The organism is Bacillus sp. MM2020_4, assembly GCF_011250555.1.
Lineage (GTDB): Bacteria > Bacillota > Bacilli > Bacillales > Cytobacillaceae > Neobacillus.
Genome location: NZ_JAANMZ010000025.1, coordinates 1 through 57,671, shown reverse-complemented (window position 1 = coordinate 57,671; position 57,671 = coordinate 1). Strand labels below are relative to the sequence as shown.

The 57,671-nt window shown below is 40.3% G+C and carries 48 protein-coding genes and 1 riboswitch (1 of these 49 running past the window's edge); of the genes, 32 read left to right on the top strand and 16 right to left on the bottom strand.

Annotated features, from left to right (window positions below):
* The 7 genes from G6554_RS15755 to G6554_RS15725 form a co-directional block, all read left to right on the top strand.
* Positions 1–223 carry the end of a MarR family winged helix-turn-helix transcriptional regulator gene (locus G6554_RS15755; RefSeq protein WP_166243529.1) on the top strand. Its footprint begins 275 nt before the window's first position, so the window shows 223 of its 498 coding nt (coding positions 276–498); the start codon falls outside the window, past its left edge; the stop codon is at positions 221–223.
* A gap of 18 nt (positions 224–241) precedes the next feature.
* Positions 242–3,322, top strand: a complete 3,081-nt coding sequence (locus G6554_RS15750; RefSeq protein WP_166243527.1) for an MMPL family transporter — start codon at positions 242–244, stop codon at positions 3,320–3,322.
* 243 nt (positions 3,323–3,565) lie between these two features.
* Positions 3,566–5,539, top strand: coding sequence for an oxidoreductase (locus G6554_RS15745; RefSeq protein WP_166243525.1), 1,974 nt, complete (start codon positions 3,566–3,568; stop codon positions 5,537–5,539).
* 149 nt (positions 5,540–5,688) lie between these two features.
* Positions 5,689–8,859 (top strand): ATP-binding cassette domain-containing protein, encoded by a 3,171-nt coding sequence (locus G6554_RS15740; RefSeq protein WP_166243523.1) that lies wholly within the window; start codon positions 5,689–5,691, stop codon positions 8,857–8,859.
* Between the two features lie 72 nt (positions 8,860–8,931).
* On the top strand, positions 8,932–10,122 hold the full coding sequence (locus G6554_RS15735) for a macrolide family glycosyltransferase (RefSeq protein ID WP_166243520.1): 1,191 nt from the start codon (positions 8,932–8,934) through the stop codon (positions 10,120–10,122).
* Positions 10,123–10,227: 105 nt separating this feature from the next.
* Positions 10,228–11,040: a sugar-phosphatase gene (gene yidA, locus G6554_RS15730; protein ID WP_166243518.1), complete on the top strand. Its 813-nt coding sequence runs from the start codon at positions 10,228–10,230 to the stop codon at positions 11,038–11,040.
* A gap of 101 nt (positions 11,041–11,141) precedes the next feature.
* Positions 11,142–11,537, top strand: coding sequence for a VOC family protein (locus tag G6554_RS15725; protein ID WP_166243516.1), 396 nt, complete (start codon positions 11,142–11,144; stop codon positions 11,535–11,537).
* 141 nt (positions 11,538–11,678) lie between these two features.
* Here the strand turns inward: G6554_RS15725 and G6554_RS15720 are convergent, their stop codons facing one another.
* Positions 11,679–12,140, bottom strand: coding sequence for a redoxin domain-containing protein (locus G6554_RS15720; protein ID WP_347564321.1), 462 nt, complete (start codon positions 12,138–12,140; stop codon positions 11,679–11,681).
* 505 nt (positions 12,141–12,645) lie between these two features.
* Complete coding sequence (locus tag G6554_RS15710; protein ID WP_166243512.1) at positions 12,646–13,446, bottom strand: IclR family transcriptional regulator; 801 nt, start codon at positions 13,444–13,446, stop codon at positions 12,646–12,648.
* A gap of 232 nt (positions 13,447–13,678) precedes the next feature.
* Between G6554_RS15710 and G6554_RS15705 the strand changes: the two genes are divergently transcribed.
* The 4 genes from G6554_RS15705 (at position 13,679) to G6554_RS15690 (ending at position 17,561) form a co-directional block, all read left to right on the top strand.
* Positions 13,679–14,872 (top strand): acetyl-CoA C-acyltransferase, encoded by a 1,194-nt coding sequence (locus G6554_RS15705; RefSeq protein WP_166243510.1) that lies wholly within the window; start codon positions 13,679–13,681, stop codon positions 14,870–14,872.
* A 70-nt stretch (positions 14,873–14,942) separates the two neighbouring features.
* A complete protein-coding gene (locus tag G6554_RS15700) occupies positions 14,943–16,091 on the top strand; it encodes an acyl-CoA dehydrogenase family protein (protein ID WP_166243508.1) in 1,149 nt (382 codons plus the stop codon).
* A gap of 237 nt (positions 16,092–16,328) precedes the next feature.
* Positions 16,329–16,826, top strand: coding sequence for a YehS family protein (locus tag G6554_RS15695; protein WP_166243506.1), 498 nt, complete (start codon positions 16,329–16,331; stop codon positions 16,824–16,826).
* Positions 16,827–16,853: 27 nt separating this feature from the next.
* Positions 16,854–17,561 (top strand): M48 family metallopeptidase, encoded by a 708-nt coding sequence (locus tag G6554_RS15690; RefSeq protein ID WP_166243504.1) that lies wholly within the window; start codon positions 16,854–16,856, stop codon positions 17,559–17,561.
* A gap of 107 nt (positions 17,562–17,668) precedes the next feature.
* Here G6554_RS15690 and G6554_RS15685 read toward each other — a convergent pair whose 3' ends face one another.
* Positions 17,669–18,796 (bottom strand): 5-methyltetrahydropteroyltriglutamate--homocysteine S-methyltransferase, encoded by a 1,128-nt coding sequence (locus G6554_RS15685; protein WP_166243502.1) that lies wholly within the window; start codon positions 18,794–18,796, stop codon positions 17,669–17,671.
* A 79-nt stretch (positions 18,797–18,875) separates the two neighbouring features.
* Positions 18,876–18,978: riboswitch (SAM riboswitch) on the bottom strand.
* 396 nt (positions 18,979–19,374) lie between these two features.
* Here G6554_RS15685 and G6554_RS15680 point away from each other — a divergent pair.
* From G6554_RS15680 to G6554_RS15670, 3 genes are all read left to right on the top strand, one after another.
* Positions 19,375–21,573: a sensor domain-containing protein gene (locus G6554_RS15680; RefSeq protein WP_166243500.1), complete on the top strand. Its 2,199-nt coding sequence runs from the start codon at positions 19,375–19,377 to the stop codon at positions 21,571–21,573.
* 160 nt (positions 21,574–21,733) lie between these two features.
* The gene (locus G6554_RS15675) at positions 21,734–22,651 is read left to right on the top strand and encodes a ketopantoate reductase family protein (RefSeq protein ID WP_166243498.1); all 918 of its coding nucleotides are present in this window, start codon (positions 21,734–21,736) and stop codon (positions 22,649–22,651) included.
* Positions 22,652–22,772: 121 nt separating this feature from the next.
* Entirely contained in the window at positions 22,773–23,885 is a 1,113-nt protein-coding gene (locus G6554_RS15670; protein ID WP_207627641.1) for an FtsZ/tubulin family protein, read from the top strand.
* A 48-nt stretch (positions 23,886–23,933) separates the two neighbouring features.
* On the opposite strand, the gene G6554_RS15665 is transcribed toward G6554_RS15670, so the two are convergent.
* From G6554_RS15665 to G6554_RS15630, 8 genes are all read right to left on the bottom strand, one after another.
* Positions 23,934–24,689 carry an amino acid ABC transporter ATP-binding protein gene (locus G6554_RS15665; protein WP_166243496.1) on the bottom strand — a complete coding sequence of 252 codons (756 nt, stop codon included), beginning with the start codon at positions 24,687–24,689 and terminating at the stop codon, positions 23,934–23,936.
* A gap of 21 nt (positions 24,690–24,710) precedes the next feature.
* Entirely contained in the window at positions 24,711–25,424 is a 714-nt protein-coding gene (locus tag G6554_RS15660) for an ABC transporter permease subunit (protein ID WP_166243494.1), read from the bottom strand.
* A 14-nt stretch (positions 25,425–25,438) separates the two neighbouring features.
* On the bottom strand, positions 25,439–26,149 hold the full coding sequence (locus tag G6554_RS15655; RefSeq protein WP_242637739.1) for an amino acid ABC transporter permease: 711 nt from the start codon (positions 26,147–26,149) through the stop codon (positions 25,439–25,441).
* 133 nt (positions 26,150–26,282) lie between these two features.
* On the bottom strand, positions 26,283–27,146 hold the full coding sequence (locus tag G6554_RS15650; protein WP_166243492.1) for a transporter substrate-binding domain-containing protein: 864 nt from the start codon (positions 27,144–27,146) through the stop codon (positions 26,283–26,285).
* A gap of 121 nt (positions 27,147–27,267) precedes the next feature.
* Positions 27,268–28,434, bottom strand: a complete 1,167-nt coding sequence (locus G6554_RS15645; protein ID WP_166243490.1) for an acyl-CoA dehydrogenase family protein — start codon at positions 28,432–28,434, stop codon at positions 27,268–27,270.
* 235 nt (positions 28,435–28,669) lie between these two features.
* Positions 28,670–29,875 (bottom strand): ABC transporter permease, encoded by a 1,206-nt coding sequence (locus G6554_RS15640; RefSeq protein ID WP_166243488.1) that lies wholly within the window; start codon positions 29,873–29,875, stop codon positions 28,670–28,672.
* Positions 29,872–30,552: an ABC transporter ATP-binding protein gene (locus tag G6554_RS15635; protein WP_242637740.1), complete on the bottom strand. Its 681-nt coding sequence runs from the start codon at positions 30,550–30,552 to the stop codon at positions 29,872–29,874. Before G6554_RS15635 ends, G6554_RS15640 begins: the two co-directional genes overlap by 4 nt.
* A complete protein-coding gene (locus G6554_RS15630) occupies positions 30,536–31,753 on the bottom strand; it encodes a permuted SH3 domain-containing protein (RefSeq protein WP_166243487.1) in 1,218 nt (405 codons plus the stop codon). The genes G6554_RS15635 and G6554_RS15630 overlap by 17 nt, the downstream gene beginning before the upstream one ends.
* A gap of 235 nt (positions 31,754–31,988) precedes the next feature.
* Here G6554_RS15630 and G6554_RS15625 point away from each other — a divergent pair, with 235 nt between their 5' ends.
* From G6554_RS15625 to nagE, 10 genes are all read left to right on the top strand, one after another.
* A complete protein-coding gene (locus G6554_RS15625) occupies positions 31,989–32,756 on the top strand; it encodes a TerC family protein (protein ID WP_347564320.1) in 768 nt (255 codons plus the stop codon).
* Positions 32,757–33,211: 455 nt separating this feature from the next.
* Positions 33,212–34,201: a LacI family DNA-binding transcriptional regulator gene (locus G6554_RS15620; RefSeq protein WP_166243483.1), complete on the top strand. Its 990-nt coding sequence runs from the start codon at positions 33,212–33,214 to the stop codon at positions 34,199–34,201.
* Positions 34,194–35,072, top strand: coding sequence for a ribokinase (gene rbsK / locus G6554_RS15615; RefSeq protein ID WP_166243480.1), 879 nt, complete (start codon positions 34,194–34,196; stop codon positions 35,070–35,072). Before G6554_RS15620 ends, rbsK begins: the two co-directional genes overlap by 8 nt.
* 1 nt (position 35,073) lies before the next feature.
* The gene (rbsD, locus tag G6554_RS15610; protein WP_166243478.1) at positions 35,074–35,469 is read left to right on the top strand and encodes a D-ribose pyranase; all 396 of its coding nucleotides are present in this window, start codon (positions 35,074–35,076) and stop codon (positions 35,467–35,469) included.
* A gap of 18 nt (positions 35,470–35,487) precedes the next feature.
* Positions 35,488–36,969 carry a sugar ABC transporter ATP-binding protein gene (locus G6554_RS15605; protein ID WP_166243476.1) on the top strand — a complete coding sequence of 494 codons (1,482 nt, stop codon included), beginning with the start codon at positions 35,488–35,490 and terminating at the stop codon, positions 36,967–36,969.
* Between the two features lies 1 nt (position 36,970).
* Positions 36,971–37,942, top strand: coding sequence for a ribose ABC transporter permease RbsC (gene rbsC, locus G6554_RS15600; RefSeq protein WP_166243474.1), 972 nt, complete (start codon positions 36,971–36,973; stop codon positions 37,940–37,942).
* 14 nt (positions 37,943–37,956) lie between these two features.
* Entirely contained in the window at positions 37,957–38,874 is a 918-nt protein-coding gene (gene rbsB / locus G6554_RS15595) for a ribose ABC transporter substrate-binding protein RbsB (protein ID WP_166243472.1), read from the top strand.
* A gap of 96 nt (positions 38,875–38,970) precedes the next feature.
* Positions 38,971–39,888, top strand: a complete 918-nt coding sequence (locus G6554_RS15590) for a Gfo/Idh/MocA family oxidoreductase (protein WP_207342960.1) — start codon at positions 38,971–38,973, stop codon at positions 39,886–39,888.
* A 244-nt stretch (positions 39,889–40,132) separates the two neighbouring features.
* Entirely contained in the window at positions 40,133–40,621 is a 489-nt protein-coding gene (locus tag G6554_RS15585) for a PTS sugar transporter subunit IIA (protein WP_166243469.1), read from the top strand.
* Positions 40,622–40,819: 198 nt separating this feature from the next.
* Positions 40,820–42,271, top strand: a complete 1,452-nt coding sequence (gene nagE / locus G6554_RS15580; protein WP_166243467.1) for an N-acetylglucosamine-specific PTS transporter subunit IIBC — start codon at positions 40,820–40,822, stop codon at positions 42,269–42,271.
* A 45-nt stretch (positions 42,272–42,316) separates the two neighbouring features.
* On the opposite strand, the gene G6554_RS15575 is transcribed toward nagE, so the two are convergent.
* Positions 42,317–43,135: a PRD domain-containing protein gene (locus G6554_RS15575; RefSeq protein ID WP_166243465.1), complete on the bottom strand. Its 819-nt coding sequence runs from the start codon at positions 43,133–43,135 to the stop codon at positions 42,317–42,319.
* Between the two features lie 250 nt (positions 43,136–43,385).
* Here G6554_RS15575 and G6554_RS15570 point away from each other — a divergent pair, with 250 nt between their 5' ends.
* From G6554_RS15570 to G6554_RS15555, 4 genes are all read left to right on the top strand, one after another.
* Positions 43,386–44,009 carry a class I SAM-dependent methyltransferase gene (locus G6554_RS15570; protein ID WP_166243547.1) on the top strand — a complete coding sequence of 208 codons (624 nt, stop codon included), beginning with the start codon at positions 43,386–43,388 and terminating at the stop codon, positions 44,007–44,009.
* Positions 44,010–44,026: 17 nt separating this feature from the next.
* Positions 44,027–44,527: a hypothetical protein gene (locus tag G6554_RS15565; protein WP_166243463.1), complete on the top strand. Its 501-nt coding sequence runs from the start codon at positions 44,027–44,029 to the stop codon at positions 44,525–44,527.
* A 61-nt stretch (positions 44,528–44,588) separates the two neighbouring features.
* A complete protein-coding gene (locus tag G6554_RS15560) occupies positions 44,589–45,626 on the top strand; it encodes a DUF418 domain-containing protein (RefSeq protein WP_242637741.1) in 1,038 nt (345 codons plus the stop codon).
* Between the two features lie 115 nt (positions 45,627–45,741).
* Positions 45,742–47,202, top strand: a complete 1,461-nt coding sequence (locus G6554_RS15555; RefSeq protein WP_166243461.1) for a PAS domain-containing sensor histidine kinase — start codon at positions 45,742–45,744, stop codon at positions 47,200–47,202.
* A gap of 63 nt (positions 47,203–47,265) precedes the next feature.
* Here G6554_RS15555 and G6554_RS15550 read toward each other — a convergent pair whose 3' ends face one another.
* The 3 genes from G6554_RS15550 to G6554_RS15540 all read right to left on the bottom strand — a co-directional run bounded on the left by G6554_RS15550 (position 47,266) and on the right by G6554_RS15540 (position 49,825).
* Positions 47,266–47,802: a ribonuclease H-like YkuK family protein gene (locus G6554_RS15550; protein ID WP_166243459.1), complete on the bottom strand. Its 537-nt coding sequence runs from the start codon at positions 47,800–47,802 to the stop codon at positions 47,266–47,268.
* 408 nt (positions 47,803–48,210) lie between these two features.
* A complete protein-coding gene (locus tag G6554_RS15545) occupies positions 48,211–48,318 on the bottom strand; it encodes a methionine/alanine import family NSS transporter small subunit (RefSeq protein ID WP_166243456.1) in 108 nt (35 codons plus the stop codon).
* A gap of 1 nt (position 48,319) precedes the next feature.
* Positions 48,320–49,825 (bottom strand): sodium-dependent transporter, encoded by a 1,506-nt coding sequence (locus tag G6554_RS15540; protein ID WP_166243452.1) that lies wholly within the window; start codon positions 49,823–49,825, stop codon positions 48,320–48,322.
* A 300-nt stretch (positions 49,826–50,125) separates the two neighbouring features.
* Between G6554_RS15540 and G6554_RS15535 the strand changes: the two genes are divergently transcribed.
* On the top strand, positions 50,126–50,719 hold the full coding sequence (locus G6554_RS15535; protein ID WP_166243450.1) for a biotin transporter BioY: 594 nt from the start codon (positions 50,126–50,128) through the stop codon (positions 50,717–50,719).
* Positions 50,720–50,808: 89 nt separating this feature from the next.
* Here G6554_RS15535 and G6554_RS15530 read toward each other — a convergent pair whose 3' ends face one another.
* Entirely contained in the window at positions 50,809–52,056 is a 1,248-nt protein-coding gene (locus tag G6554_RS15530; RefSeq protein WP_166243448.1) for a GGDEF domain-containing protein, read from the bottom strand.
* Between the two features lie 300 nt (positions 52,057–52,356).
* Here G6554_RS15530 and G6554_RS15525 point away from each other — a divergent pair, with 300 nt between their 5' ends.
* The 3 genes from G6554_RS15525 (at position 52,357) to lacZ (ending at position 57,645) form a co-directional block, all read left to right on the top strand.
* Complete coding sequence (locus G6554_RS15525; protein ID WP_166243446.1) at positions 52,357–53,784, top strand: alanine/glycine:cation symporter family protein; 1,428 nt, start codon at positions 52,357–52,359, stop codon at positions 53,782–53,784.
* 156 nt (positions 53,785–53,940) lie between these two features.
* A complete protein-coding gene (locus tag G6554_RS15520) occupies positions 53,941–54,411 on the top strand; it encodes a nucleoside deaminase (RefSeq protein ID WP_166243444.1) in 471 nt (156 codons plus the stop codon).
* Between the two features lie 207 nt (positions 54,412–54,618).
* Positions 54,619–57,645, top strand: a complete 3,027-nt coding sequence (gene lacZ / locus G6554_RS15515; protein WP_166243442.1) for a beta-galactosidase, LacZ type — start codon at positions 54,619–54,621, stop codon at positions 57,643–57,645.
* Positions 57,646–57,671 lie beyond the last annotated feature (26 nt).

Below are 57,671 nucleotides of genomic sequence, written 5' to 3'. Positions count from 1 at the left end.
TTCTCTCTCAAACGAATTAAAAGAAGGAATAAATGAGGACATATCTGAAATCGCTAATAAATCCATATTAGCGTCATTGAATCTCTTGAACTCAAAGGAACAGGAAGCGGTTGTGGAGGGTATGAGATTATTAGTTTCTGCTGTAAAGGAAAAAATGGAAGAAGAAGGAATGGATAATCATGAATTCTTTGATGTTTTGTACTTTCCTGAAAAAACAAAATAAAACAACGGAGGATTCAAAGTGAGAAAGATTATTAAAGGCCGCTGGGCGATATTTTTAATATGGCTGATTGCGACAATCGTGCTTACAATCATTCAACCAGACATCAATGCCATACTGCGGCAAAAAGGGCAACAAGGAACAAGTAGTGACAGTCCTTCAGTAATGGCTGATACTATGTTGAAAAAGATGGATACAGCAAAGGGTGTAAACAACCTAATTGTTTTTTACGATAAAAATAAAATTTCAGATGATGAAATGAGGAAAATCGGTGATGCTGTAAAATCGATCAGCGATAGCAGCGAAGAACTTGGTATTGCAGACCTCATGGATCCCTTTAGTATCCCCGAAGCAAAAAGCTCACTAGTATCCAAAGATGGTACAACACTGATGGTGAGCTATAAGCTTGATAAAAAAGGCAGAGAAATCGATGACATCGAAAAGAAATTTAAAAGCAAGCTGAATAAAGTACCTGTTGACTACTATCTTAGCGGTGAAGACTTTATCAATAATGATTATCTAAAGGCATCACAAGCGGGTGTTGAAAAGAGTGCGGCATTAACCGTTATTTTTATTTTAGTTGTCCTCATCCTTGCCTTTAGGTCCGTTGTTACACCATTGATCTCCTTAGTGGCTGTCGCTTTTTCCTATCTTTGTTCGATGGGGATTGCCGCTCAATTAATTGATAAAGCAGGATTTCCAATTACCAGTCTGACTCAGATGCTCCTGATCCTGATTCTTTTTGGGATTGGAACGGATTATAATATCCTTCTTTTTAACCGTTTTAAGGAAGAACTATCCCATGACCACACGATCGATGAATCCATCGTTAACACCTATAAAACGGCAGGTAAAACCATTGCTTATAGTATACTGACGGTATTTATTGCGTTCCTTGCACTCATTTTTGCCGAATCGCCTATCTATCGATCTGGTGTTGTGGTTGTGATCGGGGTAACCATTCTTTTGCTTGAAATAGTGACCTTGACCCCGTTTATCATGAAGGTGTTAGGCAGAAAACTTTTCTGGCCATCCAAAAGTGTTAGTGGTCATAAGGAAAACAAGTTCTGGGGAAAGACATCCTCCTTTGCTGTTAAGCATCCTATTATCTCCACGGTGATTATCCTTTTGATCATTGGACCAATGGTGTTTTTGCATCAGGAAAAATTGAACTTTGACACCATTGGAGAGCTTGGAAATAAATATCCTTCTTCAAAAGCGATCAATATAGTAGCGGAGCACTTTGGCAAAGGTCAGGCAATGCCCGCAACTGTTGTCATTGAAACGAACAAAGCACTTAATAATAACGAATCTCTTGCCGTCATAGATGACATAACCGAGAGATTAAAGAGCATAAAGGGGATTAAGCAGGTTTCTTCCGTCACACAACCTCAAGGGAAACAAATTGATGAATTTTACGTTGACAGTCAAATGGGATCTGTTACGGATGGCTTATCTCAAACCCAAGATGGTGTGGATCAGATTCATGATGGATTGAAAGAAGCACAAGATGGCCTCACATCCGCGGACTTTTCCCAAGTGGGTCAAATGGTGGATGGCACGGCCAAGCTTCAAGATGGTATGGCTGCCTTAACCGATGGATTGAAGCAAATCCAAACAGGAATAGATGATGGGTCAAGCAAGTCACAAACGATTTCTAACGGTATAGCTGCTATTGAAATGAATCTCTCCAAGATGAGCAGTGGTGCCACAATGCTCGCAGAAAACTATGGGAAGATGCAGGCGGGATATGTAGAGATGGGCAGCCACTACCAGGATGCAGCACAGGCTCTTCTTGGGGTGAAAAGTGCACTGGTGCAAATGCAGTCTATGGTAACAGCATTAGGCAGCAGCTATTCTAATTCCCAAAGTGATGCCAATTATGTAGCGTTACAGCAAACTGTCGCACAGTTATCAGCATCATTAAGTCAGATTACACCAGAAGGAATCCAAGCATTAAATACTAATTATAATGCCGTCACGGCTGGTTTTGGAACAGCCAATCGAAATCTAACAGCCATGAGCAGCGGTTTGTCGCAAATGGCGGCTGGGTTGAAAAAGCTTGAATCTGGACTTGGTCAAGCATCTTCGGGAATTGGCACGATTGTAACGAATATGAACAGTGTTACGGATGGACTGGGCCAGATGAAATCGGGCCAGCAGCAGCTTGCCGATGACCTCAATGGATTCAGTGTCTTTGGAGAAAAGCTGTCAGATGTGAACAACGGCTTAAAACAAATCTCTGACGGCATAGGGCAAACGAATGGGTACCTCACACAGTTGAATACGAAAACGTTCTTTATGCCAAAGGAAGCATTAACGAACAAGGACTTTGAAAAGTCATTTGATACGTTCATGTCCAATGATAGAAAAATCACCAAATTCTTGGTTGTTTTAAAGGATGATCCATATTCTGAGAAAGCTTTAAAGACGATAGAACAAATCAATAAAACGGTTTCTGATGGGCTGAAGGGCACTACACTATCAGGTGCTAAGAGCGGAACATCCGGACCAAGTGCGACTACTAACGATATGAATAATGTATTAACCAGAGATCTGAATAAAACAACAACCATTGTTATTATTGGTGTATTGCTTGTATTGTTCTTCGTTATACGATCTTTCTGGACACCTGTGTTCATCACGGCATCCCTTGTTGGGGCATACTATGCGGCGATGTTTATCATCAATTATATTTTCGTAGATTTAAAGGGGCTTGCGGGTATTTCTTCGTTCGTGCCATTCTTCTCCTTTATCATTATTGTCGCCCTGGGAGTAGACTATAGTATATTCTTAATGATGCGGTTTAAGGAATATCCAAATATGCCGGCTAAAGAAGCTATAGTGTTGGCTTCGAGGCAAATAGGCGGCGTCATTATCGCAGCCGTTGTCATACTTGGAGGCACATTTGCCACACTTATGCCTGCCGGGATTGTTCTTTTATCTGAACTGGCCATCGCAGTTATTACGGGTCTTGTGATTCTTTGCTTTGTACTGCTTCCAATCTTTGTACCAGCATTGATGGCTCTTCCAGAAGCTCTAGCAAATTTATTTTCTAGAAAAAAGGAAGATGATCAACTGATAGAAAAAAGGGTTGTATAATCATGGAATTCTGCCATAAAAGGCCTTTGTGTGGAATCCAGTGAAAAAGTTGACTCCCCATCCCTTTTTGGATGGAGGAGTTAGCTTTTTTTTATTTCATGCGCCGCAGACCAGGGCACTTTCGCTTTTCATTTTCCACCTAATTGTCATAATCTTTACAAAAAAACTTCATCCAATCGATTATAATTGGAAATGGATGGATGAATGTGAAGTTATTCACAATTAAAAAGGAGGAGTCCACATATGAGTTATCATCATTTATTAGGAAGCGGCAAAATAGGGAATGTAACGTTGAAAAACAGAATTGTCATGCCGGGGATGTGTACCAATTTGGCTGGTCCTACCGGTGAGATCACTGATCACCAAATTCGATATTATGAAGAAAGGGCCAAAGGGGGGACCGGGTTAATCATTACGGAGTTTACCAGTATTGATTATGAATTAGGAAAGGGTGCCGTAAACCAGTTAAGAATAGATGAGGATCGCTTTGTCCCGGGATTTCATCGTTTGGCAAATGCCGTACATAAATATGGGACCAAAATCTTTGTTCAGCTGCACCATGCAGGAAGAGAATCCAATTCCATGTTGACGGGTGGTAAACAAATTGTTGCTCCGAGTCCAGTGACATGTGATGCGATCGGGGAAGAACCAAGAGAATTAACTACCATAGAAGTAAAAGACTTGATTCAAAAATTTATTATGGGTGCCTATCGATGTAAGCTTGCCGGAATGGACGGTGTGGAACTTCATGGTGCACACGGCTACTTGATTAACCAATTCTTAAGCCCTTATACCAATTTACGTACCGATGAATATGGTGGTAACTTTGAAAACAGAATGAGATTTTTAGAGGAGATCGTCCAAGGGATCAAACAAATATGTGATGAAGATTTCCCTGTCACCGTACGATTAAGTGTAGATGAATTTGATGAACATGGAATCGATGTGGAGGAAAGTAAAAAAATTAGCCGTTATTTAGAAAAGATCGGTGTGGACGGGCTGCATGCAAGTGCAGGCAACTATAATTCTATGGATAAAGTAATCGAATCACCTTTATTTGAGCAGGGGTGGAGAGTCTATCTAGCAGAAGCAATTAAACAAGAGGTGCATATCCCAGTGATTTCGGTTGGGGCCATTCGCGAACCCCAATTTGTTGAGTCCATATTAGCAGATGGAAAAGCAGACTTTGTTGCTATTGGACGAGGCCTACTTGCAGATCCGGAATGGGTTCGTAAGGTAGCAGAGGGAAGGGAAAAAGAGATTAGGATGTGTATTTCCTGTTTACGCTGTGCCTATTCAACTGCACAGATTGAGTGTTCAATCAACGTTAGAGCAGGACGGGAACTGGAGTTTGATGAGTTTAAGAGGATTGAGGAAAAACGTAGAGTTGTAATCGTTGGTGGCGGCCCAGGAGGAATGGAGGCTGCAAGGGTGCTGTCATTAAGAGGATACGAGGTAACCTTGTTTGAAAAGGACCATAGACTTGGTGGACAGTTGAATCAAGTAACCGAGCCAGTGTATAGAAAGAAAATGAATTGGTACATTGATTACTTCGTCAATGAAATGGAACGGTTAAAAGTGGATATCCGACTAAATACGGAGGCTACTATTAAAGAGGTGGAATCATTACATCCATATGCTGTTATCCTGGCAACGGGTGGTCAACCATTTATTCCTCAAATTGAGCGACATGATCTAGCGAATGTATGTCATTATAAAGAGGTAAAAATGGAGCAAAGACAATTTAATCGTCAACATATTGCTGTTTTAGGCAGTGGAATGGTTTGTCAAAGTACCGCTCGTAGACTTGCAGAAGAAGGGAACCAAATCACTTTCATTGAAGTACCTACCAAGTCAGGAAAGAAAATAAGTCCAGCAACACGCAAACGGCTGTTCAATCGATTAGAATTATTGGATGTTACGATCATGACAGGTCATAAAGTAAAGAAAATCGTTCCGAATGGTCTTATTCTCGAAGAGAAAGATTCAGGAAGACAGACAGAAGTAGACGTTGATCAGGTTGTCATTGCCATGGGGGTAATGCCTTATAATCCATTAGAAGCATCATTTAAAAAACAGTTCGACAATGTCTTTGTAATAGGTGATTCAGCAGGTTATTTTTCCATTGCTGATGCCACTAGAGGTGGGTTTGAAACAGCATTTATTCTTGAATCATTGGTTACAAGGATGAAGAGGGAGGTAGTAGAGACCTTCTGATTTATTATATACTTATAGCTAATATATAAGATCAAACGGCTCAGTATGGGACTGAGCTGTTTGTTTTTTTTCGAAAAGAACACAACATATTTATTTGAAGTTGTGCTAATATGGCAATACTAGATTTAGAGAATGGGGTGGATATAAAAATGAAAATAAGTCAATTAATTGCAAACAATATTAATCGTTTAGATGCTAGCTTGCCGGAAGACCAATCGCTCGGCATTGCGGGTTTGTCTGGATCTGGTAAAACAACTTTTTGTCAAACAATTGGGGAGGAATCCAAGAAGCGGCTTGTTTCCTTGTTACCCAAGGCTGACTATCAGTATTTATTTCCTGATATTATGGAAACCAATTTCAGTGCTATTCATATGGAAGAGATGCCATTAGTCCTTTTTCTGGGGAGATCATCCATATCCTCTAATCCACGTTCGACTATTGGTACACATACCGGCGTGTTTACAGAAATACGCGCGCGACTCGCTGATAAATACAATCTTTCTCCGGAAGTCTTTTCATTTAATAATGAATTAGGTTGGTGTCCTAAGTGTAAAGGGCGCGGTACTAACAGTAATGTCGAATGCCCTAAGTGTAATGGAAGGCGTTATAACGAAAATGTCCAGCAATATACATATGATTTATTTGGTAAACCACATAACATAGCAGATCTTAACAACTTAAGTATGGAAACCATTCTCTCGTTATCAGAGGATTTACATATTAGTGAAGAAAAACAGCATATACTTAAAAATATTATCAATATGAATATAGGCTACTTAACATTAAACAGGATTATGGGTACGTTGTCAGGTGGAGAATTAACTCGGCTTTACCTCGCAGAATTCATGGCTGTAAGTGAAAATACGGTTATTATCATTGATGAAATATCAGTCGGGATTGATCACGACACATTACTGAAAATTTTAGAACAAATTAAACAATTAGGCTATAAGAATCAAATTTGGCTGATTGACCATTCTGACACAGTGCTCGATACAACGGATAATAAGATATTCTTTGGACCTGGCAGTGGTAAATATGGCGGAAAAATCGTGGATGTATCACCGCGACCACAGCCAATATACTCAGAACGAAATAAGGAAGTACCATTAGATTTCTATCATTTTCAGGATTTATATTGCCGCAATATTCAAATGGCCGAAATAGACATACCCAAAAATAGACTTGTAACGATTACTGGAGAGTCTGGATGCGGTAAATCAACTCTTGTCAACAAATGTATTGCCGAAGATTTTCAGAAGCGGTACAAAAAAGATAAACTTGTAATGGTGGGACAAGATCGAAACCAGTCGATTACGAGTCGGTCAACCGTTGCGACTTTTCTTGATATTAAAAAGAAGCTCACAAAATATAGTGAAGATATTGATGATATTTTCGATCGTTCCATTGAAGACATCATTGAGGAACTTCCAAATGAAGATATCGCACATAAACGTTTGAGCTTATTGATCAAACTTGGATTAGGATATTTGACGTTAAATAGAAAGACGCAAACATTATCGACGGGTGAATTTCAATGTGTGCATTTAGTCTCAGAACTATTTGCGAATTCTAGAAATCCTCATACACTTTTCATTTTTGACGAGCCATCAAAAGGTTTATCACAAAATATTTTAAATCAATTCATCGATAGTATCAGGGGGATTTTACAGGATAAATCCGTTTCTATCATGATGATTGAACATAATGCCTATATGCTGGAGAGTTCTGATTTTATCATTGATTTTGGTAAAAGAAAGAATGAGCCTGTCACACATCTTGATGTTGTTAGCCATCAAGAATATGTTGAGACTAATAACAGGGAAGATACGGCTGCCCAAACGCCTATTTCGTCTACACTCCATTCACAACATGGCATTACTTTTTTAAAAGAAAATCATATCGACTATTTTAAACAGGCAGAAAATATCTATAAGGGCGGTATTTTAAAAAGCTTATCATCAATGGCTCGGTTGATTTACGGTGAATACGATTCTACTAAAATTTCGCCAGTCGTTGCCATTGATTTTGAAAGGCATTTGTATAGTCAATATAGTTTCCTATATGAAATGGGCGGCTTGATTAACCATATTATTGCGTCCCATCCAACCAATAAAGATACGAAAAGCTTTGATTTCTATTCGAAGGACAATCATTGTCCGTCATGCTCAGGGCGCCTTAAAATTGAAATATTTGATAAAGATCTTGTGATTCAAGATAAGGATACGCCTTTCTGGGATGGTCTATTCCATCCGGAAATAATGGACGTATTAAAATTTTATCAATACGCAAAATTAGAATTTCTATTTGAAGAAATGAAGAATGAACTCGGGCATGACCTGACAAAAAGCTATAATGAGATGTCAGAAGAAGAGAAGCATACATTTTGGTACGGGTATTTTGAAAAGTCATTTTATGATAAGGATGGAAAGGCGCGTCGAACATGGGTAGGTTTTAATACCATCCTTGGTATGTATATTGTCGTGTCAAAATCCATCATTAAAGAGCAAATGAAAGCTTCCAAAGAAAAAATCACCTGTCCGGTTTGTGAGGGGACGGTTTTAAACCACCATAAACCGCTAAAATTTGGAGATACAGATATTCGGGAACTGATTAATCTGCCGCTTGACCAAGTAGTGAAAATAGTAGGTGATTTACCTGCGCTCGTCAAACTGAAATCGATTGTCGGCGGCGATATGATTTTGACGGAAGATGTCTCATTACTGCCTAGAAAAACACAAGTCGCACTGAAGATGTTTGAGCTAGAACAAGCAAGCTTTACGGGGTATGAAATGGTATTACAAAATGTCTTACCATTCTGGGATACACTCAAGGACAAGATTGAATCGATTAGCAGCCATAATCAAGTGACCATCTGTGATTTTCCTGCAATCAATGGAACAAGAGAAGCAATCATCGATCAGTATTTCACCAATGGAAAATACAAAAAGTTAACCTATGTTTATGAAGCGTTTGGCTACAAAAAATTAGTTACCGAAATAAATAAAATAAAAAAAAGCCAGCCATGTCCATTTTGTAAAGGAAAGAAAGTGATATCAGAAGACAATTTGCATGATGGCGTGTTTAAATTAACCATTCCATGTGTAAGTTGTTATGCAACCGGCATCAATGATGAGGGCCTTAAGGAACGGGTCGAAGGCGTACAAGTAAAAACATGGTTAACTGGAACAGTAAAGGATGTTGTGGATGAACCCTTATATACTGAGGCAGTCGCAAATATTCCTATTTTTAATCGAATTCGTGAGTTAAACAAACGAGATATGATGGCCGTTTATCAATGCCTTGAGCAAAATAACTAAATGGCCATGGGGACAGTTCTGTTGGAACAAAAAGGCCATCAGAACTGTCCCCAAGGTTTAGGAGTGGTGAAAATGTTACGTGTGTTATTTATTAATGCCGGTTCAGAAGGGCATATCAATCCAACTATTGGGGTTGTAGAAGAGCTTATTTCGCGTGGCGAAGAGGTAGTGTACTTTACAATAGAGGCCTTTCGAGAGCGAATTGAGAAGACGGGAGCTATTGTACGAACATTGGATGGTCAAAAATTTATAAAAGCCTTTATCTTAGGTGGGAGAAATAATTTACTCGAAAGGATCAATGGTCTTCTATTTACGGAAGATATTGTCATTCCTAGCGTGCTGGATCAAATCAAAGGAGAACAATTTGATTATATTATCCACGATTCCATGTTTGGCTGCGGCCGATTACTAGCCCAAATCCTTCAGCTTCCGGCCATCAATTCGTGTACTTCCTTTGCGCAGACAAAGGCACAATTCGATACCATGTTCGAACCGCTTTCTAAAAAAATCCCTGCGGAAACAGTTGCTGAACACCAAAGATTGAAGGCAAGGGTGGAGGCGAAATATGGCATTGAAATCCATTCTCCTTACGAAGTCTATTGTAATCCGGCACCACTTACAATCGTTTATACAACGAGAGAGTTTCAACCTGGTGGAGAAGATTTTGACAGTTCGTACAAATTTGTTGGACCGTCCATCTCTCCACGATTAACGGAAGGAAACTCCGATTTCCTTGCAATCAAAGGGAAAAGGCCAATTTATATTTCACTCGGCACGGTTTTCAACCAGGCCATTCCTTTTTATAAACTTTGTTTCGCAGCACTTGGGAACACAGATCAAATGGTTATCATGTCTATTGGTGAAAAAGTGCAACTTTCTGATTTAGGAGAAATCCCAAAAAACTTCATTGTGAAACATTATGTTGCGCAAACTGAGGTACTGAAACATACAAAATTATTTATTACACATGGTGGTATGAACAGTGTTCATGAAGGTCTCTATTACGGGGTTCCACTCATTGTTATCCCGCAAAGCGCAGACCAGCCGGTCATTGCCGAGCAAGTTGCCCGTATCGGGGCAGGTATTCAATTGCAAATGGAGAGCTTGACAGCAAAACAGCTGAGTGAAGCAGTAGAGTATATGTTAGACCAGCCATCTTTCCATAAAACGGTTACAAATATAAGGGATTCTTTGCAAAAAACGGGTGGATATCAGCAGGCTGTTGATGAGATTTTCGAAGCTATTGGCCAATTTGAAATCTAATTGTTCAACAAAACGTGAACACAAAAATACGTAATTACTAGCTCGAACAACACAAAAATTTTTGATAGAGCAACCATGCTTATAGAAGGAATAGAGGGTGAAGATTTGTACAAATTAGTGGCAATTGATGTTGATGGGACTTTATTTAATGATCGGAAGGAAATTACGAAGGAGGTAAATGAGGCAATTCAAGCCGCAAAAGCAAAAGGGGTGAAGGTCGTTGTTTGCACAGGGAGGCCAATCGTCGGGGCCAAGCCTATCATTGAGGAATTAAAATTAACAGATGAAGATGAATATGTGATTACCTTTAATGGTGCACTTGTGCAAAATACGCATACGAATGAAGTTATTTCTGAAATTTCCTTAACATACCAAGATTTAAAAGTGTTATATGAATTGAGTTTAAAGCTTCATTCACCGATGCACTTTTTTGACTCAAAAAATGTCTACACACCGAATAAAGACATTAACCAGTATACGGTATATGAATCTCATATCAATCAAATTCCCCTTCATTATCGGACGATGGAAGAAATACCCGGAGACTTTTTGATTCCAAAGGTTATGTTTATTGACGAACCGGAACACTTAAACAAAATCATTTCGAACATTCCGGATTCATTTAAGGAACAATTTACATGGGTCAAAAGTGCACCGTACTTTTTAGAAGTTCTTCATCCCAGCGTCAGTAAAGGGAATGCAGTCAAACAACTAGCGGAAAAACTTTCAATTAAAAGAGAAGAAGTGATTTGCATCGGCGATGGCGAAAATGATTTAAGTATGGTGGAATATGCCGGCTGTGGTGTAGCAATGGGCAATGCGGTACCAAGCGTAAAAAAGGTTGCAGAGTTTCAAACATTTTCTAATAATGAAAACGGCGTGGCATATGCCATCGAAAAACTGATATTAAACAAATAAATTTTGCCCCAGATGAGCAGGTTTCCCTGTTGCGCTGCCGAAAGAGAATACGATAGATGATTTATGGCAATAGTTAATCTATGTAAATATAGGAGGTAATCATGGGCAGATTAGTACATTTTGAAATTCATGTGAATGACATGGATAGAGCCAAGAAATTTTATGGAGAAGTATTTGGATGGACGTTTCAAGATTGGAGTGAGTATGCTGGCATGCCTTACTTCGGGGCAGTGACTGGCGATGAAAGTGAACTTGGGATCAATGGTGCTTTGATGCAGCGTCAAAGTGCTCCGCCAGAACCGAACCAACCTTTAAATGGATTTGCTTGTACCATGGGAGTGGAAAATTACGATGTAACGGAAGCAAAGATCATAGAGAATGGCGGAAAGGTCGCAATGGCCAAATATGCTCTACCTGGCATGGCGTGGCAAGGATATTTTATTGATCCTGAAGGCAATATCTTTGGGATTCATCAACCCGATGAGAATGCAAAATAGAATCCATGATAGATGACCTAAAGCATATGAGTAAGATGTAGAATAGTTGTGTATAAGATAAAGAAAGGCAATCCGCCTTTCTTTATCTTTACGTTCTTTCATTGCAGTTGGAAAATTCATAGATCATCGTTTTATGTCCGTTTATTTTCTCGTTAACTTCTCAAGCTCGGAAAAAACCGCCTCATAATCTTCCTTCTTATCTGCTTTAAAGGAGGTGTTCATATAGGTAATGATGCCAGCTTTATTTACGATAAAGACAGAGCGGATGGCAACTTCGCCTTTTTCGTTAAATACCTTGTAATTTTTTATCGTGAGCTTATGCCAATCTGACAATAATGGGTAGGGTAAGGTCCCCATGCTGGCCGCAAATACGTGGTGTGAGTGAATATGGTCTGCACTGATGCCCAGTACTTCTGCATCTAGTTGTTCAAATCGTTTGTAGTCCTCTTTCCAAGAGGAAATTTCCTTAATTCAGCCGGGGGTAAAGTCCATCCCATAAAAAGCCACAACTACATTCTTACTTCCCTTATAATCTGACAGTGCAATCTGTTCCTTTGTTGTCGCAGTTAATGAGAAATTAGGTGCAACATCCCCAATTTTCAAAGAATTGTCCAAGATCCAACCTCCTTTAATACGAAACATCCTTACTTAGGTATTTTGTCCATCCTTCAGTTAGATTAGACTTTTATTGGTTTTATGAAGAAAAGGTCGAGCGGATTTCGACATTCTTTTTTTAAAATTTCCTGGGAAAATTCAAATGGTAAAAGGACTTTCCTTGTTTTTAATCAAATGTTTAATTGAAAGGGAAATATAGGTGTTCTTGTCGAAAGGTGAGGAATGGGCCATAAAGGGCTGCTATTCGTCATGATTTTCGAATGAAAGGAACAATCCACCCCCTATTTTCGACATCATTTTCAGTTCCTTTATGGGCGAATTCCCTAATTCATAAGATTAGCCAACGTTTTAATCAAACATTTGATTAGTTTATTTTTATTTAACCAATCGTTTGATTAGTCATGCTAACCACAAAGGTATAATAAGCTTTTTTTATGAAACCTGTTGAGAAATTTGTTGGAAAATGGATGTAATCAAAAGGAGGAAGAGAATATTAGGGTTCCCTTCCTCCAATTACTTCCATTATCCTTTTTGATGCTTCTTTGAGCTTTTCCCCACAGAATGAAATATGTTCTTCACTAATTTTTGAAGCAAAGCCGATACAGGCAATAACCATTTTTATCTCGCCGTTATGGTCAAAGACAGGTGCTGCAACACCAAAAATACCCGGTGTATGTTCTTCATAGCTTACTGCATACCCTTTTCGTTTCACCTCATTTAAACTTTCCTGAAATATCTCAAAATCTGTAATGGAACTATCGGTAAATTGTTTAAAATTAACCTTTTGAATAATTTCTTTCGTTCGTTCTGCCTCAAGAAACGCTAAGTAGCACTTACCAAAAGAGGCACTGGTTACAGGGAAATGCTGTCCTATTTTTACTGTCACCTGAACAGGGGCATCCGGGGAATCAAGTTCCTCCTTGGCAACATACATTAATCGATCATTGGATAAAGGTTCAAGCAAAACACTTGTTAGCCTTGTTTGTTCGCATACGGACTTGAGGTATGGTTTAGCAAGCCTAAGGTAATCGATAAACTCTGAAGCCCTAGAGCCTAAGACGAGAAGATATGGCCCAAGATTATACTGTTTAGAATCCTCATTGTATGAAACATAGCGATAATGAACGAATAATTTTAGAATTCTATGACAGGTACTCTTATTGATAGATAAATTCTTAGCGATTTGTGACAGGGAACGTTCCTTACTTTTATAACGACTTAAATATTCCAAAATTTTAATGGAAGCCTCTAGAGCAGGAACCTCTGATTTTTCCTTTTCATTTTGTTTTTGCATGAGCAAGCTCCTATTCATAATTCCTGTACACCTTACAGGTTTAAGTTGGGTTAAATTATAAGTTTCACCCTACTATTTGTCAATATTGACAATTTTCCGAAAATTCAATTGACTAACAAAGGAGATGGATAGTATTATTGTTCCAAGTGGGGAATATTGTTCCTTATGTGGGATGGAATATTAAAAAGAAGGCCTCATTCCTAAATGGCCATGTGTATGAGGAGGATGGAAAGTGAGAAATGTTGTCATTATTGATGCTGTACGTACTGCTGTGGGGCGAATTGGAGGCAGCTTGAAGGATATTGAAGTAGATTTCCTTGCTGCAAAAGTCATCGAAGGACTTGTAGCACGAACAGGAATGAACAAAAATGAAGTTGAAGAGGTCATTATGGGACAGACCAAACAAAGTGCGGATTCTCCTAATCTAGCCCGAGTAGCTCTTTTGCGCGCCGGGCTGCCAGTTGAGGTCCCGGGTTATACCGTTCAAAGACAATGCGGTTCAGCACTTCAGGCTATTAATAATGCAGCCTTGCAAATTATGAGTGGGGTGTCAGATGTAATCATAGCCGGCGGGGCCGAATCGATGAGCACAGCCCCCTATTATATTCGAAAAGCACGCTATGGATACGGTTCGGGAAATGGAGAAATCGTCGATCCTAATACGGAAAGCCAACCACGTTCACAGCCAATTGAAATCTATGGGAATCTCACAATGGGATATACAGCGGAAAATTTAGCCGTACAGTATAAAATATCGAGAAGGGAACAGGATGAATTTGCCTTTCGCAGTCAGGAACTTGCACAAAAAGCAATCCAGAATGAGCGGTTCCGAAAGGAAATTGTTCCTTATGAAGTTAAGCAACGAAAAGAAGTAAAAGTTTTCGAAATCGATGAGCACCCGAGATTAACCAGTCTGGAAAAGATGGCGAATTTGAAACCGGTGTTTAAAGAAAATGGTACAGTAACTGCGGGTAATAGCAGTGGGCGCAACGATGGGGCTTCTGCTGTTTTAATGATGTCGGAGGTCGCTGCACACAAATATGGCCTTAAACCAAAAGCAAAAATTATTGCTCAGGCTGTTTCGGGGGTTTCTCCTGAAATTATGGGGATTGGTCCGGTTCAGGCTACGAAGAAAGCGTTATCCATGGCAGGTCTCTCTTTAAATGATATTGGTTTAATTGAACTGAATGAAGCCTTTGCGGCGCAGGCGCTTGCTGTAATAAAGGAACTAAATTTGAATTTGGAAAGGGTTAATGTCAATGGCGGGGCCATTGCATTAGGTCATCCTCTTGGAGCCACAGGTGCCATTCTAATGACAAAACTAGTGCACGAAATGGAACGAAGAGAAGAAAAGTATGGGTTAGTCACCCTTTGCATTGGAGGAGGGCAAGGGATTACAACGATCGTGGAAAATATGCAAATTTAATGGATTTTTTTGGAAATAGTTTTCCGCATGCGGGGTAAAGCAAATAAAATATAGGATGGAAGTGAAGATTATGGATTTTCTTTTATCAGAAGATATCCTATCTTTAAAACAAAGCATTCGGGATTTTGTTGATAGTGAAGTGGAACCACTTGCCAAGGAAATTGAAGAAAAGGATGAAATTCCTGAAAAGATTATGAACATGTCTAAGGAAATAGGCTTGTTTGGATTAAGCATCCCGGAAGAATACGGCGGAACGGGAATCGGAATGGTTGGCAAGTGTGCGATTTACGAGGAATTAGGCAGAACACATAATGGGTATACCACCGTCATCGGTGGCCATACAGGGATCGGTTCTGTTGGGATCGTAGAGATGGGAAATGAAGAACAAAGGCGAAAATATTTGCCCGCTATGGCCAGAGGGGAAATGATCGGTGCCTTTGCTTTGACAGAACCTAGTGCAGGCTCCCATGCATCGAATTTGAAAACAACCGCGGTAAGAAAAGGAGATAAATATGTCTTAAATGGGAGCAAGCATTACATTACAAACGCGCCTATCGCGAGTGTCTTTACGGTTATGGCTGTAACAGATCCATCGAAGGGAGCAAAGGGAATTACCTCTTTTATCGTAGAGAAAGACTTTCCCGGGTTCATAATTGGTAAAAACGAAAAGAAAATGGGTCTGCACGGATCCCATTCCGCAGAAATTTTCTTTGAAGATTGTGAAGTTCCTATAGAAAATGTACTTGGTCAAGAGGGACAAGGGTATGTCAACGCATTGAAAATTCTTGCCAATGGTCGAGCCGGGCTTGCAGCAAGAAACCTGGGTTCTTGCGATAAGCTTTTAGAGATGTCTATTAATCATGCAAATACACGAATTCAGTTTGATAAACCGATCTTTGAACAACAAATTATTCAACATTATTTGGCGGACATGGCTCTTGATATAGAGGCCTTAAGAAGTATGACCTACCGAGTTGCCTGGATGGTCGACCAAGAGATGAAGGTCATAAAGGAAGCGGCCATGGTAAAACTGTTCGGTTCCGAGGTTTATAATCGTGTTGCCGATAAAGCCGTACAGATTCACGGAGGAATGGGTTATATTGCTGAATACCCTGTGGAACGTTTTTACCGTGATGCTAGAATAACCAAGATTTATGAAGGAACATCCGAGATCCAAAAAAATATCATTGCAGCGCAACTAAAACGGGAATATCTCTAGATTAAATATGAAATCATCTCCTTAAGAAAAACTATTAAGGAGTTTTTTTATATGAAAGAAATGAAATGAACTTCAAATAGGGGCGTTTTTAGGTGGAAGTGTAGAATAAAATAGTTTCAACAGGTTTCTCAAGTAGGTCGTCTTTGTGTTACAATCTTAGCTATTAAAGGAAGAAACGAATGAATGTGCCATTATTTTAGGGGACAAGCACTAGTTTTCAAAATTGGAGGCCTATGGATGGATAATAATGATATATTAATTCGCTTGCGATATGCACTTGAAATAAAAAATAAAGAAATGGCAGAGATATTTAAACTTGGCGGGGTGGAAGTAACCGTACCGGAAGTGATCAAGATCCTGACAAAATCAGATGATGATGAAGTGGAAAATGATGAGCAAATAAAATGTAATAACAGTATGTTTGATTCATTTTTAAATGGGTTTATCATTTTTAAAAGAGGAAAACAAGAGCCCAAACCTGGACAGCCTGATACAGCTGATTCGTCATTCAAGAAAACAGCAAATATTAATAATCTCCTGTTAAAGAAAGTGAAAATTGCCCTAGCATTAACAACGGAAGATATGCTTGATCTATTCGAAAAAGCAGGAATCAAGGTTACAAAAGGTGAACTTGGTGCTTTGTTACGAAAAGAGGGGCATAAGAATTATAAAGAATGTGGCGATAAATTCTCCAGGAACTTCTTAAAGGGCTTAGCTATTAAATACAGGGGATAAAGGTATTAACGGATTACAGGTGATGATATGATACATACCTACTCGGGTAAGACCATACGTTTTGAAATTAAATACAAAAACCGAACTTCCATCGGAATTACAATTGACAGCTATGGAAATATCGAAGTCCAGGCTCCTAAAGGGACACCTGATGGAAGAGTGCTCTTTTTAATAGAAGAAAAGTGGGATCTAATTCAGCAAAAGTTAAAAGAAATGAAGGACAGGCTTCATGGGCAACAGGAAAAGGTCTATGAGCCTGGTGAAGAATTCCTTTATTTGGGGAACTCCTATCCTATTAGGATCATCGAAGACATAAATAGTATGAAAGACCATGTAGTATTTGAGGGAGAAATGCTTCATATATATGTGAAACAGATTGATAATGGAAAAATAAAACAGGCTTTAAAACGATTCTATTACCAGCAATGCAAGGCTTTAGTGGCGAAGAGCATCTCCGCTTATCAAAGCCATTTTAAAACAAAGCCACGTTCTATTCAGATCTCGGACAGTCAAACGACATGGGGAACCTGTGATTCAAAATTGCAGCTAACCTTTAATTGGAGGCTGGCAATGGCACCTCAGGAGGTAATTGATTACGTAATTGTTCATGAAATGTGCCATATGGTCCATCTGAATCACGATCGCTCCTTCTGGCGTCTTGTGGGGAAAATAATGCCCGATTATATCGAAAAGGAAAACTGGTTGGCTTCATCAAATTGGAAAATGACCGTTTAGCAGCTAGCCGTGATCGAAGAATTTATGAAATAAAAGGCCGAAAACATACAAGGTTTTAACCACCTTTATGTATTTTCGGCTTTTTTACCTGATAGGATTTACATGTATTAGTTGTTACCCCAAACACTTTCAGCAATGGTAAGGACGTGTTTTATCTTACTCCATTGATCTTCTTCGGTTAAATTATTGCCCTCCTCCGTACTCGCAAAGCCGCATTGAGGACTTAATGATATATTTTCTAAAGGAATATACTGGCTGGCTTCTTTAATTCTTTCCCTTATCAAGTCAGGATCTTCTAGTTCCGGGAATTTAGAAGTGATTAATCCCAGTACAACCTTTTGGTCAGCACGTTTAAAGCTTTTTAATGGTTCAAAATCTCCTGAGCGGTTATCATCGTATTCTAAGAAAAGTCCATCTACTTTTAAATCAGCAAAAATAGCATCAGATATTTGATCGTAGCCGCCGCTCGTTATATACGTAGACCTGAAGTTTCCACGGCAAATATGCATCGTGATCACCATATCTTCGGGTTTTTTAGAAATGGCTTCATTTAAACAACGTACTCTTGTTGCGATGATATCCTGTACGTCCATGTTGAGTTTTTCAACGACTGCTTTGATACGCTCTTCTGAAACAAAATCTATCCAAGAAGTATCGTCTAATTGTAAATAACGGCACCCTGCATCATAGAATGCTTGAATCGCTTTTTGGTAGGCTGCTACTGTATCACGAAAGAACTGTTCATGGTTATTGTAATAATACTCATCCCCTTGAATCCTTGTAAATAACATATTAGGGCTTGGAATCGAGAACTTTGCTACTTGACTGCCATCGCCATAGCGGTCAACCGCTTGTTTTAAGAACTTGAAGTGTTCTAACATATAATGATCAGTAAAGTCTACTTTACCAACGATTTTAATGGCCTTGTTTTTTGTTTTGGCACCTTGGAAGTTACTAATATATTCCGTCTCAAACTCTTCTACCCCTTCTAAGCCAGATAAGAAATCCAAGTGCCACCACGCACGTCTGAATTCTCCATCTGTTATGGATGAAAGACCCACCTCAATTTGTTTCTGGACCAGTTTTTCAATTTCTTGATCCTCTATTGCTTTTAGGGCATCTTTATCGATTACCCCATTTGTATAAGCATTTCTTGCCTCTTTAATCGCTTCAGTCCTTAGAAAACTGCCAACATGGTCTGCTTTAAAGGGAGCTTTTACCGCTGTTTTTGTCATGAATAATTCCTTCTTTCTTTAAATATAAAAAACCTCTTCTTACGAATAAGAAGAGGAAATCATACCGGCTCTGGTTCTCTTCTTATCTTCAAGCAAATCGCTCCTGGAATTGGCACAGTACTTAATGTAAGTCTGCTGCCGAGGTATCGTAGGGCCAGTCCCTCCACCTCTCTTGATAAGAGTATTCTAAACATTTAATTATCAATTAGGTTACACTTGTTCTACTATTCTGTCAAATAGGAAGTCAGTAAATAAAAATACCATACCGGTAGTTTAAATGGCGAGTTTTATTTGGAAATAATATATTTTTTAACCCATGCTGCCCCAAAGTGTAACCACCCCTGAGGTTCACAACCGATCTCAATTCATTTGAAATGAAAGTGGTGAATGATAAACGAATTTGAAAGAGAATTGGGAAAATACACCGAAATTTATCGAAGGATGTGATAAAATTTAGATGAAAGTGGTCGAAATTTGAATGTCCTTGCTGTAACTAAAAGGAAATACTCACATTTTGGCGAATTATATTATTAAATAACTTGAGTAAAGATTCTAAAATGATAGTGGACGGTGATGGGATGGAATGGCAGTTTGGCATAATAGAACTTTGCCTTATTGGCATAACGATATTTTTGTGTATCTTAATAGTCTTATATATTTATCGCAAATTTTCCGTCCAATCTAAACGGATCAAAACTAGTGAGCAATATTACCACTCCCTTTACCACAATAATCCAGATATTATTTTAACATTAGATGTAAAAGGTACTCTTTTAAGTGCGAATCAAGTGGTAGAATCCTATGGTTATTCTGTAGATGAACTTCTACAGCGTCCATTTGTTTCATATGTGGTTCCAGAGCTAGTAAAGAAAACCATGAAGCACTTTACTAAATCCATTAATGGAGAGGCAACAAACTATGAAACCGCCATTTTTAGCAAAGTGGGTGATCAAGTACAACTAAATGTAACGAGTATTCCAATCATTAATGAGGGTGAAATTGTTGGTGCCTATGCGATTCTCAAGGATATTACCAGCTTTAAGCAAACACAGGAGGCATTAGTTGAGGCAGAGTCTACCTATAGAAGTTTGGTTGAGGAATCGTTGGTTGGTATTTACATTATTGAAAATGGGAAATTTGTTTATGTTAACCCTCAGTTATTAGAATGGTTCGGATACACAAACGAGGAAACGATTGGATCCTACCTCTCCGATTATATTCATCCTGAAGATGTATCAATCGTTTTAGATAATATTCAAAAGCGGTTTACGGATGAAAATAAGGGGATGAAGTTTCAATATCGGGCTATAAAAAAAGATCAAAGCATTATCCATCTTGAGGTATATGGCTCCAAAACGATCTATAGAGGCAAGCAGGCTGTCATAGGCAGTGTTATTGATATCACTGAGCAAAAAAAGGCGGAAGAGAAGATTAAACATATGGCCTATCACGATGCCTTGACGGACTTACCGAATCGCTACCTGTTCACTTCGAGCTTTCAAACAGCTTTGTCAAATCAAAGTATGGAGACGGCTTCCATTCTTTTTCTGGATTTAGATCGATTCAAATTAATTAATGATTCCTTGGGGCATGATCTTGGTGATCTATTGTTGAAAAAGGTTTCGGAGCGATTAAAGAATTGTATTTGCCCAGAAGATTGCCTTGCAAGACTTGGCGGGGATGAGTTCATCTTCTTTCTGCCGAATGTGGGTCATGAGGGGACTACTAAAACGTTGAATCAAGTGCTTACCCGTTTAAATGAGCCGTTCCATTTAAATGAATACGAGATGTATATAACCCCAAGTATAGGAATCAGCCAATACCCTCATGATGGAGAGGATATCGGCACTTTAATCAAAAAGGCAGATCTAGCCATGAATCAAGCAAAACGGTTGGGGAAAAACAACTTTCAATATTACATACAGAAGTCAATGGAACAAACAAATGATGTACTGGAAATGGAAAAGGACCTTCGCAGGGCGATTGAACGGAATGAGTTTAGGTTGTATTATCAGCCAAAGTTGGACGTTTATTCTGGAGAAATCATTGGTGTAGAAGCCTTGATTCGTTGGCAGCATTCGCAAAAGGGGATTATTTCTCCTGGTCAGTTTATCCCTTTAGCGGAAGAAACGGGATTGATTATTTCGATGGGGGAATGGGTATTAAGAACAGCATGTGCGGAGATGAAGGCCTTTCAGGAATTAGGCTTTCCTTCGATGATCGTTTCCGTTAATCTATCACTGCGTCAGTTTTTTCAACCCAATTTCGTGCAAATGGTTAGCCAGGTTCTAAGCGAAACGGGACTGTCCCCCGAATTCATAGAGCTTGAAATTACGGAAAGCATGACCATTGATACACACCATGCGCTTATGGTTGTTCAAGAGTTAAAAAAATTAGGAGTAAAAATAAGTTTAGATGATTTTGGAACCGGATACAGTTCCCTTCATTACTTAAAGCAATTCCCAATTGACAAGCTGAAAATTGACCAGTCGTTTATTCGTGATTGTGTAACGAATACAAATAATGCAACCATTGTGAAAACCATTATTGCGATGGCCCACCAGCTAAATATGGAGATCATTGCTGAAGGAGTCGAAACGGAAGGGCAACTCCATTTTTTACAGGAAAACCTTTGCCCAGAGGTGCAAGGATTTTTATTCTGCAGACCATTGCCTTTGGATGAAATAAAAGAGAATTTTTATGACTTAGTGAATGCTGGCAAGCAATATAGCGTTTCACGAGAACCGAAGAATCTTATTAGCGAATTTGCTGTGTGATGCTATGCTGCCTATTAGCTTGAATAGATCAATTTGTTGGCTTGCAAGGAGATATTGGTTTTTTAGACCAGTCTGCTTGCTTTTTTGTTTCATTCCAAGAACATATATCTGCCTATGGTAAAATAGTTATAACATTCTTTTTAAGAAAGGAACTAGCGGTATGTCTATAAAAACAGTTTCTATTATCGGGCTCGGGGCCTTGGGAGTTTTATTCGGAAATCATTTATCTAAGAAAATGCAGAAAGAAGATTTACGAATCATTGCTGATAAAGATCGAATCAAGAGATACAAAGCGGACAATGTATTTTGTAATGGAGAACCGTGTCATTTCCATTTTGTTTCCCCTGAAGAGGTGGTCAGGCCTGCAGATTTGCTTATTTTCGCCGTTAAATTTAATGGTTTAGAGGATGCAATCCAAGCGGTGAGGCATCATGTTGATGAAAATACGATTATTCTATCCCTATTAAATGGCATATCAAGTGAAGCGATTATTGGTGATGCCTATGGAATAGATAAAGTCTTATATAGTGTGGCCCAAGGGATGGATGCCGTTAAAGTAGGAAATAAACTGACGTATGACCATATGGGCATGATCTGCTTTGGAGAACGGGAACCTGGTTATGTTTCAGATAAGGTAAGGACGGTTGCCGAGTTTTTTGGGAAAATGGAAGTTCCCTATGAGGTGGACACCAATATGGTTAGAAGGCAATGGGGGAAGTTCATGTTGAATGTTGGTGTCAATCAAACGGTTGCCGTGAATAAAAGTAATTACGGTGAGGTTCAACGGGTTGGACAGGCGAGAGATATGATGATTTCTGCGATGAGAGAGGTAATGGTGTTATCGGAAAAAGAAGGGGCTCCGTTAACGGAAGAGGATTTACACTATTGGCTTGAAGTAATGGGCCGATTAAGTCCAGAGGGAAAACCGTCCATGGCGCAGGATGTGGAAGCGAGACGGTTTAGCGAGGTAGAATTGTTTGCAGGGACTGTTGTGAAATTAGGTGAGAAACATGGAGTGCCTACGCCGACAAACATGGAGCTGTATCGCAGGATAACGTTAATGGAGAGCCAATATTAAATTGCTTAGGGATGTTTCTTATGCTACATGATTGGTAGCAATAGGAACGTCCCATTATTTTTTAAAAGGAACGTCTATTTTAATAAATCCTGAGTATTATTTTAATAAGAATAGGAGGGATATGGTGAAATCAATTGGCATCTTGGGAGTCGGTCAAGCGGGTGGAAATATCGCGGAGATCGCAGCAAATATGGGATTTCAAACCGCGCTTATCAATACGAACCAACGTGATGGAATAGTCAATAAGAGAGTTGAAAAGAAGTATTTTGTTCCTGGATATAATGGTGCGGGGCAAGATCGGTCCGTCGGATTAAGAGCGGTAAATGAAAACTATCGGGAACTCATTGAATTTGTGCAGCAATCCTTTAAAAATATTAAGCTTTTATTAGTGGCCTTTTCCACTGACGGCGGTACGGGCTCCGGTATGAGTCCATTATTGATTGACCTATTATTAGATAATTTGCCGGGAATCAATGTAGGTGCGATTGCAGTGGTTCCTGATCGAAATGTATTAGCGGGTAACCGAATTAATGCAGCAGAGTGTATCGAGGAGATTTCAAGAATTGACTCTCTTTCATCGGTGTTCCTTGTCGACAATGATCAGCTGCGGAAGTTAAATCCACAATCCAGTAAACATCAACTCTACGTTTCTTCTAATCATCAAGCTGTGGAAGCAATAAATAATGTGCTGCAAGTGACGAAAAAGAGTTCGTTTTATGGGAATTTTGATGAAACCGACCTAATGAATATACTTAGCACAAGAGGGGTAACGTTGATTTCCTCAGCTGCGATAACTGATGCAAAGACTACCACAGACGTTTCAAATAAAATTCAACAATCTTGGGCCAATTCGATATTTTGCCCTGTGGAATCGACAGGTGTAATTCGTGCAGGATTAATCTATGAAGGGCCAGAAAATATGGCAAAACTTATTAACCCTCCAGCAGTTTTTTCCAGGGTGGGTGAACCGCTGGAATTGTTCGAGGGAACCTATATTTCGGAGGCTGACCCTACTGTTACCACTATTCTGGCAGGTTTATCATTTCCTAGTAAGCGGATGCTCGCACTTGAAGAAGTGCTTGAGAAGAACAAGGATCGGTTACAAGGTCTTGTTAATAAGGAGCACACGCAAAAATACGAATCGCGCATATCCTGGGCATCTAACTTAAAAGCGAAGCCACAGGAAAGAAAAACGGGAAGCATAACATCGAAATTATCAAAATACCAAAAATAGCAAAAAGGGTCATTTCCCAAAATCAGCAGTGGGGAATGACCCTTTCGTCTAAATATAAAAGATATAATCCTCCGGAAGGACGCGTTTTAAGAATTGCTGAGTCCTTTCTTCCTTTGGACTGGTGAAAATCTCCTTAGGAGGGCCTTCTTCGACAATGACTCCGCCGTCCATGAAGACGACGCGATTTGCTACGTCCTTCGCAAATGACATTTCGTGAGTGACGACCAACATGGTGGTGCCGTCTTTGGCGATATCCTTCATGACGGTTAACACTTCTCCGACTAATTCCGGGTCTAAAGCAGAGGTTGGCTCATCAAACAGAATGATCTCCGGATTTAAGGCAACCGCTCGGGCAATACCAACACGTTGCTGCTGCCCGCCTGATAATTCAACAGGGTAGGAATGGTATTTATCTGTCAGGCCGACTTTATCCAATGCTTTTTTGCCTATCTCCATTGCCTCCGCTTTCGGAACCTTTCTGCCAATAATGAGCCCCTCTGTCACATTTTCCAGTGCGGTTTTATTAGTAAACAGATTATAATTTTGAAAAACAAAAGCGACCTTCTGCCTGATATCGTGTATTTGCTTTTTAGTGGCCGATTTCAAATTGACATCTGTGGATCCAAAAAGGGCATGGCCTTGATCCGCCTTCTCCAAAAAGTTAATACATCTAAGTAAGGTGGTTTTGCCGGAACCGCTTGGTCCAAGAATAACAACGACATCCCCTTTATCAATGCGTAAATCAACGCCTTTTAAAATCTCATTCTGACCAAATGATTTATGAATATCTTTGATTTCTAACATTGTTTTGCCTCCAATTCAAACTTAGGCATTTACTGCTTTATATTTGCTTAATCGTTTTTCATATACCTTAAATAAGTATTCTACTAAACTGCATAAAATCAAATAGACAAGGAAAATATCGATGTAAGCCTCCACATAATTGTAGCCGACATTAGCTGCCACTTTCGCCCTTAGTGTAATTTCCTGCAATGACATTGCATACCCTAATGAGGTTGCTTTGATCAGATTGACGGTTGCGGTACAAATATTCGGTAAGGCGACAACCAGTGTCTGAGGAATGATAATTCTCCGAAATGCTTGCACATTGGTTAATCCGACGGAGTAACCAGCTTCCAACTGGCCTTTACTAACGGTACTAATAGCAGAACGAAAAACTTCAATAAGAATTGCAATGGTATTTAGGGTGAAAACAATAAAGGCGTACCAAATCGGATTAACATCATAGATATTCGTTTCAATATGAAACTTTTTAAATAGCGATGTGAGCATTAAAGGGACACTACTATAGACAATAAAGATTTGTACAATAACGGGAGTCCCTCTGACAAATGAAACATAAACTTGAGCGAAACGATGCAGCACTGGAATTCGATTAATTCTTGTCAACGCAAGCAGAAACGCTAGCGGAAGGGCAATTAATAAGGCGACAATGGTTATAATTAGTGCGGTTGGTACTCCGGATAATGCCGTGAAAAAGGTCTTTACTAAAAACGAATAATTTAAACCCTCGGACACGCTGCCACCTCCCTTTATGTAGGATTTATTACTTGTTTCCCTTTACTAAAAACTTTTTCTAACTTTAAGAAAAGCTGTTCAATGACAATGGATATGACCCAATAGATAACGGATAAAGCAAGATAGGTTTCTAAGGCATGGGCATTAAAGCGGCCATCGATGATGAGACTCGCTTTTCCCATCACATCAATTAACCCGATGGTATAGGCGAGCGATCCCTCTTTAATTAATTCAAGCAAGCTGTTACCGAAGTTTGGTAAGGCAACCACAAATGCCTGTGGAAAAATGATTCTTCGGTATGCTTGCGTATTACTTAACCCAACACTGACTGCAGCCTCAAATTGTCCCCGGTCAATTGATTGATAGGCTGATCGGATGACCTCTGACATGGCAGCGGCAAATTGCAGGGAAAAGGTAATGACAATAAAGAAGATTTTATCAACATCGCTTAGATTCAGGCCGAAGCCTTCAGCGAGTTTTGGAATCCCATAGTATACAAGGAAGAGCAGAACGATTGAGGGCGTACATCTTAATGCCGTTGTATACCCATTGGCGATCTTTTGTGCAATCTTGCTGTTACTTAATTTCATAGCGGCCAACAAAAAACCGAATAGGGTTCCAAACACGACCGAGAGGCCGGCAACCAGAAATGTTACTTTTATATAGGGTATTAACTGCGGGAAGGACTCCCATATATATTTAGCATCAAAATATTTCTCCATCATTCACCTCCAGCTCTAGGGCTCATATTGAGGATTTCCCCGAGGTTACAACTGCTCTTAGGATTTTTATAACTTCAAGGTTTTAAAGTACTATTTTCACTATGAAAATAGTACTTTATCGTTAAAAAAAAGGATATTATCGTTTAACCTTATCTAGGACCTCAAATAAGTCTCTGCCATAGAACTTTTTACTTAATTCGTTTGGTTTCTTTTCCTCTTGCAGCTGCATGATGGCTTTATCATAGGCATCGGCAAATTTCTGTTCTTTTTTGTTAAATAACGGCCAGGTTTTAATAACAGCGAATTCGTTGTAAACTACTTCATCTTTTAAGTTGTAATAAGGGCCCTTGGGATCATTAACTTGCTTTTCATATGCACCTTCAATAATGACACCCCCGTCAACACGTCCTTCATTCACCCATTGAACAACGTCTACTGTAAATGCATCTCCAGCTTTTAATTTCACTTTGTTATCTGGATTAGCCTTATTATATTCATCAATAATGGTATATTGGGCATTGTTCGCAGCGATAGGTGCAAGGGTAAAGCCCTTCGAAGCGAAATCTTCTAGCGATTTAATGTCAGCATTCTTCTTCTTTAAGACAAGTCCGGCGCTGCTTAAACCAAGGAACTCTTTAGGATAGATAAATTTCTCCGTTCTTTCCTGTGTCCAGAAGGCATTTTTCACACCTGCTTGATATTTCCCTTGTTCAACCCCGACTAATAAATCATCACTAGATGTCCCCACGAATTCAAATTCATAGTCTGGTAGTAATTTATCGACTAATTTCATTACTTCCACATCATATCCAGTTGGATTTCCTTTGTCGTCGTTATAGGACATTGGTTTGGAAGCTTGGTCATAGGCGATTTTCACCTTTATTACCTTTGAATCAGCGTCAGAAGATTTACTGGAAGTGGTACTGTTCCCGCAACCTGCTAACAGAATGGACAATGATAATGCTGTTACTGCTGCCTTTAAAACATTCTTTTTCTTCATATAATCAATCTCCCTTTTAAAAATATATTAATATAAAGTTTTCACATCATATTACTTGGGTTTAGAGATAAAAAAATGTTGAAGGGAGCAGGAGGGGGGAAGGGTTCCTGCTCAATACCTTCTAAACTAGTCTCACTTTCTCTTGTTCAATAGCTGAGAGGGCTAATTTTTTAATTGTCATATCATCCATTGGTGGATTATGAAGACCTGCCCTTACGTCGCGGTAGTAACGTTGTAGTGGATTACTCCGCTGAAGGCTTTTTGCACCGACAACTCGCATTGCTTTATCAACAATGGTAATGGCCGAGTTTGTCACGGTATGTTTGACCACGCCAAGTTCGTTTTCGATATACTCTCGTCGTGACGGATCATCATAAGCTTCCGCTACACTGTAGAGTAAATGTCTGGCCCGTATTAATTCTAAGTCAATCTCCCCTAAGTGTTGCTGCACATTTGGTAATTGGCTAATCGGCCCGTTGAGACTATTAGGGGCATGATGATTGGCAAAATGGACAGCATAGTCGCGTGCTGCTTGGGCGATACCAAGATAGCAGGCAGGAATGTGCAAGATCCAGCCATTTATTTTTCCGCCGCTAGGTGTGGACGGTAGTTCGACAAGCTTAGAATCATCAACAACTACATGATCGAGAACGAGGTCGTGGCTTCCTGATCCTCTCATGGCGATAACATCCCATGTTTCATCAATCGTTAATCCGTCTAAATCTTTATGTAGAAGAAAAAATCCTACCTGCTGTTTTTCTTCAATCCATGCTGATGTTAGAAAATAGGTTAATACAGGTGACATGGTGGTAAATGTTTTCCGCCCTGAAAGCACCCATGAACCATCTTTTCTGATCGCGGTAGTTCCGGGGCGACCGCCTCTTGTCGGGCTCCCTGTTTGGGCTTCACTTACAGCTCGGTTTACTAAGGTGCCATTAAGAATTTCCTTTGCGAAAGAATTCAATTTTTCCTGATCCCAAAGCTTTGTTTCAAATAGTTCACCGACTACCCCGAGATTCCAACCTATTGCGAGACCAGTTGTTCCATCGAAGCTTGCTAGTGTTTCTTGCAGGAGGACCATATCATAGACTTTTAAGCCCTCACCGCCGTATTCGGCAGGAAGGGTGAGACTTGAATAGCCCATTTCCACTAACTCTGCAATATTTTCCTTAGGGAAAATGGCAAATTCATCAATTTCTGCTGATTTGTTTTTAAAACTTGCCTCTTTTTCATGCAATTTTTGCAGCCATGTTTTTTGTACTTCTGTTTTGATAAAAAGGTTAAGCATGTTGTGTGCCCTCCTATGATCTTGGTCATTCATTTAATTCGCTTATTCCGATATGTTTTATAGGAATAAATAATAACGGAGCCATATCAAACTGTCAAGATATTTTATGCACTCTTATAAAAATTCTGACTAATTGTGAAGTGAATTTTGTTTAGCAGGTTACCTGTCTTTGTAAAAGCTAAAAAAGGGTCAATCCCTGGTCGCATAAGCGGTGTGGGACTGACCCTTTTTATGTTTATTCGTATCTTAACGCATCAATGGGGCTAAGCTTCGATGCTTTGTTAGCTGGGAGAAGCCCGAAAATAATCCCGATTAAGGCGGAAAAACTGACCCCTATTAAGACAATCAACGGACTGACTGTGGCTACTATTGGAGACAACTGGGAGACCAAAATCGTTCCAATTGCGGCTAGTCCTATCCCGATCAGCCCCCCTAGTGAGGTTAGGGTGATTGCTTCGATTAGAAATTGCAAGAGAATTTTCCTTCTGGTAGCACCGATGGCTTTTCGGAGTCCAATTTCTCGTGTTCTTTCTGTCACAGAAACGAGCATAATATTCATGACACCGATCCCGCCGACTAAGAGCGAAATTCCTGCGATACTGCCAATTAGTAATGTCAGTAAGGAAATCACCGTGTTTAATTCTTTTTCATAGTCTTCAAAGTCGTTTGTTGCATAGTTTCCATTTTCTAATCCTTTTTTTTCTGTCAGTGTTGCAGCAGCTAGTTTGCCAGTTTCAGAAACCTTTTCAGCATCACTGGCAATCACGGATAATTGTTCAATCTCCCGGTTGCCGAACATCATCGAGATAACCGTACGCGGCATCAACATTTCTCCGCCATCAGGATTTCGGTATTGTTCCGGAATGGGGGATTCATAGACACCTACAACCTTGTAGGGATTATCGTTTAAGTCAATTATTTCGCCAATTGGATTTTCCGATTCCTTGAAAAATTTTTTCCGGACTCCGGTATCAATAAGGACGACCCGGTTCAAGCCGTCATTATCAGCAGCGTACAATGCCCTTCCTTCGACAACCTTAATATTTTTCGCAGTGAAGAACTCCGCACCGACACCGGTAATTTGCATATCTGCACGCTCGTCATTACGGACCATGGCGCCCCACCCTTGATTTGTAGCAATCACGGCTTTTACCCCGGGAACCTTTGCTAGTGTTTGAACATCTTCCGTCGTCAATTCCGGTTCTTCCCAAAATTGTTCAGGTTCTCCTTCTGGCGGGGTATATTCATAATAAAGTTCAATGGCATTCTTATCGGTGCCAAACAATTCGTTTGTCATTTGTTTCCGTGTGCCTTGTCCAATCGCAACAATTAGGATCACGGCAGCGACGCCGATAATAATACCGAGCATTGTTAAGATGGATCTTACCTTATGATTCCAGATGGAGGAAAGGGCGATTTTGAAACTCTCCCAAATGTTCATGGTGCCACCCTCCGGTCATCGGTGATCATGCCATCTTTTAAAGTAATTACCCTATTGGCATAGGAGGCAATTTCCTCCTCGTGGGTAACGAGAATAACGGTCTTTCCTTCTTCGTTCAGCTGCATAAACAACCTCATGATTTGTTCACTGGTTTTTGAATCAAGTGCCCCGGTCGGCTCATCCGCAAGAATAATCGTTGGATTATTGACGAGCGCTCTGGCAATGGCGACCCGCTGCTTCTGTCCTCCCGATAATTGATTCGGTAAATGCTTCATTCGGTCTTCTAATCCGACCTTTACTAGCATTTGTTTGGCTCTTTCTGTTCGCTCTCGTTTTGATACACCGGCATAAATGAGCGGTGATGCCACGTTTTTGATGGCGTTATCCCTAGGAAACATGAAGAATTGTTGAAAAACAAAGCCAATATGTTCATTTCGTAAGCGTGCCAAAGCACTTTCTTTTGCGGAATCGACTTTTTCACCATTTAGTTCAAATGTACCTGAAGTGGGATAATCTAAAAAGCCAATAATATTCATTAAGGTAGATTTACCGGAACCCGATGGCCCCATAATAGCAACAAACTCTCCATCCTCAATCGTTAAATCAATGCCATGGAGGACAGGAACCTCAAGTGAGCCTTTTCCGTATACTTTTGTTATTTCACTTAGCTTCATCAAAGGAGGTCACTTCCATTCCATCATGCATTTCTGGATTAGGTGTAATGACGACAAGTTCACCCAACTTCACTCCATCGGTAATTTCGATGAATTCATCGTTCATTGCCCCCGTTTTCACTTCCCGTCTTTCAAGCTTCCCATCTGCTAAAATATAAACAATTTTACTCCCGCCTTCGTCTACAAGTGCTGGATGAGGGATGCCGAGTTTTTTGTCTGCGCCGCCGACTTTAATTTCTAGAGAAACATGGAAGCCTTGGCGCAATTCTGATGTATCATCTGTGATCGCAACCTTAAATGGATACATCGTCACATTGCCGCCGGGTGCCCCGCCGCCGAAGTCTTCACCACCACCGCCTTCGGCATTTGGAAATTGCGAAACTGATTCAATGGCCCCTTTCCATTCTCGGTCTTTATACACCTTTGGATGGATGATGACTGGCTGCCCTGCCTGAATCTTAACCGCGTCAAATTCACTCATCGTGCCAATGACTTTATAAGGCTGACTCGAGATAATATGTATGACAGGTTCGGCTGCTCCAGCCTCGGTCTTTGCTATATTTTGGTTTACCTTAACAATAATCCCATCCATTTTGCTGACAATTGTCATTTCTTTTTTCTGGGCATTTAGTTCTTTGATACGATCATCTGCTGCGGCTATTTCTGATTTTGTCCCTTCGTAACCCATCTCTAGCTGCACCTTTTCGGCTGCCAGTTGGTTTACGTCTACTTGTGGTGCACTTTCTTCACCTGTTTCAGTGCTGATTGTGGTTGGATTCTTTTTTGCTTCAGTGATTCGTTTCGTTAAATCGGCAATTTGACTTTGTTCAGTCTTTCCTTTACTTTGCAGTAATTCCTTTTCACGAGCGGCTTTTTTTAGCTCATTATCTATTTTTGAAAAATCATAAATTAGTAGAGGGTCACCAGCTTTAACAGACTGATTTTCCGCCACCTTATATTCACTAATCTCTCCTTTTTCAGGCTCTAGGAAGACCTTTTGCTCACTTTCAGGGACAATTTTGCCAGTAACAAGAATGGTTTCCGTCAATTCCTGCTCACTAGCCTTTTGAACTGTTACTCCCATACTGTCTGCTTCTGCTCCGGTAGGCTTTGCCTCGCCTCTGGTAAAGAAGTATGTAGCTGTACCTGCAATCATTAGTAAAACAACAATCGATATAATCCAAACCCAAACCTTTTTCTTCACACTATACCCCCGTTAACTCTATTATTAATCTCTCTCAAATTCTACTATAAACGAAAAAGAAACAATTTCAAATATTTTCTATTATTTACAAGAGTAAACAAAAAGCGACACCCTTTCTCCGACATTTAAGATGGATTATTTGTCGCTTTTTCTTTGATATTTTCGTGAAAAGTACTATAGTGATTAATATAGTATGGGTAAACTAATGGTTGATTGTTTTATCATTAAAGGAGTAGTGAATATGCAAAATGAAGTTTTATCAACTTTTGCCTCCATGTTAGATTGGCATATGTGGGCAGATGTCCTTTCCTCACCCAAAGCGTGGGGCATGATCTTATCCCTAGCAGTACTGGAGTGTATTTTATCCGCGGATAATGCATTGGTATTGTCGGCGTTTGTTAAGCCATTACCTAAACAACAGCAGAAAAAGGCGTTAGTTTATGGATTATGGGGAGCTTACTTATTCCGTTTTATTTTTATTGGCCTTGGAACATTTCTTATCAAACTGTGGTTTATTAAGGTAATTGGTGCGATTTATCTCCTCTGGCTTTCCATTAAGTTTTTTATCGAAAAGTTTAAAACTAAAGATGGTGAAGAAGAGGAAGAAACACATCAACCAAAAGGCTGGTTAACGAAAACGTTTGGAGTATTCTGGGCGACAGTCATTAGTGTCGAGTTAATGGATTTAGCCTTTTCTGTGGATAGTATTCTTACTGCACTCGCCGTTTCCGAAGAGGTTTGGGTCATCCTGCTTGGTGGTATGATTGGTATTCTGTTAATGCGTGGAGTTGCGACATTTTTCATTAGTCTCATGAATAGAGTCCCGGAACTTGAAACAACTGCCTATGTTTTGATTACATTTATTGCGATTAAGATGGGATTAACACTCATAGATATTCACATTCCAAATGAAATTTTTATTATCGTTATGGTTTTAGCGTTTTTGTTAACATTTGTAATCCACGGAATTCGATCAAAATCGCAAAAGAAGCTTTCGCACTGATCATTAGGTTGAATGAAGAGCCCTCCATTAAAGGTAGGCTCTTTGATTATTTGCGGGGGTTCCTAATAAATATCCAGCAAATTTCGTAAGTGTGGATATATGAAATGAGCAGTTGAAAATATGTCGTAATGGAAATGTGACGTACTTTATATTTCATACAGACAAAGCCGATGAAGGACAAATCCCTATTGAAAACCGCGGGATTCGTCCATCATGAAGCCGATGAAGACCAAAACTCTTAAAACTACTAGCAAAATGGTCTTCATCAAGTTATCAAAAAGGATGATTAAGTCACTATTGGCACCAAATACGCATTGAGCATTCATAAGTCCATGCACAATTAATTTGATTGGTTGGGCACGTTTTTTAGTGGAAAGGTACTACCCACTTGCATAGTGGAATTAATTGTGTTAATCTGAATGTGGAACCGGTTACACAGTAGAGGTGAATCTCAGATGGCAACAATAAAAGATGTTGCAAAGGAGGCTGGTGTGTCAGTAGCCACGGTATCAAGAACATTAAATGATAATGGGTATGTGCATGAAGACACACGGAAGCTAATAAATGAAGCGATAAAAAAATTAAATTATAAACCAAATGAAGTGGCCAGATCGTTATATAAGAAAAAGTCACGATTAATTGGGCTGTTACTGCCGGACATTCGCAATCCGTTTTTTCCTGAATTGGCACGCGGTGTCGAGGATGAGATGCAAGCATGTGATTTCAGGCTGATCATCGGCAATGCGGATGAGAAGAAAAGTAAGGAACGGGATTATATTCAAACATTTAAACAGAATAATGTAATCGGTATCATTACAGCAACAAATCATACCGATATAAGTCATTATGAAAATCTCTCCTTACCCGTTGTTTTTCTTGACCGGACATCTGACCAGTATCCATCTGTTTATGCTGATGGTTTAGATGGAGGAGGAATAGCGGCAAATGAAATGGTCGCAAGGGGATGTAAACGGATTACCTTACTACGAGGACCTGTTGAAGTTCAAACGGCCCAAGATCGATTTCAAGGGGCAATCAATAGCCTAGTTAAGGCAAATGTAAATTTCAATGTGATTATCACGGATTCATTTGCTTTCGGCGATGCTGAGAAATGGGCGATAGAGTTATTTGAAAAATATCCGGATACAGATGGTGTAATTGCGAGTAACGATGTGGTTGCCGCCGCCATCTTACATGAGGCACTGCGCCGTGGGAAATCAGTTCCGGCTGATCTTCAAATCATTGGCTATGATGATATCCCGCTTAGCCGCTTACTTTTTCCGCCATTATCAACCATCAAGCAGCCTGCTTATGAGATGGGAAGGGAAGCAGCAAAACTGTTAATTAGATTAATAAACAATGAAAAAGGATTTGAACAGAATATTCAAATGCCAGTGGCATTTATTGAAAGGCAGACGACAAGAAAGGTTGAGGAAAATGGTTAAAGTTACAGTCATCGGAAGCTCTTCGATGGATTTGGTTGTCACGGCTTCACGACGGCCGAATAAAGGTGAAACAATTCTAGGTGAATCATTTAAAACAGTGCCTGGCGGCAAAGGGGCCAACCAGGCAGTAGCCGCCGCCCGGTTAGGGGCGGAAGTCTATATGGTTGGCTGTGTTGGCGATGATAGTTTCGGAAAAGAAATTTTAACTAATTTTAAAGAAAATGGTGTTTTTACTGATTATGTGGAACCGGTTACACATTCAGAAAGCGGTACAGCACATATAACCCTTGCGGAAGGTGATAACAGTATTATCGTCGTAAAGGGAGCTAATCATCATGTTACACCTGATTTCGTTGAAAAGGCAGTTGATGTTATTTGTACCTCTGATATTGTTCTGATTCAACAAGAGATTCCTGAAGAAACGGTCGAGTATGTCAGTGAACTATGTCACGCCAATGATGTTCCGTTATTGCTAAATCCGGCACCATCACGGCCGATCAGTGCGGAGGTAATAGCGAAAGCGGCCTACTTAACACCAAATGAATTGGAAGCGGCTGTTCTTTTTCAAAATAAGGATATTCACGAAGCATTGGCAGTGAATCCAAACAAGTTATTTATCACAGAAGGTAAAAATGGTGTCCGCTATCACGATGGGGAACAAGAGGTACTAGTCCCTACTTTTACAGTAGAGGCGGTCGATACAACAGGTGCGGGCGATACCTTTAATGCAGCATTTGCAGTAGCACTAGCAGAGGGTCAACCACTTAAAAAGGCTGTCCGTTTTGCTAACAGGGCCGCATCAATTTCTGTTACAAAGTTCGGAGCCCAAGGCGGGATGCCGACACGCGCTGAAGTAGAAGGGAGCCTTTAAATTGAAACGACAAGGAATGTTGAATAGCCATATATCCAAGGTTTTGAGCGATCTTGGCCATACTGATTATATTGTTATCGCAGATGCAGGACTACCGATTCCTGAAGGCGTTGCTAAAATTGATTTAGCGATTAAAGCAGGGACACCAGCCTTTACAGAAGTGGTGGATGCCGTAGCAGAAGATATGGTGATTGAAAAAATCATCGTCGCTTCTGAAATAGAGGCAGGAAATCCTAAGACAGCAAAATACCTGAAAGAGAAATTTGCTGGGGCTATTTCCGAGCAGGTTTCTCATGAAGACTTTAAACAGCTGACGAAAAACGCTAAGGCTGTAATCCGAACAGGTGAGATTACACCATATGCCAATATCATTTTACAATCAGGCGTATTTTTCTAATAAATTGAGGTGATGAACATGCAAATTGTAATGCAGGACATCTATAAAGCATTTGGAACCAATCAGGTATTAACAGGCGTTGATTTTGATTTACGGGCGGGCGAGGTCCATGCCCTTATGGGTGAAAATGGAGCCGGAAAATCAACCATGATGAATGTTCTGACAGGGCTACATGCACGTGATAAAGGAACGATTACGATTGATGGCAAAGAAACCTATTTCCAAAATCCAAAGGAAGCGGAGCAAAAGGGGATTACCTTTATTCATCAGGAATTAAATATTTGGCGTGATATGACGGTGCTAGAAAACCTGTTTATTGGAAAAGAATTGAAGACTTCTTTCGGCTTATTAAAAATGAAAGAAATGAAAGCGCTGGCGAAAAAACAGTTTGACCGCTTGGCTGTCACGATTCCATTGGACAAAGAGGCGGGGGCATGCTCCGTTGGTGAGCAGCAGATGATTGAAATTGCCAAAGCGTTAATGACAGAAGCTAAAGTGATTATTATGGATGAGCCGACAGCGGCCTTGACGGAAAGGGAAATCGAAAAGCTGTTTGGGGTCATTTCATCACTAAAGAAAGAGGGAGTCGCGATTGTCTATATCTCACACCGTATGGAGGAGATATTTGCGATTTGCGATCGAATCACCGTCATGCGTGATGGAAAAACTGTAGATACGAAGGCAATTCCAGAAACAAACTTTGATGAGGTTGTAAAAAAAATGGTCGGAAGGGAACTGACGGACCGCTTTCCAAAACGCGAATCCAAACTTGGCGAGAAAATGCTTGAGGTTAAAGGGGTAACGAAGAGGGGAGTATTCAATCATATTGATTTTTCCGTTCGTTCAGGAGAAATTGTCGGCGTATCAGGGCTAATGGGTGCTGGACGCACGGAAATCATGCGGGCTATTTTCGGTCTTGATGCGATGGATAGCGGTGAAATTTGGCTGGATGGCAAGCCTGTTACGATTAAATCACCTGACCAGGCTGTCAAACTAGGAATTGGCTTTATCACAGAGGATCGCAAGGATGAAGGCTTAATTTTAGATTTTTCGATAAAAGAAAATATCTCCTTACCGACGCTTTTTAGCTTTGCGCCAAAAGGGATTATTAATGAAAAAAGTGAGCGTGACTTTGTCGAGATGCTGGTCAAGCGTTTAACCGTTAAAACGGAATCGGCAGAGACAAGAGTAGGAGATCTATCTGGTGGAAATCAGCAAAAGGTTGTCATCGCGAAATGGTTAGGAATCAGTCCCAAGGTGCTCATTCTAGACGAACCAACCAGGGGCGTCGATGTCGGGGCAAAGCGGGAGATTTATCAATTAATGAATGAATTGACAGACCGTGGAGTAGCTATCATCATGGTCTCATCGGAATTACCGGAAGTCCTTGGTATGAGTGACCGCATCCTTGTTATCCATGAAGGAAAAATTACGGGCGAGCTTACGAAAGAAGAAGCGACCCAGGAAAAAATTATGACATTCGCAACAGGAGGTCTGTGAGATGAAAGCAATCAATGAAAGTGCTCCAGTCGGTAAAGCCAATTTTATCAATACAATGACGCAAAAACTGGGTCCATTACTTGGGTTAATTGTGTTAATTATCATTGTTTCCGTTTTAAACCCTAGTTTTCTAGAACCATTAAATATCTTAAACCTGTTGAGGCAGGTAGCTATTAATGCCTTGATTGCATTTGGGATGACCTTTGTTATTTTAACGGGCGGTATTGACCTATCCGTTGGTGCGATTCTGGCACTGTCTAGTGCGTTAACAGCAGGGATGATTGTCTCAGGTGTTGACCCGATTCTTGCGATTCTAGTCGGATGTATCCTTGGTGCGGTTATGGGGATGGTCAATGGGTTATTAATTACAAAAGGAAAAATGGCTCCATTTATTGCGACATTAGCGACGATGACCGCCTTTAGAGGTTTGACGCTTGTTTATACAAAAGGGAATCCAATTACAGGACTAGGCGACAATCAGTTATTCCAATTGTTTGGCCGCGGCTATTTCCTTGGCATTCCTGTTCCGGCGATTACCATGATCATTACATTTGCTATCCTATTTATCATTCTTCATAAAACACCGTTTGGCCGGAAAACGTATGCAATTGGCGGGAATGAAAAAGCATCCTTGATTTCCGGGATTAAAGTAGATAAGGTCAAGGTGATGATTTATGGACTTTCCGGATTGCTTGCTGCTTTAGCGGGGGCTATCTTAACATCACGATTGAATTCAGCTCAGCCGACAGCGGGTACGTCCTATGAACTTGATGCCATCGCTGCGGTTGTACTCGGTGGGACAAGTCTTTCTGGAGGAAAAGGGAGAATCTTTGGAACACTGATTGGTGCGTTAATTATTGGGACATTAAATAATGGTTTAAACCTACTTGGTGTATCTTCCTTCTATCAAATGGTCGTCAAAGGGATTGTCATTATTATCGCTGTCTTACTTGATCGGAAAAAATCAGCATAAGGAGGGGCTTATTGATGAAAAAATTACTCGCACTATTTATGTCATTCACACTCTTGCTTTTAGGAGCTTGTTCTATGCAGCCGCCAGAGTGGGCCAAGCCCGCTAAAAAGGAAAACTTAAAAGATATTAAAATAGGCTTATCCGTTTCAACTTTAAACAATCCATTTTTCGTTTCCTTGAAGGATGGTGTGATCAAAGAGGCAAAATCATTGGGAATGGAAGTAAAAGTAGTAGATGCTCAAAATGACTCAGCCAAGCAAATTAATGATGTAGAGGATTTGATTCAACAGGGTGTCGATCTTTTACTGATTAATCCAACGGACTCCGCCGCCATCTCAACGGCTGTGCAATCAGCTAATAATATCAATATTCCCGTCATCACGCTTGACCGCTCAGCGGATAAAGGGAAAGTGGAAGCCCTGGTAGCTTCAGATAATATTAAAGGCGGCGAAATGGCCGCTGACTATATGGTGGATAAGCTAGGTGAAAAGGTGCTTGTCGCGGAATTAGAAGGTGTTCCGGGTGCTTCTGCCACACGGGAGAGAGGAAAAGGATTTCATAATGTTGCCGATACGAAATTAACGGTTACCGCGAAGCAATCAGCCGATTTTGACCGGACAAAAGGCTTAACCGTTATGGAAAATCTGATTCAAGCAAATCCTGATATTAAAGCCGTTTTTGCCCATAATGATGAAATGGCATTAGGGGCCATTGAAGCGATTAACAGCTCGGGCAAAGATATCATGGTGATTGGTTTCGATGGCAACGATGATGCGCTCAATGCCATTAAAGCAGGTAAACTAGAAGCAACTGTAGCCCAACAGCCAGGGCTCATCGGTAAGCTAGCAGTAGATGCCGGCCGGGATGTTGTCCAAGGGAAAAAGGTTGATAAAGTGATTCCGGCTCCACTTAAACTAGTGACAAAAGAATAAAATCTACCCCTCATCTATTTCGATAGATGAGGCTTTTTTAATAGATTATGGTAAGCTTACCTATATGGAATAGTATGAAAAATGGAGGGAAATGTATTGTTGAAAATGGGTGTAATCGGACTAGGTGATATTGCGCAAAAGGCGTATCTGCCTGTCTATAGTAAAATAAAAGATGTGGAATTTCATTTTTACACAAGAAATCAAGAGAAGCTGCACTCTATTGGCAGCCAATACCGTTTTGATCATCTCCACGGTAGTCTCGAATCTTTGATTGAAAGCGGCATTAAGGGTGCATTTATTCATTCCTCAACTTCTACTCATGAGGAAATTGCCCATCAATTGTTACAACACAACATCCATGTGTTTGTGGATAAACCGATTACGGATCAGTACGAAGGGACAAAAAGACTTGTTGACCTGGCCGAGGAGAAGGGTCTTACTCTCATGACAGGTTTTAATAGAAGATATGCACCAACATACATGAAGCTGAAGGAAGTTAAAGACGCCAATATGGTGATTATCCAAAAGAATCGCAAGGGTCAGCCAGGGGAGCCGAGGACGTTTATTTATGACGACTTCATTCATGTGGTCGACACGATGAGGTATTTATTTCCGCACCCAATTGAGAATCTGATTGTAAATGGAAGAATGGAGGGCGATAAACTGTACCATGTTGTCGTTCAATTTATTTCAGGCGGGGCAACAGCCATCGGTATTATGAACAGAGATAATGGAACAAATGAGGAAATGGCTGAGGTCATGGGGCCTTTAGAAAAAAGGACTGTTTCCAATGTATCGAAACTAGTCATTTCAAAAGACATGGAAGCGATCGAAGTTCGCAGCAGCGACTGGGAACCAACACTTTTCAGACGAGGGTTTGAACAAATGATCACTGATTTCATTGGAGCCGTTGGAACAAACAATAAGCCAAGGTTTTCATCATTTGATGCCTTGGAAACGCATGAAATCTGCGAAAAGATTATCTCAAAGTTAACCAAGGTTGTGGAAGTCTAACACTTATTCTTATTTTAGGGGGACCTTTACCCTTATAAAAATGTTTGCGTTTGCATATTGCATTTTTGAAGATTAGTGGTAATATTGAACTATAAATTAAATATCGATCACATGTTACTGATACGATCAGGCATGGTGGTAAAATGAATGGGTTTCAACGTCCATTTATTTGTACCCCCATGCCTTTTTTGTTGTTTATTACATCATTTGGGAACCATATACAAAAATGCAAAGGGGAATCGTTATGCGATTTAATTTTTTCAAAAAAGAAGCTGTTGATTTCTATACACCGGTTAACGGAAAGATTCTTTCTCTTGAGGAGGTTCCAGATCCTGTTTTCAGTCAAAAAATGATGGGTGATGGGATGGCAGTGTTGCCAACTAATGGAGACATTCTTTCTCCGGCAAAGGGAACCGTTATTCTAGTCGCGGCAACCAAGCATGCCATTGGTATTCATGCTGAGGATGGTTCGGAAATTCTTATTCATGTTGGGCTAGAAACTGTAGAACTTGATGGAAAGGGCTTCAACGTTGCCGTTAAAGAAGGAGACAAAGTTTCCGCAGGACAACTCCTAATAGAAGTGGATTGGGAATATATTAGTACAAACGCTAAAAGTACAATCACACCGATTGTGATAACCAATAGTAATGATGGTAAGAAGCAGTACGCTTTCACGGAGGAAAAGGAGGGCACTGCTGGTAAGACAGTTCTCTTTACAGCATCTGCAAAGTAATGGTGCTTTTTGTGAAGTGCTGCATCCCTTTTGCAGCACCTCACTTTTATAAAAATTTGCCTTTAAGGAGGTGATGGACCAAATAGTAGGACTGTTTTAGGCTGCTATTCGTCATTTTTTTCGCTGTACTTATTTATCTCATTTGTAGTATTTTTGACGTCTAGTAGTTTGCAAAAAAATTTAATAGGGGGTAAAAAAATGAAGAAGTATTTTCAAAAACTTGGTAGCTCGTTAATGTTACCGGTTGCCATATTACCTGCTGCCGCTCTCTTATTGGGTATTGGGTATTGGATTGATCCAACAGGCTGGGGCGCTGATAGTCCGTTAGCTGCCTTCTTAATCAAAGCTGGGGGCTCGATAATCGACAATATTCCGATTCTTTTTGCTGTTGGTGTGGCACTGGGAATGGCCAAAGAAAAGGATGGTTCCGCCGCACTCAGTGGTTTGGTTGCCTATCTAGTCGTAACAACCTTGCTTTCAACTGGGTCGGTAGCATTGCTGGAGGGAATTGATGCAGCAAAGGTTGACCCAGCGTTTGCAAAAATCGGAAATGCCTTCATCGGTATTCTTTCAGGTATTGTTGCTTCCATGATGTACAATCGTTTCAGTCATGTAAAACTGCCAGACGCATTTGCCTTCTTTAGCGGGAAACGCTTGGTACCAATTATGACAGCGGTTGCAATGTTAGTGGTATCTGGTGTATTATTCTTTGTTTGGCCAGTCATCTATACTGCTTTAGTTTCATTTGGTAAAACCATTAGTGATTTAGGTGCTGTTGGTGCAGGGCTTTACGGCTTCTTCAACCGACTGTTAATTCCAACTGGATTACACCATGCGTTAAACTCCGTATTCTGGTTTGACGTTGCCGGAATCAATGATATTGGGAACTTCTTATCAGGTAAAGGTGAAAAAGGTATTACAGGTATGTATCAAGCGGGCTTCTTCCCAGTTATGATGTTTGGGTTACCAGCAGCAGCATTAGCAATGGTTCATACCGCAAAAACAAAAAAGAGAAAACAAATCGCATCGTTAATGTTGGCAGCAGGCTTTGCTTCCTTCTTGACAGGGGTTACTGAACCAATCGAGTTTGCGTTCATGTTCTTAGCTCCAATGCTTTATCTTGTGCATGCCGTTTTAACGGGTCTATCATTGGCGATTGCAGCGGCCTTCCATTGGACTGCAGGATTTGCCTTTAGTGGCGGATTTATCGACTTTTTCTTAAGTTTACGAAATCCAATGGCAAATCAACCATATTGGCTAATTGTCCAAGGTTTAGTGTTTGCGGTGATTTACTACTTCTTATTCCGCTTTATCATTACCAAATTCGACTTAAAGACACCTGGTCGCGAAGATGATGATGAAGATGATGCTGAAGGAGTTTCAGTAGCAAAAGGCGAAAGCAAATTTGCTGCGATGGCAGCGCAAATTTATGAAGGCTTAGGCGGCGACGCAAACGTTGTGGCAGTTGATAATTGTGTAACACGTCTAAGAATGGAAGTAAAAGACATGAATGCCGTCGACCAAAAGAAGATTAAAGCGACAGGTGTACCGGGAATCAATATCGTGGGTCCACAGAGCATTCAAGTTATTGTCGGAACGAATGTCCAATTTGTTGCTGATGAAATTGTAAAAATCCGTAAGAAAAAATAGAGACGCAAAAACGCCTGGACTTTGAAGTATAGTCCAGGCGTTTTTTTACCGTTTTCTTAATCTTTCGATGTGAAGTGTTAGATATCCAAGTTCGTGTTCAGGCAGGTTGATTGCATGATTTTGGGCAAGGTTGTTGGCGACATCTTTGGCGCAACTGTAGGCCAACGGGAATTTAGTTATAATCATTTTCAGCATTTCATCATCGATGGTATTTGCTTCCTCATTGCTAATCCTTGAGATCGCAAAACGAAGATGAGTCATTAAGCGTTGATAAGAAAGATCATCATCATCGATGTTAATATGTAAGTAATCCTTGATCGTTTGCACCATGTCGCCAATAATAGCCGTTTGCCGAAGCGTTTGCTTCATGTCCCCGCCCTTAAGATTCGCGGTGTGAAGATGGAGGGCGATAAAGGCCGCTTCGTCGGGAGGCATTTTGATGCTGGTCTTTTTTTCAATATGTCTAAGTGCCCACATGCCGATATCAAATTCTTTTTTGTAAAGAATTTTTATTTCATGATACAGCTTATTTTTAAGATTAATTCCATCACGGACACGTTCAATGGCAAAGGATAAGTGGTCTGTGAGGGCAATGTGAATATGCTCGTTTAATTTACCTCCGAGGGCTTCTTCCGCGTAGGTGATAATTTCCTCTGAAAGGGCAAAATGCTCTTCAGGTATTTGGAGGAGTAGCTGCTGGAATTTCTCATTTTCCTTCATGACAAAAAGTTTCTCTATTTTACTAGGGTTAACAATATCATTTTTCTTTTTCTGAAAGGCGATTCCTGCCCCAATGGCAATCTTTTCTTCATGATGATCTGTAACAACAACGGCGTTGTTATTTAATATCTTTTTTATTTTCAAAATGAAACCACCTCCTTGATTTTTCTTCCAAACAGAGGATTAATGAGGTGGAATGATTTCATCTATCCGTAACTAGCCCAAATCATTCTTCTCTTATAGAACTTTCGTTATTATACCACCTTTTCCCTCTTTTCAAGTTGATAATCATGAAAATGTAGGGATATCATGGTTATAATGTCCTTTTTTAAAAAAATAGTTTAATCTAGAGTGGTATTGTTCTGTTTTAAATATACTAGAATAGGTGCAAATGATGAAAGAACATTATTATGATAAATTATTGAACATTAAAACAAAGGGCGGCCAGCATGATGGACCCCGCCCTTTTGCGAACAAGTTGTTGCACTACCATCCCTATGAACCGACCCCATATAGTGCGTTGGAGGAGTTATTTCACCATTACGAAGTGAAAAGCAGTGATCGCGTAGTTGATTTTGGCTGTGGGAAAGGGCGGTTGAATTTTTATCTCCATTATTTTTTCCATGTGGAAGTGGTTGGGGTGGAAATGAATGAGTCGCTCTATCAGGCCGCGATTGACAATCAGGGGAATTACGCAAGGAAGACGAAAAAGGAACGGGATCAAATACAGTTTCATTGCTGCCTGGCAGAAGAGTATGAGATCGATGCAAGGGACAATCGCTTTTATTTCTTTAATCCATTTTCCATACAGGTGTTTAGGAAGATTGTAGACAATATCCTGCTGTCAGTGGAGAAGGTGGTTCGGGAAATTGAACTGGTGTTGTATTATCCGTCTGAGGATTATATCTACTTTTTAGAAAATCAGACATCGTTTGGGTTGAAGGGGGAAGTCCAACTGCCTCATCTATATGAACAGAATCCTAATGAGAGATTTTTAATTTATCGTTTAGACTTTTAATGGAGGGCGGAGAATTTATGTACCACCGATTATGGAGCTTAGCAAATATATTGTTAATAGTAGTTTCGATTGTGTATATATGGTTTTTCCGTCCACATGATAGTTCGTTGGTTATTACTGGGCAGGTGTTGGCACAGGTTGCGGTCATTCTCTTTTTCATCAATATAAATATGTATTTTATCTTTTTAGTAATACGAAAGACATCTGTTCGGAAGGTGAAGATCAGACTCGCGAAATTTTCGCGTTATTTAATGAAGTGGCATATTAAGATCGCTCTACTTGGGGCAACAGTCATTATCGGACATGCGTTGATTAACTTTTACGAATTGGGACCGGTGATTGGCTATGGTCATTTAAAGATATGGAGCGGCTACCTTGCCATTTTGTTGCTGGGTACCACATTAGTAGCAGGATACCTGCGGCATAAAAAAGCCTCAGGCCTTCGCCGCAAATTCCACCTGATATCCGCCATGGCCTTCCTCGCCGCATTCCTCTTACACATGTTTGTGAGTATATAACAGTGGTAATAGTGGATAGGGTGACAGGCACCATTAACACTACACCAAAAGGGAGAAGGTTATGGACGTGAGTAATGAGGGAATGGTTGTAAGTAAACGGATTGATACGCTGGATTATTTGCGGGGGTTTGCTCTGATGGGAATTATTCTGGTGAATATCATCCCATTGCTTTCTGTGAAGCCGCCTTCGTCCCACTCGCTAGATGCTTCTTACTGGAGGTTTTTATATTTATTTGTGGAGGGCCGCTTTTATACGATTTTCACCTTCTTGTTTGGGGTTGGCTTTTATATGTTTATTACACGGGCGAACGCAAAAGGGAGGAACGGTCATGTTTTGTTTCTGAGGCGAATCGCCGCGTTATTTATTATCGGCTTGATCCATGTCCGATTCCATCCGGGTGAAGCGTTAACGGTTTATGCCGTGTGCGGGTTGTTTCTCTTGCCTTTCTATAAAGCTAATAAGATAGTGAATCTTGTGTTTGGAACTGCCATGCTTATCGTTTTGGGAATCTTTTCCTTTAAATTATTTATGGTTTTTCCGCTGATGTTATTGGGGATTTCGGCAGGGCAATTTCATGTGTTTGAGCGGCTTTCCCAAAACCGTAAATATATAGTTTTTTTCACAGCTATTATGCTTGTTTTAAGTATTATAGGCCTTATATATCAATACCAATACGCTCCCGTTTCATTTGGTTATGGTTCGGAAGCAGCTGTTAAAGGGACACAACATTTCCTTAACATTGGAATTTCAATCGGACCAATTGTTTCGGCGTTTTATGTGGGGCTCCTAGTTTTATTGGTCCAATCTCCATTTGTCCAAAAGGTATTATCTCCGTTGAAAAGCTACGGACGAATGGCGTTGTCCAACTATATTTCGCAAACAGCCCTCATTTATCTGGCTGGTATTGTGCTAAACCTATTCAACCATATTACCTACCTGCAAACCTTTTTCCTTTGTATAGTGATCTACATGGTCCAGTTTTTTTTCTCTGTCATCTGGCTGCGTTACTTTACGTATGGCCCATTGGAATGGATTTGGCGAGTGGTGACCTACTTGGAAAGACCACCGCTTAGAAAACCAATAAAAGAATATAACTAATGTCATAAGCTTATAAAGGGTGACAGGCACCATTTTGAAAATACTTCTTTTCTTTAATGAAAAATTCTGTAAAATGGAGATTGATAGAATTTTAGATGTGTTTGGGGCGATCTCTATGGTGAAGTGTTTCCCGATTTTTGGAGAAGAAAAGGAATCGGTTGTCTATAATCCTGATGAATTAATGGACCTTTTTCTTAATAGTACGGCAGATGGAATTTGTATTGTTGATATGGAGAATCGGTTTATTCGAATAAATCCTATGTATACGAAGATTTTTGGTTATATAGAAGAGGATGTTTTAGGGAGAACATTCGAAGAATTTCCCAATCCTGACACTGTAAAAGAAATAATGGCGGCAGTCAAACGTGGCGAAGCCTTTCATAATATGAACGCACAACGCAAACATAAAGACGGTACCATTCTTGATGTTGCTGTTTCCTATTCTCCTTTTCGTAATTTAAAGGGTGAAATCATTGCCATTATCGCCGTTTATCGTGATATTACTGAGCGGTTAAATATGGAAAGGGAATTGAAAAGAACGCGTGAATTGTATCGATTAATTACCGAAAATACAGCAGATATGATTAAGCTTTATTCAAAGGATAAGAAAATTGTCTATGCATCACCCTCACATGAAAAAGGGATTGGGTATACACCGGAGCAACTGATCGGCAGAAAAGCATATGATCTTATTTTACCGGAGGAAATAGAGTATTTTGATACTATTTGTAAGGAAATATCTGAAACAGGTGAGCCCCGGCTATTTCAGATAAAAATAAAAACAGGCACTAATGATATAATCGATTCTGAGACCACTATTTCCCCCATTCATAATGATCAGGGGGAGATTGAATCCTTTGTTACGGTTGGTCGGAATATTACGGACAGGATAAAAAACGATGATGCGCTCCGTAATTTAGACCGCCTTTCTATCACAGGTCAATTAGCCGCCGGAGTAGCGCATGAAATTCGTAACCCATTGACTTCCTTAAAGGGGTTTTCGAAACTATTAAAGGGGACAACCAATAAGGAAAAGCAAGAGGACTATTTATCGATTATCATGAATGAACTTGATCGAATCGATATGATTGTCAACGAATTTATGTCCCTTGCCAAACCACAAGCGATTCAATTTGAGCGGGAAAGTCTACATACCATTCTTGAGAGCACGGTTAAAATTCTCCATCCACAAGCATTGCTGCATAATGTGCAAATCATAAATCGTTACCATACAAATGAGATTGATTTACTTTGTATTCCGCACCAATTGAAACAAGTTTTTGTTAACTTTTTGAAAAACGCCATTGAATCGATGCAGTTCGGCGGGACTGTACATATCGATGTACAAAAGGTGGGGGAGAAGAGAGTCCAAATCGGATTTACCGATGAAGGTATTGGCATCGATACCGAGGTTATGGGCTATTTGGGGACACCGTTCTACACGACCAAGGATAAAGGAATTGGACTTGGCCTAACGGTCAGTAACAAAATCATCCAAGAACATAACGGCACCATGAAAATCGAAAGCCAGCTCGGTAAAGGTACCACCGTAAAGGTAGAATTGAACTATATCTAATATGGTTATCGTAGCAAGGGTGTCAGGCACCACTTTCGTGGTGCCTGACACCCTTTAATGCGCTTATTTGGTGTACCGGTTCGCGTAGCTTGAGGCGACGAAGGCGTTGGGTTTGATTTTCGGTTCTACTCCCATGGATTCCATGCGGGTGACCATTTCTTTGACGAATTCACTTGTTTTATTTCGTTTGCCTGCGCCTATATCGATATGCCCTTCCATTGTAAAGGTCGCCCCTTGGTATAAATGAGGGAGGACGACCGCAATCAATTCATTTTTCCTTTCCTCCGTAAACATCGAGACGATTTCCTCGGTTAAGGAGAGTTCTAAAGAAATCCGCTCGTGTAAATGCATCATTTTCCTTGGAACCTTCATCTTTGAAATGCATGCCCACACACCATTTCCCTTATTTTGAATGACAATGCCCGTGATAAAAAGGGTATATGATTTATGCACTTGTGAATCTGTTCCCACCATTAGGCGAAAATTCCCTTTCGGATCACTTTTCATAAATGTAACAATTCGTTCAAAAACCTGTTCGAACGGCAAATCATTCTCTTGAAGATTTTGAAACGAATGATGATAAGCCGGGGGATTCTTCATAAATATGCACCACATCTTTCCCTTCAAATTAGTCGTAATTCTTATTCCTATCTTATGGAAAGTGGTTTATTGTCGTGCAACCTTCAAGGACATTAGCTCCGCTCAAAAACAATTATTTGCCTAACAATATTTGTGCCAGTCCATCATTTAATAAAGAAACGACCTTTATATTGATTGGAATGATGGGGAATGGCAAAAAGAAACCGAGGAAAGACGATCAGCTACCTTCCTGCAAATGGACGTGGGACATGCCCGCTGTGCGAAAGAACTGGAGTAAAACTCCTGTATCCATATAAGACAGAAACAAACCAAACCATCAAAGTCTGCAAAAACTGCCGCCATAAATAAAAAGGATCGGGCGATTTTCTTTCTTCGCCCAATCCTTTCTATGTTTTTAACTGAAACAGGTTATGATTTTTTCCTTGAGACTCTGACAACGTTGAGGATACTCGCTGCTAAACCGCCCCAGATGATGACCATTCCGATTCCCATCATTGTTAATGCGCTGGCTGACATGTTAAGCAACCTCCTTTTTTTCAGACGTTTTCTCTGAAGATTTCCAGCCTTTTATGGATAGTAGGATGGCGATAACGATGGTCGCTGCGACTACGAACAATCCGGCATAAAGAATAAGGGATGTCGGGTAACTTTCGTAATTTTGCTTTACGTTCTGGCGGATGTTGTCAAACATCATGTAACCAAGCACTAGCGGCGTTACGAAACTGATGCACACCTTCCACCATGAACCAATCCGTATATCAGAAACCTCATTTGTATGCGACTGCAAACCGTTTAATTCCTTAAAGAACCAAGCAATTAATAGTACTTCTACTAAGCCAGCTAAAACAACACCAAAGTTATTAATGAAATAATCGACCACATCAAGTAAATAAAGGCCGCCGTTTGTGGCAAAGAGTAATGAGATAACAGTAGCGACAAGACCACCTGTCAATACAGCTTTTGTCCGAGATATATTGAATTTCTCCTGAACGCCAGCCACAAATGTCTCTACAATGGAGATCAGTGATGTCATTCCGGCAAAAACAAGGGAAAGGAAGAACAAGACTCCGAATAATCCATTCATGCCAGGGAACTCATTTATGATGCTAGGGAAAACAACGAATGCAAGACCAATGCCACTGCTAACCACTTCATCAATTGGTACACCTTGCTGTTTCGCCATAAATCCTAATGCAGCAAAAACACCAATTCCTGAAAGCAATTCAAATCCTGAATTAGCAAAAGCCGTAATAAATGCATTATTACTAATATCCGATTTTTTTGGTAGATAGCTAGAATAAGTTAGCATGATGGCAAAACCGATGGATAATGAGAAGAATATTTGTCCATAAGCTGCGATCCATACTTTTCCGTTAAAAATCATATCCCAGTTGGGTTTAAAGAAGGCATTTAAACCTTCAGTTGCACCATCAAGTGTTACAGCACGAACGACGATGATCATAAACATAACGACAAGGGTTGGAAGGAAGATCTTATTTAGTTTTTCGATTCCTTTCGACACGCCTCGATAAAGAACAAACAGAGTAACTGCCCAAACAAATAGCAACGGAATGACGACACCCGGAACCAAACTTCCAATCTCTCCGGGCTTATCGGATAATTTTAATACTTTTCCAAATAAGAATTTACCTGGATCTGAGCCCCACTGGGTACCAAATGAAAAGATGGTGTATTTAATCGCCCACGCCACGATGACGGCATAATAGGTACAAATGACGAAGGAGATTAGAACCTGCCACCAACCAAGCCATTCTGCCTTCTTATTGATCCGAAACAGTGAAAGTGGTGCCGAACCTCTATATTTATGTCCAATGGTAAATTCCATTATGAGAATGGGGATTCCTGCGGTTAATAAGGCGAATAAATAAGGTAAGAAAAATGCCCCTCCACCGTTTTCATAGGCAACAGCAGGGAACCTCCAAATATTCCCTAATCCGACTGCCGAGCCAACGGCTGCCATAATAAAGCCGTATCTTGATCCCCATTGCTGTCGATTTTCCATAAGTAATTCCTCCTAAACAATATCACTATTGTAAAAATTCAGATAATTATTTCGTTATCTTAATATACCTTTAATTTTGGAGTATGTCAAAGGGTTTTTGTCGAATTTTCGGTCAATTTTGTCATTTACAGCGGTAAAGAGTAAAAATATCAACAATCCTCACTACTTTGGTTCGTCATCACAGTAAGCTGTATTATTTTTAATTGTTAACTGATTATATATTTTGGTTGACAATGACGTATCCCACCATTTATTTTAGAGTTATAAGAAATTATTTCATTTTTGAAGTGGGGAACGAATATGAAGAAATTAAGGGCACTTGATTTAACGCTTGCGGGAATGTTTGTAGCACTAATGGCCATTGGTGCGAACATTGCTACGATAGCTCCGTTTTTACAAGTTGGCGGGGTTCCGATTACGTTGCAAACTTTTTTTGCTATTTTAGCAGGGGCTATTTTGGGCAGCCGGTTAGGATCGATAGCGATGACTGTTTATATGTTAGTGGGTTTTGTGGGGGTTCCGGTCTTTGCCGGTTTTATCGGAGGTCCTTCCATTATCTTTAGGCCTACCTTCGGCTTTATTATTTCCTATATATTCACTGCTTTTATCATTGGAAAGATTGTCGAGAAGAAGAAAAGTATGGCCGCCTTTATCATCGCATCCTTACTAGGAATGGCAGTAAACTATCTATTCGGAACAAACTGGATGTACTATGCATATAAACTCTGGGCGGCAGCACCGGAAGGATTTACATACAAAATGGCATGGCTATGGATGGTTGCCCCGCTGCCAAAGGACATCATCCTTGCCGTCTGCGCCGGAATCATGGCCCATCGCCTAGAAAAAACCGTCCTCTCAAAAGGGCATTTCAAACATTTAAAACGTGCATCATAGCGTAATGGTGACAGGCACCATAAAAAGACACTGTCCACATGGGGTGGACACCAAAACGAAAGAAGCGGCTGGTTGATCCGCTTCTTTTGTTAGATTGCTTTTGAGGGGGAAAGGCCGTTTATGGCAGAAACTTTGTTTCTTCCGGATTGTTTGGATTGGAACATTAGTTGGTCTGCTAGAATATAGGCTTTTTCCATGGAGAGCTGTTCATGAACTTTATAGAAATAGAGACCAAATGAAGCTGTATAGGAAATTGAAATCTCCGCCCCGTTGAACTCCACATTGACTAAATTGCGTTCAAGTCCTTTTTGCATCCTTTTCACAAGCTCCTCCGTCTGATCAAAGCTTCTGTTTCTTAGACAAAGCGTAAATTCCTCCCCGCCGCTTCTAAACAAATAATCCTCTTTCGAGAGATAGGTTTTTAAGGCAGCTGCAAAGTGCTGAATCACTTTATCGCCCACGGCGTGATTGAAACTATCATTAATTCTCTTGAATTTATCAATATCACATACGACAATGCCGATATTTTCACCTGTTTGATTTAACTCCGCCATTTTTTTATCCATGAAGGTACGGTTGGAAACGCCCGTCAAAAAGTCTGTATAGGCCATTTGTTCAAATTGGTCTCGTTCAAGCTTATTTTGAATACTTTGAGACTTTGAATAAAACGAGCGGCTAACGATGTAATTCAATATAAATACGCTAATCAACCATTCCCATTTCCCGTCTTGGAGAAATAGCAGCAGCAGGCCATTGGTGATCGCAACCTTGCCGTAATCAAGCAAGCTTATACTTTTAAAAATAAACTCGAACCCTTCCTTAAATGATTGCAGCTCGCCCAAAATAATAAATACAATCACCATGAAAGTACCAGATAAATAGGAGGAAATACAAACCAATAAGAAGATCAGGATCCAGAAGCCAAAGGGAAGTGTTTCGAAACTACTATGAAAGTACTGGAATAGTAGAAAGGCCAGTGAGTTAGTAATAACAAAACAGCCAATATTATAAAACGTATCAAAAAATTCGCTGGGATCGGCTGTTTTAGTCCACTTTCGATAAAAATAAACCGAAAAGCGATAAATCGTCTCAAATACAAATAAGCCGAGCGGCCCGGCAAAAAGCACCATTGCTAAATCATAACTAATTCCATAGTCAATATTGATACTGCCATTTTTGTAAAATACCCTTAGACGATAGTATAAACTAGCAAAAAACCAGAATATGAGTAAGGTCTTTATATAGTTGGAATTGGTAACCAAAAGTCCGGATGAACTTAAAGCGACTACCAATGCAGTCAGAAAGAGCGTTGTGTCGTATAACCTTGCTTTAACCATCGTAGTTAAATCCCTTCCAAAAGTTTGATGAAGTAAGCCAATATATGCTTTTAATTTACAGGGCAAGGTAATGTCGAACCTGTACTTCTATTTTACATAATATTTCTGTATATAACGACCTATTTTTTACATTATTGCGATTATATCATATTTTCAAAAAACAATATTCCATAAATTGGCTTGCTGCCGGTTTATTCAAGTAATCGCCACCACTGGAAACTTCATACATTGCCATATTTCTGAGAATTTGTTAAATTATATCGGTATATCAAAAGAAGAGATAAAGAGGGAGATGAGAAAATGAAGATAATTGAAAGTTTTGTGAATGGAACCAATACATTGCTGTGGTCATATGTTCTAATCATTTTATTAATTGGCTCAGGGCTTTATTTTACTTTCCGGTCAAAGTTTGTTCAGTTCCGAATGGTGGGCGAGATGTTCCGCTTAATGGGGGAAGGAGCAACGGGCGATAAGAAGGGGATATCATCCTTTCAAGCCTTTTGTATCAGCACAGCTTCGCGCGTTGGAACGGGGAATCTGGCAGGTGTAGCGATTGCAATCACTACCGGCGGACCGGGAGCCGTATTTTGGATGTGGCTAATTGCGTTGATTGGATCGGCCTCTGCATTTGTGGAAAGTACTCTGGCACAAATTTTCAAGGTGAAGGATGGAGACACTTTCCGAGGCGGACCTGCTTATTATATGGAAAAAGCATTAAATGCCCGCTGGATGGGGGTCACATTTGCCGTCCTAATCTCACTCACGTTTGGACTGGCTTTTAACTCTGTTCAAGCAAACACGATTACAAGTTCATTAAACAATTCCTTTGGATTTAATAAAACGATAGTGGCGATTGTGCTATCTGTTATTACGGCAGTGATCATTTTTGGTGGACTTAAACGAATTGCCAAAGTGGCAGAATGGATGGTACCGGTTATGGCAGGTGCCTATATTTTAATTGCCTTATATATCATGGTCACAAATCTTTCTGAAATTCCCGGTGTGTTTAAGTTGATCTTTGAAAGTGCCTTTGGCATTAAAGAAGCAGCTGGGGGAGCAATTGGTGCCGCGATGATGAACGGAATTAAACGTGGTTTGTTTTCAAACGAAGCTGGTATGGGTAGTGCACCGAACGCAGCAGCTACGGCAGAAGTTAGCCACCCTGTCAAACAAGGTTTGATTCAATCGCTTGGTGTATTCGTCGACACCCTTGTTATTTGCAGCTCGACAGCATTTATTATTCTTTTATCAGGCCTTTATACGTCTAAAGAAGGTAATGGAATTATCTTAACGCAAAATGCACTTGAGGGATCATTAGGATCGTGGGCAGGAATTTTCCTTGCGGTCATCGTATTTTTATTTGCCTTCAGTTCTGTGGTCGGCAACTACTATTATGGTGAATCCAATATTGATTTTATAAAAAATAACAAGGTGGTTCTCAACCTATACCGTGTGGCAGTAGTTGGAATGGTTGCCTTCGGTTCACTGGCGGAACTAAGCTTTGTTTGGAGCCTTGCCGATTTATTCATGGGACTGATGGCGATCATCAACTTAATCGCAGTTCTTCTTCTTGGGAAAATTGCTTTCGCGGCACTAGCCGATTATAAAAAGCAAAAGGCGAACGGTCAAAATCCAGTATTCTACACTTCTAATATAGAAGGACTTAAAAACGTAGAAGCATGGGAAGCCGCCCCAACAAATGTAAAACCGAAGAGAAAACTAGGCTAATAATGTGTAAATAGTGGAAAGGGTGACAGGCACCGCATGCGGTGCCTGTCACCCTTTTTTGTTGGTATAAAGTGTATTTAATTTTCCCTTCTTTTTCCCCTGATCGGATAATATCTTTAGGATGAAGGTTGCGTCTTAAACGATTGGGGGCAGATCATGAGGGAAGAAATATTTATGAAGATGGCGGTTGATGTGGCCTATGACAATGTAATTACTAACGGTGGAGGTCCGTTTGGAGCCGTAATCGTTAAAAATGGGCAGGTGATTAGTGTCGGGCGTAACCAGGTGACCACCCTAAAGGATCCGACTGCACACGCCGAAATGCAAGCTATCCGGGCGGCATGTAAGGTTTTGAATAGCTTTCAATTAACAGATTGTGAACTTTATACGAGCTGTGAGCCGTGCCCGATGTGCCTTGGAGCTATTTTTTGGGCGAGACTAAAAATAGTGTACTATGGTTGTACGAATGAGGATGCAGCGAAGATTGGATTTGACGATCAATTTATCTATCAACAACTAAACCTGCCCCCGAATCAGCGAAGTATCCCAATGTTCCGAGTCCTCCCGCCCAATACATATGCACCCTTCAACGCTTGGATCAGCAAACCAAATAAGAAGAACTATTAAAGGGTGTCAGGCACCACTTATGGACACCTTTCCACCTGTGGTGGACACAGCAAAAAGGCATTATCCATTTGATGATGCCTTTTTGCTGTGATAGTGAGTCGGCGTATGGGAAATGAATCAATCGATTCATTAAATTTATTGAAAACGCCTAAATAGTCTGTAAAATAGTTTTTGTATACTATATAAAGCAATGAAAGTGGGATACATATGTCAATAATGCCAAAAATAGACTGGCTAACAGATCTAAATGTATTTGCTGTAAATCGCCTCCCCGCCCATTCTGACCATGTTTATTACGAAACAATGGAGGAAGCAACAGCTGCTGCCACAATGAAGATGCGGCATGATTTGAACGGAAATTGGAAATTCACTTATAGTATTAATCCAGACAACCGTCCCGCCCATTTCTACAAACGCGATTTCAATTGTTCAGGATGGGGAGATATCTCCGTTCCTGGGCATATTCAACTGCAAGGCTACGGTCAGCTGCAATATGTAAATACGATGTACCCATGGGATGGTCATAACGAAATTCGTCCTCCAGAAATTCCTACAGATCAGAACCCAGTTGGTAGCTATGTGAAATTTTTTAGCATCCCCACTCATATGCATAACAAGCCATTGTACATTTCCTTTCAAGGTGTAGAATCGGCCTTTTATGTTTGGTTAAACGGGGAGTTTGTCGGTTATAGTGAGGACTCCTTCACACCGGCAGAGTTTGACCTTACCCCGTTTCTAGTGGATGGAGAGAATAAGCTTGCCGTTGAGGTTTATCAGCGGAGTACAGGAAGTTGGCTAGAGGATCAGGATTTTTGGCGATTTTCAGGAATCTTCCGTGATGTTTATCTGTATACCGTTCCGGAAATTCATGCAAGCGATGTACATGTTCACCCGGAATTGGATGCAACTTTTACAAAAGGAATGCTTACAGCAGATCTATTGCTTCAAGGATCAGCTCCTTTAAAAATAACCGCTGAATTAGTTGATGCCATGGGCGTTCTTGTTGCATCTGCAGATGGGAGAGAGATCGAAGGAAATTGGTCGATAAACATGTCTGTTGATAATCCCAAGCTTTGGAGTGCAGAAAGTCCTTATTTGTATAAATTATCTATTCAAATCTATAACGAGTCTGGAAGTTTAGTAGAAGTTGTCCCGCAGCGAGTGGGATTTAGAAGATTTGAACTCGTCGATAAAATCATGCGTCTAAACGGAAAACGGATTGTGTTTAAAGGAGTAAATCGCCATGAATTTAATCCCCGCCGCGGCCGTGCCGTTACGAAGGAAGATATGTTATGGGATATTAAAACACTGAAGCGACATAACATAAATGCAGTTCGTACATCTCATTATCCGAACCAAACATATTGGTATGAATTATGTGACGAATACGGAATCTATGTCATCGATGAAATGAATCTTGAAACCCATGGATCATGGCAAAAGATGGGGGTCGTTGAACCCTCATGGAACATCCCAGGGAATAAGCTGGAATGGCAAGATATTATCATGGATCGAGCCATCTCGATGGTGGAACGGGATAAAAACCATCCTTCAATTTTGATCTGGTCCTGTGGGAACGAGTCCTATGCGGGTGAGGTGATCTTAAACGTTTCTCATTATTTCAGAAAAGTTGATCCGAGCCGCCTGGTGCATTATGAAGGAGTATTCCATAATCGTGATTACAATGACACGAGCGATATCGAAAGTCGGATGTATGCTAAACCTGCTGATATTATAGAATATTTGAACGACAATCCAGAGAAGCCATACATTAGCTGCGAATATATGCATGCGATGGGAAATTCGCTTGGCGGCATGTATAAGTATACGGATTTGGAGCAGAGATATCCGATGTATCAAGGGGGTTTTATTTGGGATTATATTGATCAGGCGATTTATAAGAAGGATCGTTACGGTAACGAATTCCTGGCATATGGGGGTGACTTTGATGATCGGCCTACGGATTACGGTTTTTGTACAAATGGCATTGTGTATGCCAATCGTGTGCTTTCTCCGAAAATGCAGGAAGTTAAATTTTTATACCTGGACTTCAAGCTTGTGACTGACCAAACAGGTGTGACAATCAAAAATGAAAGTCTTTTCTCCAATACAGAAGCCTTTGTATTGGAATATGCTCTCTTCCTTGAGGGGAAGGAATTGTACCGAAATACTATGATTACAGCCGTTGAACCCCAAAATGATGGCCGTTTCGAATTTACTTGGCCTTCCAACATTGCAGCCGATTCAGGTGAGTATTCTATTCAAACCTCACTAAAACTAAAGGAAAACATGGTTTGGGCGGAAACGGGCTATGAGATTGCCTTTGGTCAATTCATTTTTCAAAAAGATTCAAAAGAGTTGGGGGTACCAAGTGGAGATTTGCGGATTGTACAGGGTGATGTCCAGATTGGCGTTCATGGCAGAGATTTCACAGTAATGTTTTCGAAGCAGGTGGGAAGTTTAGTGTCCTTAAGATATGCGGGTCGTGAAATGATGGCCCAGCCTCCGACACCTCTATTCTGGAGGGCAACAACAGACAATGATCGAGGCTTTTCACAAGGCTTTCATTCCGGGCTTTGGTATGCAGCAAGCTTAGCGAGGAAATGTGTGGATATTCAGATGAAAGAACACAACAATCATGTCGAAGTGTATTTTTCCTATAAATTCTCGATTAACACCGACATTGAGGTTACTACCGTCTATACCGTATTTGCCGATGGAAGTGTCCGTGTGAAACATACGTATAAAGGGGCTGAGAATTTGCCGCAGCTGCCGATTTTTGCCGTATCGTTTAAGGTGCCGGCAGATTATGACCAGCTAGAGTGGTATGCAATGGGCCCTGAGGAAAATTACTGTGATCGGTCGATGGGGGCAAGACTTGGTATCTTTACCAATCAAGTGAAAGACAATTTATCAGGATATGTGATGCCACAAGAATCTGGAAACCGAACTGGAGTCCGCCATGTCTGCGTTAGAAACAGCAATGGCCAAGGGATGAAAATTTCCTCTGTTGGCAAACCGTTGGAATGCACTGTTTCGCCATTTACGGCATTCGAACTTGAAAATGCCCAACATGTATACGAGCTTCCGAATATCCATTATACCGTTGTAACGGTGGCCGGCAGACAGATGGGGGTAGGCGGGGACGACAGCTGGGGGGCGCCCGTTCATGATGAACACCTGATTGAAGCCGACAGGGAGATGGAATTTGAATTTAGGATTGAAAGAATCTAGTTTTCAATTTGAAAAGAGCCTGGGGA

Coding starts and splice junctions, on each gene's coding strand:
- G6554_RS15545 (WP_166243456.1), bottom strand. CDS start 48,318: ATGTCAGCCAGCGCATTAACAATGATGGGAATCGGAATGGTCATCATC.
- G6554_RS15550 (WP_166243459.1), bottom strand. CDS start 47,802: ATGAAGAATCCCCCGGCTTATCATCATTCGTTTCAAAATCTTCAAGAG.
- G6554_RS15740 (WP_166243523.1), top strand. CDS start 5,689: ATGAAAATAAGTCAATTAATTGCAAACAATATTAATCGTTTAGATGCT.
- G6554_RS15725 (WP_166243516.1), top strand. CDS start 11,142: ATGGGCAGATTAGTACATTTTGAAATTCATGTGAATGACATGGATAGA.
- G6554_RS15680 (WP_166243500.1), top strand. CDS start 19,375: ATGGAATGGCAGTTTGGCATAATAGAACTTTGCCTTATTGGCATAACG.
- rbsC (WP_166243474.1), top strand. CDS start 36,971: ATGAAAGCAATCAATGAAAGTGCTCCAGTCGGTAAAGCCAATTTTATC.
- G6554_RS15710 (WP_166243512.1), bottom strand. CDS start 13,446: ATGCAAAAACAAAATGAAAAGGAAAAATCAGAGGTTCCTGCTCTAGAG.
- G6554_RS15605 (WP_166243476.1), top strand. CDS start 35,488: ATGCAAATTGTAATGCAGGACATCTATAAAGCATTTGGAACCAATCAG.
- G6554_RS15670 (WP_207627641.1), top strand. CDS start 22,773: ATGGTGAAATCAATTGGCATCTTGGGAGTCGGTCAAGCGGGTGGAAAT.
- G6554_RS15520 (WP_166243444.1), top strand. CDS start 53,941: ATGAGGGAAGAAATATTTATGAAGATGGCGGTTGATGTGGCCTATGAC.
- G6554_RS15640 (WP_166243488.1), bottom strand. CDS start 29,875: ATGAACATTTGGGAGAGTTTCAAAATCGCCCTTTCCTCCATCTGGAAT.
- G6554_RS15745 (WP_166243525.1), top strand. CDS start 3,566: ATGAGTTATCATCATTTATTAGGAAGCGGCAAAATAGGGAATGTAACG.
- G6554_RS15650 (WP_166243492.1), bottom strand. CDS start 27,146: ATGAAGAAAAAGAATGTTTTAAAGGCAGCAGTAACAGCATTATCATTG.
- G6554_RS15565 (WP_166243463.1), top strand. CDS start 44,027: ATGTACCACCGATTATGGAGCTTAGCAAATATATTGTTAATAGTAGTT.
- G6554_RS15700 (WP_166243508.1), top strand. CDS start 14,943: ATGGATTTTCTTTTATCAGAAGATATCCTATCTTTAAAACAAAGCATT.
- G6554_RS15735 (WP_166243520.1), top strand. CDS start 8,932: ATGTTACGTGTGTTATTTATTAATGCCGGTTCAGAAGGGCATATCAAT.
- rbsK (WP_166243480.1), top strand. CDS start 34,194: ATGGTTAAAGTTACAGTCATCGGAAGCTCTTCGATGGATTTGGTTGTC.
- G6554_RS15555 (WP_166243461.1), top strand. CDS start 45,742: ATGGTGAAGTGTTTCCCGATTTTTGGAGAAGAAAAGGAATCGGTTGTC.
- G6554_RS15560 (WP_242637741.1), top strand. CDS start 44,589: ATGGACGTGAGTAATGAGGGAATGGTTGTAAGTAAACGGATTGATACG.
- G6554_RS15530 (WP_166243448.1), bottom strand. CDS start 52,056: ATGGTTAAAGCAAGGTTATACGACACAACGCTCTTTCTGACTGCATTG.
- G6554_RS15540 (WP_166243452.1), bottom strand. CDS start 49,825: ATGGAAAATCGACAGCAATGGGGATCAAGATACGGCTTTATTATGGCA.
- G6554_RS15535 (WP_166243450.1), top strand. CDS start 50,126: ATGAAGAAATTAAGGGCACTTGATTTAACGCTTGCGGGAATGTTTGTA.
- rbsB (WP_166243472.1), top strand. CDS start 37,957: ATGAAAAAATTACTCGCACTATTTATGTCATTCACACTCTTGCTTTTA.
- G6554_RS15685 (WP_166243502.1), bottom strand. CDS start 18,796: ATGACAAAAACAGCGGTAAAAGCTCCCTTTAAAGCAGACCATGTTGGC.
- G6554_RS15665 (WP_166243496.1), bottom strand. CDS start 24,689: ATGTTAGAAATCAAAGATATTCATAAATCATTTGGTCAGAATGAGATT.
- G6554_RS15525 (WP_166243446.1), top strand. CDS start 52,357: ATGAAGATAATTGAAAGTTTTGTGAATGGAACCAATACATTGCTGTGG.
- G6554_RS15645 (WP_166243490.1), bottom strand. CDS start 28,434: ATGCTTAACCTTTTTATCAAAACAGAAGTACAAAAAACATGGCTGCAA.
- G6554_RS15675 (WP_166243498.1), top strand. CDS start 21,734: ATGTCTATAAAAACAGTTTCTATTATCGGGCTCGGGGCCTTGGGAGTT.
- G6554_RS15690 (WP_166243504.1), top strand. CDS start 16,854: ATGATACATACCTACTCGGGTAAGACCATACGTTTTGAAATTAAATAC.
- lacZ (WP_166243442.1), top strand. CDS start 54,619: ATGTCAATAATGCCAAAAATAGACTGGCTAACAGATCTAAATGTATTT.
- nagE (WP_166243467.1), top strand. CDS start 40,820: ATGAAGAAGTATTTTCAAAAACTTGGTAGCTCGTTAATGTTACCGGTT.
- G6554_RS15570 (WP_166243547.1), top strand. CDS start 43,386: ATGAAAGAACATTATTATGATAAATTATTGAACATTAAAACAAAGGGC.
- G6554_RS15620 (WP_166243483.1), top strand. CDS start 33,212: ATGGCAACAATAAAAGATGTTGCAAAGGAGGCTGGTGTGTCAGTAGCC.
- G6554_RS15585 (WP_166243469.1), top strand. CDS start 40,133: ATGCGATTTAATTTTTTCAAAAAAGAAGCTGTTGATTTCTATACACCG.
- G6554_RS15695 (WP_166243506.1), top strand. CDS start 16,329: ATGGATAATAATGATATATTAATTCGCTTGCGATATGCACTTGAAATA.
- G6554_RS15655 (WP_242637739.1), bottom strand. CDS start 26,149: ATGATGGAGAAATATTTTGATGCTAAATATATATGGGAGTCCTTCCCG.